The 49,817-nt window shown below is 64.6% G+C and carries 56 protein-coding genes, 2 tRNA genes and 1 pseudogene; 22 read left to right on the forward strand and 37 right to left on the reverse strand.

The genetic code is table 11. From position 1 onward, the window contains the following. Positions 1-495 (forward strand): LysR substrate-binding domain-containing protein (locus KHY18_RS15355; RefSeq protein ID WP_249729153.1); only part of this gene is annotated, 495 nt, incomplete at its 5' end. On the opposite strand, the gene KHY18_RS15360 is transcribed toward KHY18_RS15355, so the two are convergent. Further along, positions 448-726: a hypothetical protein gene (locus KHY18_RS15360; protein WP_213301562.1), complete on the reverse strand. Its 279-nt coding sequence runs from the start codon at positions 724-726 to the stop codon at positions 448-450. The two genes, KHY18_RS15355 and KHY18_RS15360, sit on opposite strands and share 48 nt — an antisense overlap. A 74-nt stretch (positions 727-800) precedes the next feature. Here KHY18_RS15360 and hemA point away from each other — a divergent pair, with 74 nt between their 5' ends. From hemA to paeA, 5 genes are all read left to right on the forward strand, one after another. Then, positions 801-2,102: a glutamyl-tRNA reductase gene (gene hemA, locus KHY18_RS15365; RefSeq protein WP_213301564.1), complete on the forward strand. Its 1,302-nt coding sequence runs from the start codon at positions 801-803 to the stop codon at positions 2,100-2,102. A 116-nt stretch (positions 2,103-2,218) separates the two neighbouring features. Continuing rightward, complete coding sequence (gene prfA, locus KHY18_RS15370; protein ID WP_213301566.1) at positions 2,219-3,301, forward strand: peptide chain release factor 1; 1,083 nt, start codon at positions 2,219-2,221, stop codon at positions 3,299-3,301. Between the two features lie 2 nt (positions 3,302-3,303). Continuing rightward, positions 3,304-4,143 carry a peptide chain release factor N(5)-glutamine methyltransferase gene (gene prmC, locus KHY18_RS15375; protein ID WP_213301568.1) on the forward strand — a complete coding sequence of 280 codons (840 nt, stop codon included), beginning with the start codon at positions 3,304-3,306 and terminating at the stop codon, positions 4,141-4,143. Between the two features lie 57 nt (positions 4,144-4,200). Continuing rightward, complete coding sequence (gene grxD / locus KHY18_RS15380) at positions 4,201-4,524, forward strand: Grx4 family monothiol glutaredoxin (protein ID WP_213301570.1); 324 nt, start codon at positions 4,201-4,203, stop codon at positions 4,522-4,524. A gap of 181 nt (positions 4,525-4,705) precedes the next feature. Next, a complete protein-coding gene (gene paeA, locus KHY18_RS15385; protein WP_213301572.1) occupies positions 4,706-6,028 on the forward strand; it encodes a polyamine export protein PaeA in 1,323 nt (440 codons plus the stop codon). Here the strand turns inward: paeA and KHY18_RS15390 are convergent, their stop codons facing one another. Together KHY18_RS15390 and KHY18_RS15395 are read right to left on the reverse strand one after the other, a co-directional pair. Further along, a complete protein-coding gene (locus KHY18_RS15390) occupies positions 6,029-6,700 on the reverse strand; it encodes a lytic transglycosylase domain-containing protein (protein WP_213301574.1) in 672 nt (223 codons plus the stop codon). It lies immediately after the preceding gene. After that, positions 6,700-8,445, reverse strand: a complete 1,746-nt coding sequence (locus KHY18_RS15395; protein ID WP_213301577.1) for a proline--tRNA ligase — start codon at positions 8,443-8,445, stop codon at positions 6,700-6,702. Before KHY18_RS15395 ends, KHY18_RS15390 begins: the two co-directional genes overlap by 1 nt. Positions 8,446-8,538: 93 nt before the next feature. Between KHY18_RS15395 and KHY18_RS15400 the strand changes: the two genes are divergently transcribed. After that, a complete protein-coding gene (locus KHY18_RS15400; protein WP_213301679.1) occupies positions 8,539-9,225 on the forward strand; it encodes an RNA pyrophosphohydrolase in 687 nt (228 codons plus the stop codon). A 32-nt stretch (positions 9,226-9,257) separates the two neighbouring features. Here KHY18_RS15400 and proB read toward each other — a convergent pair whose 3' ends face one another. From proB to rplU, 4 genes are all read right to left on the reverse strand, one after another. Further along, positions 9,258-10,400, reverse strand: a complete 1,143-nt coding sequence (gene proB, locus KHY18_RS15405) for a glutamate 5-kinase (RefSeq protein ID WP_213301580.1) — start codon at positions 10,398-10,400, stop codon at positions 9,258-9,260. 112 nt (positions 10,401-10,512) lie between these two features. Further along, positions 10,513-11,628, reverse strand: coding sequence for an Obg family GTPase CgtA (cgtA, locus tag KHY18_RS15410; protein WP_213301583.1), 1,116 nt, complete (start codon positions 11,626-11,628; stop codon positions 10,513-10,515). Positions 11,629-11,872: 244 nt separating this feature from the next. Continuing rightward, positions 11,873-12,130: a 50S ribosomal protein L27 gene (gene rpmA / locus KHY18_RS15415; RefSeq protein WP_159910762.1), complete on the reverse strand. Its 258-nt coding sequence runs from the start codon at positions 12,128-12,130 to the stop codon at positions 11,873-11,875. 13 nt (positions 12,131-12,143) lie between these two features. After that, complete coding sequence (gene rplU, locus KHY18_RS15420) at positions 12,144-12,455, reverse strand: 50S ribosomal protein L21 (protein WP_213301682.1); 312 nt, start codon at positions 12,453-12,455, stop codon at positions 12,144-12,146. Positions 12,456-12,687: 232 nt separating this feature from the next. Here rplU and KHY18_RS15425 point away from each other — a divergent pair, with 232 nt between their 5' ends. Both KHY18_RS15425 and KHY18_RS15430 read left to right on the forward strand, forming a co-directional pair. After that, complete coding sequence (locus KHY18_RS15425; RefSeq protein ID WP_213301686.1) at positions 12,688-13,617, forward strand: polyprenyl synthetase family protein; 930 nt, start codon at positions 12,688-12,690, stop codon at positions 13,615-13,617. Between the two features lie 36 nt (positions 13,618-13,653). Continuing rightward, a tRNA-Pro gene (locus tag KHY18_RS15430) sits at positions 13,654-13,730 on the forward strand. A gap of 65 nt (positions 13,731-13,795) precedes the next feature. On the opposite strand, the gene KHY18_RS15435 is transcribed toward KHY18_RS15430, so the two are convergent. Then, a complete protein-coding gene (locus tag KHY18_RS15435; protein ID WP_213301585.1) occupies positions 13,796-15,418 on the reverse strand; it encodes an aminotransferase class V-fold PLP-dependent enzyme in 1,623 nt (540 codons plus the stop codon). 102 nt (positions 15,419-15,520) lie between these two features. Here KHY18_RS15435 and KHY18_RS15440 point away from each other — a divergent pair, with 102 nt between their 5' ends. Together KHY18_RS15440 and KHY18_RS15445 are read left to right on the forward strand one after the other, a co-directional pair. Beyond that, entirely contained in the window at positions 15,521-15,982 is a 462-nt protein-coding gene (locus KHY18_RS15440; protein WP_349630303.1) for an Lrp/AsnC family transcriptional regulator, read from the forward strand. Positions 15,983-16,156: 174 nt separating this feature from the next. Beyond that, positions 16,157-16,636, forward strand: a complete 480-nt coding sequence (locus KHY18_RS15445) for a carboxymuconolactone decarboxylase family protein (protein ID WP_213301591.1) — start codon at positions 16,157-16,159, stop codon at positions 16,634-16,636. A gap of 3 nt (positions 16,637-16,639) precedes the next feature. On the opposite strand, the gene pdxR is transcribed toward KHY18_RS15445, so the two are convergent. Next, the gene (pdxR, locus tag KHY18_RS15450) at positions 16,640-18,079 is read right to left on the reverse strand and encodes a MocR-like pyridoxine biosynthesis transcription factor PdxR (RefSeq protein ID WP_213301594.1); all 1,440 of its coding nucleotides are present in this window, start codon (positions 18,077-18,079) and stop codon (positions 16,640-16,642) included. A 64-nt stretch (positions 18,080-18,143) separates the two neighbouring features. Here pdxR and KHY18_RS15455 point away from each other — a divergent pair, with 64 nt between their 5' ends. The 8 genes from KHY18_RS15455 to KHY18_RS15490 all read left to right on the forward strand — a co-directional run bounded on the left by KHY18_RS15455 (position 18,144) and on the right by KHY18_RS15490 (position 25,171). Continuing rightward, on the forward strand, positions 18,144-18,638 hold the full coding sequence (locus tag KHY18_RS15455; protein ID WP_213301597.1) for a GNAT family N-acetyltransferase: 495 nt from the start codon (positions 18,144-18,146) through the stop codon (positions 18,636-18,638). Between the two features lie 39 nt (positions 18,639-18,677). Continuing rightward, entirely contained in the window at positions 18,678-19,355 is a 678-nt protein-coding gene (locus KHY18_RS15460; RefSeq protein WP_249729155.1) for an FMN-dependent NADH-azoreductase, read from the forward strand. Between the two features lie 170 nt (positions 19,356-19,525). Continuing rightward, complete coding sequence (gene pilB, locus KHY18_RS15465) at positions 19,526-21,271, forward strand: type IV-A pilus assembly ATPase PilB (protein WP_213301600.1); 1,746 nt, start codon at positions 19,526-19,528, stop codon at positions 21,269-21,271. A 28-nt stretch (positions 21,272-21,299) separates the two neighbouring features. Beyond that, positions 21,300-22,508: a type II secretion system F family protein gene (locus KHY18_RS15470; RefSeq protein ID WP_213301603.1), complete on the forward strand. Its 1,209-nt coding sequence runs from the start codon at positions 21,300-21,302 to the stop codon at positions 22,506-22,508. A 5-nt stretch (positions 22,509-22,513) separates the two neighbouring features. Further along, entirely contained in the window at positions 22,514-23,389 is an 876-nt protein-coding gene (locus KHY18_RS15475) for a prepilin peptidase (RefSeq protein ID WP_502769002.1), read from the forward strand. Further along, positions 23,389-24,033: a dephospho-CoA kinase gene (gene coaE, locus KHY18_RS15480; RefSeq protein WP_213301610.1), complete on the forward strand. Its 645-nt coding sequence runs from the start codon at positions 23,389-23,391 to the stop codon at positions 24,031-24,033. Before KHY18_RS15475 ends, coaE begins: the two co-directional genes overlap by 1 nt. 132 nt (positions 24,034-24,165) lie before the next feature. Then, the gene (gene zapD, locus KHY18_RS15485; RefSeq protein ID WP_213301613.1) at positions 24,166-24,921 is read left to right on the forward strand and encodes a cell division protein ZapD; all 756 of its coding nucleotides are present in this window, start codon (positions 24,166-24,168) and stop codon (positions 24,919-24,921) included. Between the two features lie 7 nt (positions 24,922-24,928). After that, positions 24,929-25,171 carry a DNA gyrase inhibitor YacG gene (locus KHY18_RS15490; protein WP_213301614.1) on the forward strand — a complete coding sequence of 81 codons (243 nt, stop codon included), beginning with the start codon at positions 24,929-24,931 and terminating at the stop codon, positions 25,169-25,171. A gap of 12 nt (positions 25,172-25,183) precedes the next feature. On the opposite strand, the gene KHY18_RS15495 is transcribed toward KHY18_RS15490, so the two are convergent. From KHY18_RS15495 to secA, 4 genes are all read right to left on the reverse strand, one after another. Continuing rightward, a complete protein-coding gene (locus KHY18_RS15495; RefSeq protein WP_213301615.1) occupies positions 25,184-25,636 on the reverse strand; it encodes an NUDIX domain-containing protein in 453 nt (150 codons plus the stop codon). Beyond that, positions 25,633-26,580 carry an ATP-binding protein gene (locus KHY18_RS15500; protein WP_213301616.1) on the reverse strand — a complete coding sequence of 316 codons (948 nt, stop codon included), beginning with the start codon at positions 26,578-26,580 and terminating at the stop codon, positions 25,633-25,635. Before KHY18_RS15500 ends, KHY18_RS15495 begins: the two co-directional genes overlap by 4 nt. 170 nt (positions 26,581-26,750) lie before the next feature. After that, entirely contained in the window at positions 26,751-27,980 is a 1,230-nt protein-coding gene (gene argJ, locus KHY18_RS15505) for a bifunctional glutamate N-acetyltransferase/amino-acid acetyltransferase ArgJ (protein WP_213301617.1), read from the reverse strand. 104 nt (positions 27,981-28,084) lie between these two features. After that, positions 28,085-30,832 carry a preprotein translocase subunit SecA gene (gene secA / locus KHY18_RS15510; RefSeq protein ID WP_213301618.1) on the reverse strand — a complete coding sequence of 916 codons (2,748 nt, stop codon included), beginning with the start codon at positions 30,830-30,832 and terminating at the stop codon, positions 28,085-28,087. Between the two features lie 284 nt (positions 30,833-31,116). Between secA and KHY18_RS15515 the strand changes: the two genes are divergently transcribed. Continuing rightward, complete coding sequence (locus KHY18_RS15515; RefSeq protein ID WP_213301619.1) at positions 31,117-31,416, forward strand: hypothetical protein; 300 nt, start codon at positions 31,117-31,119, stop codon at positions 31,414-31,416. An 8-nt stretch (positions 31,417-31,424) separates the two neighbouring features. On the opposite strand, the gene KHY18_RS15520 is transcribed toward KHY18_RS15515, so the two are convergent. The 8 genes from KHY18_RS15520 to petA form a co-directional block, all read right to left on the reverse strand. Then, complete coding sequence (locus KHY18_RS15520) at positions 31,425-31,850, reverse strand: DoxX family protein (protein WP_213301621.1); 426 nt, start codon at positions 31,848-31,850, stop codon at positions 31,425-31,427. 41 nt (positions 31,851-31,891) lie between these two features. Beyond that, complete coding sequence (locus KHY18_RS15525; protein WP_213301623.1) at positions 31,892-32,533, reverse strand: peroxiredoxin; 642 nt, start codon at positions 32,531-32,533, stop codon at positions 31,892-31,894. Between the two features lie 308 nt (positions 32,534-32,841). Then, positions 32,842-32,917: transfer RNA gene (locus tag KHY18_RS15530), tRNA-Thr, on the reverse strand. 52 nt (positions 32,918-32,969) lie between these two features. Beyond that, entirely contained in the window at positions 32,970-33,464 is a 495-nt protein-coding gene (locus tag KHY18_RS15535; RefSeq protein ID WP_213301625.1) for a ClpXP protease specificity-enhancing factor, read from the reverse strand. Between the two features lie 27 nt (positions 33,465-33,491). Next, positions 33,492-34,103, reverse strand: a complete 612-nt coding sequence (locus KHY18_RS15540) for a glutathione S-transferase N-terminal domain-containing protein (protein ID WP_175505044.1) — start codon at positions 34,101-34,103, stop codon at positions 33,492-33,494. Between the two features lie 109 nt (positions 34,104-34,212). Continuing rightward, positions 34,213-34,968, reverse strand: a complete 756-nt coding sequence (locus tag KHY18_RS15545) for a cytochrome c1 (RefSeq protein WP_213301627.1) — start codon at positions 34,966-34,968, stop codon at positions 34,213-34,215. Positions 34,969-34,982: 14 nt separating this feature from the next. Continuing rightward, positions 34,983-36,398: a cytochrome b gene (locus KHY18_RS15550; protein WP_213301629.1), complete on the reverse strand. Its 1,416-nt coding sequence runs from the start codon at positions 36,396-36,398 to the stop codon at positions 34,983-34,985. Between the two features lie 11 nt (positions 36,399-36,409). Further along, complete coding sequence (gene petA / locus KHY18_RS15555; RefSeq protein ID WP_213301631.1) at positions 36,410-37,006, reverse strand: ubiquinol-cytochrome c reductase iron-sulfur subunit; 597 nt, start codon at positions 37,004-37,006, stop codon at positions 36,410-36,412. A 150-nt stretch (positions 37,007-37,156) separates the two neighbouring features. Between petA and mscL the strand changes: the two genes are divergently transcribed. After that, a complete protein-coding gene (gene mscL / locus KHY18_RS15560) occupies positions 37,157-37,594 on the forward strand; it encodes a large conductance mechanosensitive channel protein MscL (RefSeq protein WP_213301633.1) in 438 nt (145 codons plus the stop codon). 6 nt (positions 37,595-37,600) lie between these two features. Here mscL and pdxA read toward each other — a convergent pair whose 3' ends face one another. The 3 genes from pdxA to KHY18_RS15575 are packed head-to-tail and all read right to left on the reverse strand — an operon-like array spanning position 37,601 to position 40,835. After that, positions 37,601-38,659: a 4-hydroxythreonine-4-phosphate dehydrogenase PdxA gene (pdxA, locus tag KHY18_RS15565; RefSeq protein WP_249729156.1), complete on the reverse strand. Its 1,059-nt coding sequence runs from the start codon at positions 38,657-38,659 to the stop codon at positions 37,601-37,603. Between the two features lie 41 nt (positions 38,660-38,700). Continuing rightward, positions 38,701-39,456, reverse strand: coding sequence for a Nif3-like dinuclear metal center hexameric protein (locus KHY18_RS15570; protein WP_213301635.1), 756 nt, complete (start codon positions 39,454-39,456; stop codon positions 38,701-38,703). 44 nt (positions 39,457-39,500) lie between these two features. Beyond that, positions 39,501-40,835, reverse strand: coding sequence for an MFS transporter (locus tag KHY18_RS15575; RefSeq protein WP_213301638.1), 1,335 nt, complete (start codon positions 40,833-40,835; stop codon positions 39,501-39,503). A 288-nt stretch (positions 40,836-41,123) separates the two neighbouring features. Between KHY18_RS15575 and KHY18_RS15580 the strand changes: the two genes are divergently transcribed. Continuing rightward, positions 41,124-42,278: a Do family serine endopeptidase gene (locus KHY18_RS15580; RefSeq protein ID WP_213301641.1), complete on the forward strand. Its 1,155-nt coding sequence runs from the start codon at positions 41,124-41,126 to the stop codon at positions 42,276-42,278. 81 nt (positions 42,279-42,359) lie between these two features. On the opposite strand, the gene tatC is transcribed toward KHY18_RS15580, so the two are convergent. The 13 genes and pseudogenes from tatC to KHY18_RS15645 all read right to left on the reverse strand — a co-directional run. Then, positions 42,360-43,163, reverse strand: a complete 804-nt coding sequence (gene tatC, locus KHY18_RS15585) for a twin-arginine translocase subunit TatC (RefSeq protein ID WP_213301644.1) — start codon at positions 43,161-43,163, stop codon at positions 42,360-42,362. Positions 43,164-43,288: 125 nt separating this feature from the next. Continuing rightward, positions 43,289-43,774, reverse strand: a complete 486-nt coding sequence (tatB, locus tag KHY18_RS15590) for a Sec-independent protein translocase protein TatB (protein ID WP_213301647.1) — start codon at positions 43,772-43,774, stop codon at positions 43,289-43,291. A 20-nt stretch (positions 43,775-43,794) separates the two neighbouring features. After that, positions 43,795-44,043, reverse strand: coding sequence for a Sec-independent protein translocase subunit TatA (tatA, locus tag KHY18_RS15595; protein ID WP_213301649.1), 249 nt, complete (start codon positions 44,041-44,043; stop codon positions 43,795-43,797). A gap of 84 nt (positions 44,044-44,127) precedes the next feature. Then, positions 44,128-44,484, reverse strand: coding sequence for a histidine triad nucleotide-binding protein (locus tag KHY18_RS15600; RefSeq protein ID WP_213301652.1), 357 nt, complete (start codon positions 44,482-44,484; stop codon positions 44,128-44,130). A gap of 64 nt (positions 44,485-44,548) precedes the next feature. After that, positions 44,549-44,941 (reverse strand): DUF4870 family protein, encoded by a 393-nt coding sequence (locus tag KHY18_RS15605; protein ID WP_213301655.1) that lies wholly within the window; start codon positions 44,939-44,941, stop codon positions 44,549-44,551. Positions 44,942-44,969: 28 nt separating this feature from the next. Then, positions 44,970-45,338, reverse strand: coding sequence for a phosphoribosyl-ATP diphosphatase (locus KHY18_RS15610; RefSeq protein WP_213301658.1), 369 nt, complete (start codon positions 45,336-45,338; stop codon positions 44,970-44,972). A 6-nt stretch (positions 45,339-45,344) separates the two neighbouring features. Then, positions 45,345-45,752: a phosphoribosyl-AMP cyclohydrolase gene (gene hisI / locus KHY18_RS15615; protein WP_213301661.1), complete on the reverse strand. Its 408-nt coding sequence runs from the start codon at positions 45,750-45,752 to the stop codon at positions 45,345-45,347. Between the two features lie 7 nt (positions 45,753-45,759). After that, a complete protein-coding gene (gene hisF, locus KHY18_RS15620) occupies positions 45,760-46,560 on the reverse strand; it encodes an imidazole glycerol phosphate synthase subunit HisF (protein ID WP_213301664.1) in 801 nt (266 codons plus the stop codon). Positions 46,561-46,593: 33 nt separating this feature from the next. Beyond that, the gene (locus KHY18_RS15625; protein ID WP_213301667.1) at positions 46,594-47,484 is read right to left on the reverse strand and encodes a D-hexose-6-phosphate mutarotase; all 891 of its coding nucleotides are present in this window, start codon (positions 47,482-47,484) and stop codon (positions 46,594-46,596) included. Then, a complete protein-coding gene (gene hisA / locus KHY18_RS15630; protein WP_213301670.1) occupies positions 47,477-48,220 on the reverse strand; it encodes a 1-(5-phosphoribosyl)-5-[(5-phosphoribosylamino)methylideneamino]imidazole-4-carboxamide isomerase in 744 nt (247 codons plus the stop codon). The genes KHY18_RS15625 and hisA overlap by 8 nt, the downstream gene beginning before the upstream one ends. Positions 48,221-48,268: 48 nt before the next feature. Next, a complete protein-coding gene (hisH, locus tag KHY18_RS15635) occupies positions 48,269-48,925 on the reverse strand; it encodes an imidazole glycerol phosphate synthase subunit HisH (RefSeq protein ID WP_213301673.1) in 657 nt (218 codons plus the stop codon). A 51-nt stretch (positions 48,926-48,976) separates the two neighbouring features. Beyond that, positions 48,977-49,603, reverse strand: a complete 627-nt coding sequence (hisB, locus tag KHY18_RS15640) for an imidazoleglycerol-phosphate dehydratase HisB (protein ID WP_213301676.1) — start codon at positions 49,601-49,603, stop codon at positions 48,977-48,979. Next, positions 49,600-49,817: pseudogene (locus tag KHY18_RS15645) on the reverse strand (histidinol-phosphate aminotransferase); the annotation flags it as partial. The pseudogene KHY18_RS15645 and the gene hisB, both read right to left, overlap by 4 nt.

Genomic DNA, 49,817 nt, shown 5'->3' on the forward strand with positions numbered 1-49,817 from the left:
CCCTGGCCCGCGCATATCGCGGCCGACTACATCGTCGGGCGCGAACTCGTGCCCATCTGCCGCCCCCAGGACCTGCAGGGCCCGAACGCAATCCGCACGCCCGCCGACCTGCTGCGCCGTCCGCTGCTCGCGCACACCAACTACCAGCGCAACTGGGCCCAGTGGTGGGCGCATGTCGGCGGCAGCGGTGAAGTGCCCGCGCCGGCCGCCGATTTCGAGCTGGTGTCCATGCTGGTGCAGGCCGTGATTGCCGGCATGGGCGTGGCCGTGGTGCAGCGTTGCCTGATCGAGGACGACCTGGCCGCGGGCCGCATCGTGATCGCGATCGACCAGGCCGTGCAGATCGAGCGCGGCTACTTCCTGTGCCGGCCCGCGGGCCGCACGCCCACGCCGGCGCTGCTCGATTTCCGCGAATGGCTGCTCAAACAGGCCGCATCGGCGAGCGCCTCAGCGCCGCCAGGCGCCCGAGAGAACCCACTGGCAACAGGCACATGACAGCACCAGCGCGGCATAGGTCGCGAGCTTGCCATCGTGGCTGAACAACACCAGGCCGCCCAACAGCACGCCGCAACCTACAGCGAAATTGATAGCTACCTGCATCCACCAGCCAGTGGTTTGCGCTGCTTTGGGCACAATGAAACGCGCGGCCGTGGCCAGGCCCAGCGCAAGCGCCAGGGCCGGGGCGACAAAGTTCAGCAGATGCGCGAGCGCGGCGGGAAAACCCATGGCAGATGACCTAAATCAAGGCTTATGTAAGCAGAGGATGCCAAGTCGGCGCATAAATTTTATAATGAGCGTCTATGGCAGTCTGGGCTTTAGGCATCAACCACCACACGGCTCCGCTTGATTTGCGGGGTCGTTTTGCGTTTGCGCTCGACCAGATCGCACCGACGCTGCAAGGCCTGCGCCAGTCTCTGGCAAGCAGCGGCCGCCACGACGGCGTCGAAACCGCCATCCTGTCTACCTGCAACCGCACCGAAATCTACTGCGCGGCCAATACGCCGGCCATCGCCCACACGCTCGACTGGCTCGCGCGCAGCGGCGGCGTAAGCCCCGAAGTGCTGCGCTCGCACTCCTATCAGCTCGAAGAAGGCCTGGCCGCGCGCCACGCGTTCCGCGTCGCCAGCGGCCTCGACTCCATGGTGCTGGGCGAAGCCCAGATCCTGGGCCAGATGAAGAACGCCGTGCGCGCCGCCGAAACCGCGGGCGCGCTGGGCACCACGCTCAACCAGCTGTTCCAGCGCAGCTTTGCCGTCGCCAAGGAAGTGCGCAGCTCGACCGAAATCGGCGAGCACAGCATCAGCATGGCCGCCGCGGCCGTGCGCCTGGCCGGCCAGCTGTTCGAAGACCTGGGCAAGATCCGTATCCTGTTCGTCGGTGCGGGCGAGATGATAGAACTCGCGACCACGCACTTCGCGGCCAAGAATCCCCAGCACATCACGATCGCCAACCGCACCATGGAGCGCGGCGAAAAGCTGGCCGCGCGCTTCGGCGCCGACGTGATGCGCCTGTCCGAGCTGCCCGATCACCTGCACGAATACGATGCAGTGATCAGCTGCACGGCATCGAGCCTGCCCATCATCGGCCTGGGCGCGGTCGAGAGCGCGTTGAAAAAGCGCAAGCACCGCCCCATGTTCATGGTTGATCTGGCCGTGCCGCGCGACATAGAACCCGAAGTCAAGGCGCTGCGCGACGTCTATCTCTATACCGTCGACGATCTGGCCCATGTGGTGCAGACCGCTCAGGCGCATCGCCAGGCGGCCGTGGCCCAGGCCGAAGCCATCATCGACACCGGCGTGCAGAGCTTTCTGCACTGGATGGACCAGCGCAGCCCGCAAGGCGGCGTCGTGCCGCTGATCCAGCAACTGCACGAGCAGACCAATGTCTGGCGCGCCGCCGAAATCGCGCGCGCCAAGAAGCGCCTGGCCAAGGGCGACGACATGGACGCCGTGCTCGAAGCGCTGTCGCGCGGGCTCACGCAGAAGATGCTGCACGGCACCATGACCGAACTGCATTCGGGCGACGCGGAGCAGCGCGCCCAGACCGTTCAAGCCGTCTCGCGGCTGTTCCTGCGCTCGCAGGGCGACAAGAACGCGCTCTAGCGGCGACCCCTGGGACAAGCGCCTGCCCGGGCGCTGCGTCTCGCCGGCCGCGCGCCGGCATTGCTCCCCAGCCCTCTTTCCCGCTATGCCCGGCATAGCGCAAACCGCTCCCCGCCATGCAAAACTTTCTCCGCAGCCAGCTGCAACGATTCGCCCAGCGCCTAGAGGAACTCGACTTCCTGCTGTCGCGCGAAGACATCATGAGCGACATGGCCCAGTACCGGAAGATTTCGCGCGAACATGCCGAAGTCACGGCCGTCGCCGGCCGCTACGCGCGCTTCGTGCAGCGCGAAGCCGACCTGGCCGAGGCCCAGGAAATGCAGGCCGACCCCGAGATGGCCGACATGGCACAGGAAGAAATCGCCAGCGCCACGGCCGAACTGGCCCAGCTCGAAGACGAGTTGCAGCGCCTGCTGCTGCCCAAGGACCCCGACGACGCGCGCGACGCCTATCTCGAAATCCGCGCCGGCACGGGCGGTGACGAGTCGGCGCTGTTTGCCGCCGACCTGGCGCGCATGTACACGCGCTACTGCGACAGCGTGGGCTGGAAAGTCGAGATCATGAGCGCCAACGAGAACGAAGTCGGCGGCTACAAGGAAATCGTGCTGCATGTCTCGGGCGACCAGGTCTACGGCAAGCTGCGCTTCGAGTCGGGCGGCCACCGCGTGCAGCGCGTTCCCGCGACCGAAACCCAGGGCCGTATCCACACCAGCGCCTGCACCGTGGCCGTGATGCCCGAGCCCGATGAAGCCCAGGTGATCACGCTGAACCCGGCCGACCTGCGCATAGACACGTTCCGCGCCAGCGGCGCCGGCGGCCAGCACATCAACAAGACCGATTCCGCGGTGCGCGTGGTTCACTTGCCCACGGGCATCGTCGCCGAATGCCAGGACGGCCGCAGCCAGCACGCCAACAAGGCCAAGGCATTGCAGGTGCTGCAGGCGCGCATCCAGGAAAAGGAACGCAGCGAACGCGCGGCCAAGGAAGCCGCCCAGCGCAAGGGCCTGATAGGCAGCGGCGACCGCTCCGATCGCATCCGCACCTACAACTTCCCCCAGGGCCGTTTCACCGACCACCGCATCAACCTCACGCTCTACAAGCTGCTGTACATCATGGAAGGCGACATGACCGATGTGCTGCAGGCATTGCAGCACGCGCGCGAAGCCGAACAGCTCGCCGAACTCGAGGTCAACGGCTGACCATGACGCTGCAGCAAGCCCTCCACCAGGCCCAGCAGGCCGGCCTGTCGCGCATAGACGCGCAGCTGCTGCTGCTGCATGCCATCGGGCGCCCCGACGCGGGCCGCGCCTGGCTGCTGACGCACGACACCGACGCGCTCACACCCGAGCAGCAGCAGACGTTCGACGCGCTCGCCGCGCGCCGGCTCGCGGGCGAACCCGTGGCGTATCTCACGGGACGCAAGGAGTTCTACGGCCTGGCGCTGCAGATCGACGCGCGCGTTCTCGACCCGCGGCCCGACACCGAAACGCTGGTCGACTGGGCGCTCGAAGTGCTGGCCGACCGGACTGCGCCGCGCATCGTCGACCTGGGAACGGGCAGCGGCGCGATCGCGCTGGCGCTGCAGCGCCAGCGCCCCGACGCCAGCGTCTGGGCCGTGGATGCGAGCGCCGACGCACTGGCCGTGGCCGCGGGCAATGCGCAAAGCCTGGGCCTGGGCGTGCAGTTCGCCCAGGGCTCATGGCTGCAGGCGCTCGCGCCCGATCAGCGCTTCGACGCCATCGTCACCAACCCGCCCTACATCGCCGCCGATGACCCGCACCTCGCGGCGCTGACCCATGAGCCCCTGTCGGCGCTGGCCAGCGGCGCCGACGGCCTCGACGACATCCGTGCGATCATCGAACAATCGCCCGCCCACCTGGCGCCAGGCGGCTGGCTGTTGATCGAACACGGCTGGGACCAGGCGCCTGCGGTGCAGGATCTGCTGCGCGCCGCGGGCTTTTCCGCCGTGCAAAGCCGCAACGATCTGGCCGGCATTGCCCGTTGCACTGGCGGGTGCATGACGGATTTGAACAGACAGTGAAATAATCACGGGTGTAGCCATGCCGCATGCGCGGCCGCCCCCCTTTTGGAGTCAAACATGAGCACTACCCACCAACGCATCGACGACCTCGTCAAGAACAACGAAATCCTGCTGTTCATGAAGGGCAACGCCAGTTTCCCGCAGTGCGGCTTTTCCGGCCGCGCGCTGCAAATCCTCAAGGCCTGCGGTGTCGACACCAAGACCATCGCCACGGTGAACGTGCTCGAAGACCAGGAAATCCGCCAGAGCATCAAGGAATACAGCCAGTGGCCCACCATTCCCCAGCTGTACGTCAAGGGCGAGTTCATCGGCGGCTCGGACATCATGATGGAGATGTACGAATCCGGCGAACTCCAGCAGATTCTGGACAACAAGGCCTGAGCCTGCGCTGACACCTCATCAAGCCGCCTTCGGGCGGCTTTTTGCCGCCAGGTGCCTGGTGGCACCCGGCACTTTTTCTTGCGTGCGGCCGCCTCCTTCAAGGAGTTGGCATCTTTTATGATGCAATGGCTGCCATGGCCCTGCTGCGAGGTCTTTTTCGCGGCTTTTCGTTCTTTTGCCTATGAGTGTTTCCCAAAGTCTGTTCACCATTGCCGTGCTGATTGCCGTCAGTGCCTTCTTTTCGATGGCCGAAATCTCGCTGGCCGCCTCGCGGCGTCTGCGCTTGCGACAAATGGCCGATGAAGGCGATGCCCGCGCCGATCGCGTGATGCGCATGCAGGATCAGCCCGGCTACTATTTCACGGTGGTACAGATTGGGCAGAACGCGATCGCCATTCTTGGCGGTATCGTCGGCGAAGGTGCTTTCAGCCCTTACTTCACGCGCGTGTTCGAACTTTGGGTTTCAGCCACCACGGCCGCGACGCTGGGCTTTCTTTCGTCGTTCTTCATCATCACGTCCCTGTTCATCGTCTTCGCCGACCTGATCCCCAAGCGACTGAGCATGGCCGAATCGGAAGCCGTGGCGCTGCGCGTGGTCGGGCCCATGCAGACTTTCATGACGCTGTTCAAGCCCATCGTCTGGCTCTACAGCCGCACCACCGACGGCTTCTTCAAGGTGCTCGACCTGCCTACGCAGCGCGATGAGCGCATCACTTCCGACGACATCCTGGCGATGACCGAAGCCGGCGCGCGCACCGGCATGATGGGCCAGCGCGAGCAGCAGATGATCGCCAACGTGTTCGAGCTCGACTCGCGCACTGTCTCCTCGGCCATGACCCAGCGCGAGCGCATCGCCTATTTCCTGCGCGACGACTCCGAGGAAGTCGTGCGGCTGCGCATCGCCGCCGAGCCGTTCTCCACCTACCCGGTCTGCGAAGGCGACATCGACCATGTGATCGGCTATGTCGACGCCAAGGACCTGTTCCAGCGCGCGCTGACCAACCAGCCGATCTCGCTGCGCGACGACTCCCTGGTGCACAAGGCGCTGGTCGTTCCCGACCGGCTCACGCTGACCGAAGTGCTGGACCAGTTCCGCCAAGTGCATGAAGATTTCGCGATCATCCTCAACGAATACAGCCTGGTGGTGGGCGTGGTCACGCTCAACGACGTGATGAGCACGGTCATGGGCGACATGGTCGACATGGACGACGAAGAGCAGATCGTGCGCCGCGATGCCAACTCCTGGCTGATCGACGGCGTGACGCCGGTCGAAGACGTGCTGCGCGCGCTGTCGCTCGACTCGCTGCCGCACGACGAGGAATACGAAACCCTGGGCGGTTTCCTGATGGTCATGCTGCGCCGCGTGCCGCGCCGCACCGACAGCGTGAACTGGGGCGGCTTCAAGTTCGAAGTGCTGGACGTCGACAGCTACCGCATCGACCAGGTGATGGTCTCGCGCATCGATGCCGAGGCGCCCGCGCCCGCCGCCGCGGCCACGGTCTGATCAGGCCCGGCTCGCCGGATCGAACAGCCACTTGCGCTGCGCCGCGAACACCGCATTCGGATAGGGCGGCTTGCCGCGGCTGCCGTTGTAGCGGCCCAGCGCCATGAACATGTCGCCGCGTTCGCGGTCGAGGTAGTGGCGCAGGATCACGCAGCCAAAGCGCAGGTTGGTCTGCATGTGGAACAGCTTGCCCGCGTCGCCATCGCCGATCACGCGCATCCAGAACGGCATGATCTGCATGTAGCCGCGCGCGCCCACGCTGGAGATCGCGAACTTGCGAAACGCGCTTTCGACTTCGACCAGGCCCAGCACCAGACTCACGTCCAGGCCCGCGCGCCGCGACTCGTACCAGACGGTCTGCAGGAATTCACGCCGCACCTGGGCATCGGCCTTGCGCCGATAGAGCCGGTCGCTCATCGCGGCCAGCCAGCGCAGGTACGACAGCTTGGCCTCGGTGGAAGCAAATGCGAGCTCGGGCGGCTCGGAGCTGGCGACCGCCGCGCGCAGCGCGCTGCGCACCGAGTCGGCCAGAGGTTCTTCGAGCTGCCCGCCCGCATACACGGGCAGCGCCGACACCATCAAGGAGGCCGGTAGCGCGGCCAGCAGGCCACGCCGGCGCAGCCCCGCGGCCGCGGACCGCGGCAAGGGTGCTGCGGTGCGGCCTGCGGGCATCACAGGCCCAATCGCGCCTTGAGGTGGTCGAGGATGCCGTCCTGCGCGACCTTGCTGGCTTCGGTCTCGCGGCGGTGCTGGTACTCGACCGTGCCTTCTTTCAGGCCGCGGTCGGAAATCACCACGCGGTGCGGCACGCCGATCAGCTCCCAGTCGGCGAGCATCGCGCCCAGACGTTCGTCGCGGTCGTCGATGATCACGTCCACGCCGAGCTTCAGCAGCGCGTCATACAGCGCGCCGGCAGTCGCCTGCACGGCCTCGCTGCGCGCCATGCCGATGGGGCACAGCACCACGGTGAACGGCGCGATCGCGTCGGGCCAGATGATGCCGCGCTCGTCGTGGTTCTGCTCGATGGCCGCGGCCGGCAGGCGCGTCACGCCAATGCCGTAGCAACCCATCTCGAAGAACGCGGGCTTGCCGTTGTCGGCCAGGAACGTGGCGTTCATGGCCTTGGAGTACTTGTCGCCCAGGTAGAACACATGGCCGACTTCGATGCCGCGCTCGATGGCCAGAACGCCCTTGCCGTCCGGCGAAGCGTCCCCGGCCACGACGTTGCGCAGATCGGCAACGACGGTCGGCTCGGGCAGGTCACGGCCCCAGTTCACGCCGATCATGTGGAAGCCTTCGACGTTGGCGCCGCAGATCCAGTCGGCCATGAGCGCCACGTCGCGGTCGACGACCACATTCACGGGCTGCAACAGGTTCAGCGGGCCCAGGTAGCCGGGCTTGCAACCGAAGTGGGTCTCGATTTCGGCCTGGGTCGCGAAGCGGAAGCCGGCGTCGAGGCCGGGCACCTTGGCGACCTTGATCTCGTTCATGTCGTGGTCGCCGCGCAGCAGCAGCAGCCAGACCTGGCTCTTGACCAGGATGCCCTTGTCGTCGAGCACGTCGGTGGCCAGCACCAGCGACTTCACCGTGGTCGAGAGCGGCACGCCCAGCAGTTCGGCGACATCGGCGCAGGTGCTCTTGCCCGGCGTCGCGGTCTGGGTGAGGGCCAGCGTCGCAGCGCCGCGCTCACCCGTGGGCGCCAGCGCTTCGGCCTTCTCGAGGTTGGCGGCGTAATCGCTGTCGGGGCAATAGACGATCGCGTCTTCACCGGTCGCGGCAATGACCTGGAATTCTTCGCTCAGGTCGCCACCGATCGCACCGCTGTCGGCGCGCACGGCGCGGTAGCGCAGGCCGAAGCGATCGAAGATCTGCTGATAGGCCTGGCGCATGTTCTGGTAGCTCAGTTGGGCCGCGTCGCGGCTCTTGTCGAAGCTGTAGGCATCTTTCATGATGAACTCGCGACCCCGCATCAGGCCGAAGCGCGGGCGGCGCTCGTCGCGGAACTTGGTCTGAATCTGGTAGAGATTCTTGGGTAACTGCTTGTGGCTGCGAAGTTCCTGGCGCGCGATGTCTGTTACCACTTCCTCGCTGGTCGGCTGGATCACGAAGTCACGGCCGTGGCGGTCCTGGATGCGCAGCAGCTCGGGGCCCATCTTCTCGAAGCGGCCCGTTTCCTGCCACAGCTCGGCCGGCTGGACGACGGGCATGGAGATTTCGACCGCACCCGCGCGGTTCATCTCTTCGCGCACGATGGCTTCGACCTTGCGGATCACGCGCAGGCCCATGGGCATGTAGTTGTAGACACCCGCACCCAAGCGTTTGATCAGGCCCGCACGCATCATGAGCTTGTGGCTGACCACTTCGGCGTCGGCCGGAGCTTCTTTGAAGGTGGAGATGAAGAATTGAGAGGCTTTCATGGGGGCAGAGTACAGCGGAAATCAGGCGGGTGCGCTTGCCGGGGGCATGGCACCATGCATAATGGACGCAATTCAAAAAATTGGGGTTCGATTATGCTTGACCGGGACGGATTTCGCCCGAACGTCGGCATCATCCTGCTCAACCACAAGAACCAGGTGTTCTGGGGAAAACGCATCCGCACCCACAGCTGGCAGTTCCCGCAGGGCGGCATTGACCGGGGGGAATCTCCTGAGCAGGCGATGTTTCGAGAATTGCACGAAGAGGTGGGTCTGAAGCCCGACCACGTTCGCGTGGTCGCCCGAACCCGGGACTGGTTGCGCTACGAGGTGCCTGACCGGTATATCCGACGCGATGCGCGCGGGCATTACCGAGGCCAAAAGCAGATCTGGTATTTGCTGCAGTTGCTGGGCCACGATTGGGATCTGAACCTCAGGGCCACAGACCATCCCGAATTCGATGCCTGGCGCTGGAATGACTACTGGGTTCCGCTGGAAGTCGTGGTCGAGTTCAAACGTGGCGTCTATGAAATGGCGTTGACCGAACTCGCACGCTATCTGCCGCGCCAGGAACAGCGCAATCGCTACCTGCGCAGCGGCATGCGCAACCGCGAACAAGACGGCGGCGCAATGTCGATGGCCGCGCTGCCTTCACGCTCGACCCTGGGACTGCTGCATCCGGGGCTTGAACTGCCACCGGGCGCGAGCTTCGATCCCGATCCGCAGACCGATCTGACCGCCGCCAGCCAGCGCGCCGGCGCAGACAGCACCAAACACCCCTGAAACCGCTGCCAGGCCCCGCCTGGCGTTCGCTTTCAGTGGCCCGAGACAATCATATTGTCGCGGTGGATCATTTCCGATTCGGCGCTGTAGCCCAGCAGGCGTTCGAATTCGGCCGAGCTCTTGCGGCACAGCAGCCGTGCTTCGGCGCTCGCATAGTTGGCCAGCCCGCGCGCAATCTCCAGGCCTTGCGGGTTGCGCACGGCAATCACGTCGCCGCGCGAGAAATTGCCTTCCACGCCGGTCATACCGATAGGCAGCAGGCTCTTGCCTTCTTCCTGCAGCTTGTCGGCCGCGCCCTGGTCCACGCTGACCGCGCCCTTGAGCTGCAGATGGTCGGCTATCCATTGCTTGCGCGCCTGCTTTTTCGGCGTCTGCGCGAGCAGCAAGGTGCCGATGGCTTCGCCCGCGACCAGCCGGCCCAGCACATTCGGCTCGCGACCCCAGGCGATCACCGTGGAGGCACCCGAGCCCGCGGCGCGCTTGGCGGCCAGGATCTTGGTGATCATGCCGCCGCTGCCAATGTTCGAGCCCGCGCCGCCGGCCATGGCTTCGAGCGCCAGGTCGCCGGCCTGCGCTTCGTCGACGAAGCGGGCATCGGGGTTCTTGCGCGGATCGGCCGTGTACAGGCCTTTTTGATCGGTCAGTATGACCAGCGCGTCGGCATCGACCAGGTTCGCGACCAGCGCGCCCAATGTGTCGTTGTCGCCGAACTTGATTTCGTCGTTGACGACGGTGTCGTTTTCGTTGATGACCGGCACCACGCCCAGGCCCAGCAGCGTCAGCAGCGTGGTGCGGGCATTGAGGTAGCGTTCGCGGTCGGCCAGGTCGGCATGGGTCAGCAGCACCTGGGCACTGCCCACGCCCTGCTCGCGAAGCTTGGTTTCGTACATCTGCGCCAGGCCCATCTGGCCCACGGCCGCGGCCGCCTGCAGCTCGTGCACCTGCTTGGGACGCGTCTTCCAGCCCAGGCGTTTCATGCCTTCGGCGATGGCGCCGCTGGACACCATGACCACTTCGCGGCGCACGCCGTCGGCATCGCCGCGCACCAGGGCGGCGAGCTGCTGGCTCCACTGTGCGATCGCCTCTTCATCCAGACCCCGGCCTTCGTTGGTCACGAGGCTGGAGCCCACTTTCACGACGATACGACGTGCGTCACGCAAAACACTGGAAGCCATGGTTCAGTTTTTCTTGAGCGCCTGCCTCGCAGGCCACAGGCGCTGGTCAGTCAATGGCCCGAAGCTCGCTCAGGCCTCTCGCCCGGCAGGCCTTGCAGCCTGCCCGGCACTCTCACTGGGCGTCGTCGCCCGCGAAGCGCGGGTCGCGGGGATCGATTTCCGCCGGGGCATCGCCCACGAAGCGCAGATCGATTTCCTCTGGCGTGTTCTCGGCGCGCTGCTGGGCCTGCACATGCTGGAAGATGGTCTTGATCAGCGGCTCGCAGCCTTCGCGCGTCAGCGCCGAGATCTCGAACACCGGGCCCTTCCACTTGAAGCGCTTGACGAAGTCCTTGACGCGCGCCGCGCGTTCTTCGACCGGCACCATGTCGAGCTTGTTGAGCACCAGCCAGCGCGGCTTGTCGTACAGCGCGGCGTCGTACTTCTTGAGCTCGCCCACGATCGCCTTGGCCTGTGCCACGGGATCGACGGCATCGTCAAACGGTGCCATGTCGACCACATGCAGCAGCAAGCGCGTGCGTTGCAGATGGCGCAGGAACAGATGGCCCAGGCCCGCGCCTTCGGACGCGCCTTCGATCAGGCCGGGAATGTCGGCGATCACGAAGCTTTGCTCGGGACCGACGCGCACCACACCCAGGTTGGGGTGCAGCGTGGTGAATGGATAGTCGGCGATCTTGGGGCGCGCGTTGGACACGGCCGTGATCAGCGTCGACTTGCCGGCATTGGGCATGCCCAGCAGACCCACGTCGGCCAGCACCTTCAGCTCGAGCTTGAGGCTCTTGCGCTCGCCGGGCCAGCCAGGAGTCTTCTGGCGCGGAGCGCGGTTGATCGCGCTCTTGAAGCGCATGTTGCCGAAGCCGCCGTCACCGCCCTTGGCGATGGTCACGACTTCGCCCGGAGTCAGCAGCTCATAGAGCACTTCGCCGGTTTCCTGGTCGGAGAAGATCGTTCCCACGGGCACGCGCAAGGTGATGTCGTAGCCGGCGGCGCCGAACATGTCGGAACCCATGCCGTGCTCGCCACGCTTGGCTTCGTGCCGGCGCGCATAACGGAAATCGACCAGGGTGTTCAGGTTGGAATCCGCCACCGCGAAGACATGGCCGCCGCGGCCGCCGTCTCCCCCATTAGGGCCGCCGAATTCCTTGTACTTCTCGTGTCGAAACGAGACGCAGCCATTGCCGCCATCACCGGCAGCAATGTCAATATAAGCTTCATCGACGAACTTCATGAGGCATCCAGTTTACAAAACAGTGTGCTTTCGCTCAACGCAAAAGCATAAGGCCCCGTCGAACGGGGCAGGGCAAAAATACCCCTTAAAAACGGCTAACAAAACCAGGCAGTTGTAGCGAGGTGCGGCCGGCAAGGTGCGGCCGGCGAGGTGCCGAAGACCGTGCGACGACGATTTTGTTAGCCGCTCTAAACAGCAAAGCCCCGACAGGTCGGGGCTTCGCTGCGTGTCGAAGTGACAAACCTTATGCAGGCGTCACATTGACCATGTGCTTGGACAGTGCGCCCTTGGTGGAGAAGGACACGTGGCCCTCGACCAAGGCAAACAGCGTGTGGTCCTTGCCCACGCCGACGTTGTCGCCGGGGTGGAACTTGGTGCCGCGCTGGCGAACGATGATGGAACCAGCTGTGATCAACTCACCGCCGAAAGCCTTCACGCCGAGCATCTTGGGCTTGGAATCGCGCCCGTTTCGCGTAGAGCCGCCGCCTTTTTTCTGTGCCATGACTCAGCTCCTATTAAGCTACGATTGCCACGATCTGCAGTTCAGTGAACTGTTGACGGTGACCCTGACGCTTCTGATAGTGCTTACGACGGCGCATCTTGAAGATGTGCACTTTGTCGTGTTTACCGTGAGCAACAACAGTTGCCTTCACAGTTGCGCCGGACACCAGGGGTGCGCCGATCTTGATGTCTGTGCCGTTGCCGACTGCCAGAACCTGATCGATCACAATTTCCTGGCCTACGTCCGCAGCAATCTGTTCTACTTTGATTTTTTCGCCGGAAGCAACGCGATACTGCTTGCCGCCGGTTTTTATGACCGCGTACATGTATGACCTCTTTAATTGAGAGTTCTGCAGACGAATTTCCGCAGAGCCGGCGATTGTACCATGGCTGAATTTCTCGTGCATCAGGTTTGTCCGCACAGACCGTTTGCCGCAGCCAACGCCCACTGCCTTCATTTCGGGCCCACAGTTCCTATAATCCAAGGCTCACATGGCGGCCACCATTTTGACCACAGCTATCACCCCCACCAATCCCCTTTCCCTGATCGCCAACGACATGCGCGAGGTGGACAGCGTCATCGCCGACCGCCTGCACACCAGTGTTCCGCTGATCTCACAGATTTCCCAGTACATCATTGCCGCCGGCGGCAAGCGGCTGCGCCCGGCGCTGCTGCTGATGATCTGCAAGGCCCTGGGCTACGAGGAAAGCCAGCGCTTCAACCTCGCAGCCGTGGTCGAGCTGATCCACACCGCGACGCTGCTGCACGACGACGTGGTCGATGAATCGACCATGCGCCGCGGCCGCGCCACGGCCAATGAAGCGTTCGGCAACCCGGCCAGCGTGCTGGTCGGCGACTTCCTGCACACCCGCTCGTTCCAGATGATGGTCGCGGCGGGCAGCACGCGCGTGCTGCAGATCCTTTCGGATGCCACGAACATCATTGCCGAAGGCGAAGTCCAGCAGCTGATGAACATGCACGACGCCTCGCTCGACGAAGAAGGCTATCTGCAGGTGATCCGCTCCAAGACCGCGAAGCTGTTCGAAGCCAGCGCCCAGCTCGGCGCCGTGCTCGCGGGCAGCAGCCCGGCCGTCGAGGAGGCCTGCGCCACCTATGGCCAGGCGCTGGGCACGGCGTTCCAGATCATCGACGATGTGCTCGACTACACCGGCGACACCGCCGAAATGGGCAAGAACCTCGGAGACGATCTGCGCGAAGGCAAATGCACGCTGCCGCTGATCGCCGCGATGCAGCGCGCCACGCCAGAACAGGCGGCCATCGTGCGCGAAGCCATCGAACAGGGCTCGACCGAACAGCTCGCGACCGTGATCGCCATCGTGCAGGCCACGGGCGCGCTCGACGTGGCGCGCGCCGCCGCGCATGCCGAAGCACAGCGCGCAATCGACGCCCTGGCCCAACTTCCCGACAATTTGCACACGGCAAATTTGCTACAATTGGCCGCTCAACTCCTCGACAGACGCACTTGAAACCCTTGCGGATTTCGTGCCTGCGAAGGACGGTATCGGGGTGTAGCTTAGCCTGGTAGAGCGCTACGTTCGGGACGTAGAGGCCGGAGGTTCGAATCCTCTCACCCCGACCAGGAATGCATGCAAAAAGCCCAAGTGATTCAATCACTTGGGCTTTTTGCGTTGGGGCTGGAGAAAGTCAGCGCGCCGTGGCCAGGCCCTCGTCTGCACTTTCGAGCGACGGCTCGCTCCACATCGCCAGACCGCCCGCAAGACTCCAGGCCGACGCATGTCCGAGGCGGCGCAGCGCGCGCGCGGCCTGGGCGCTGCGGTTGCCGCTGCGGCAATAGAACACCACCGGCACCTGGGGCGCCAGCGCCAGCCATTGCGGCGCGGCCGAGAGCAAGGCCGACAGCGGCACGGCCTGCGCATTCGCGAGCAGCCCGCGCCGCACCTGGACCTCGCTCTCATAGGCTTCGCGCACATCGACCCACAGGCCGCCCGCCTGGGCCTGCAGCAGGGCCAGCGCGGCCGGCTGGTCGAGCACCACGTCCATGCTGCCCGCCAGGTCGTCGGCCGCAGCCAGGCTGGCAAGCGCCGCCGAAGCATCCAGCGGCGGCGCATAGGCCTGGGCCGGCGTCGCGCCACTGAGGCCGCGCGCGCGCAGCACCTCGCCGCAGCGCTGCAGGCGTGCACAGGCCGCGGCGATGAATTCCGGGCTGTCCAAAGCACCAAAAGACAGGCGCACCGCGGCCTGGGTCTGCCATTCGGGCAGGCCCATGGCCTGCAGCACATAGCTGGGCTCGGCCTTGGCGGCGCTGCAGGCCGAGCCGCCGCTGACGCGCAGGTCGGCGGCATCGAACAGGTCCAGCAGCAGGCGGGAGCTCACGCCACGCACGGCGAAATTCAAAGTGGTCGGCAGGCTCAGCGCGTCGGGCGCATTGAACTCCAGGCCCGCAAACGCCGCGCGCAAGGCCGCGACCAGCTGGGCACGGTGCGCGGCCAGCGCCGCCGGCGTCTGAAACACGTTGCCGGCTTCCATCGAGCGCAGGACCGCGCCCAGCGCGGCGATTCCCGCGATGTTCTCGGTGCCGCCGCGCAGCCCGCTCTCCTGGCCGCCGCCCGTCAGCAGCGGCGTGAAAGGCGCACCGTCACGCACATACAGCAGGCCTATGCCCTTGGGCGCATAGAACTTGTGGCCCGAGAACGGCGCGTAATCAATGCCGCGCTCGATCAGCTTCAACGGCAGCTTGCCCAGGGCCTGCACGCCGTCGACCAGCCACAGCGCCGGGCTTTCGCGCAGGATGTCGGCAATGGCATCGAGCTCGCTGATGACGCCGGTCTCGTTGTTCGCGGCCATGGTGCAGACCAGTCCCGCCGTGGGCGCGTGTTCTCGCAGCCAGGCCAGGTCATGGCGACCCATGGTGTCCACCGGAATCGGCAGCACAGGCAGGTTCAGCCCAAGCAGGCCATTCCAATGGTGCAGCGCCTGCGGCACCGCTTTGTGCTCGGTCGCGCCATAGAGCAGTGCCTGGGCCGCGGGCTCACCTGCGTCGCGGCGGCGGCGCAATTCGCACAGCGCCGACAGCACGCTGGTCTGTATGCCTTCAGTCGCGCCGCTGGTGAAGAACAACTGCCCGGTGGGCGCATCGAGCACCCGCCTCGCGCTGGCGCGCACGCCATCGACCACGGCGCGCGCCTTGAGGCCGCTGCCATGAATGCTGCTGGGATTGCCGAAGCTGTCGGCCATGACGGCCAACGCGGCCTGCCGGGCGGGGGGAAAGACGGCCGTGGTGGCGTTCGCGTCGAGATAGATTTCCATGGGGAAAATTTTCCACCAACGGCTCCGTATAGGACTTGCAAAATACCGCTTGATTTCAGATCATTGCGCGATGAAATTCCATATCCCAACAAAAAAGTGAAAATAGATTCCATCGACTGCAAGCTGCTGGAAAAACTCCAGCAGAACGCCGATACACCAGTGGCCGATCTGGCCGCCGAACTGGGCCTGTCGCAGACGTCGTGCTGGCGGCGCATACAGCGCCTCAAGGACGCCGGCGTGATCACGCGCAACGTGGCGCTGCTGGACCGCAATCACGCCAACGTCAGCGTCACGGTGTTCGTCGCCGTGCGCACCAGCACCCACAGCCAGGAATGGTTCGACCAGTTTCACGCCACGGTGCAGGCGATCACCGAAGTGGTGGAGCTGTACCGCATGAGCGGCGATGTCGACTACCTGCTGCGCGTCGTCGTGCCCGACATCGCGGCCTACGACAAGGTCTACAAGCGCCTGATCGCGGGCACCCAGCTGCTGGACGTGTCGTCGAGCTTTGCCATGGAGGAAATCAAGTTCACCACCGCCCTGCCGCTGACCTACGTTCGCTGAAGCTGCGCACCGCGATATGGCCCAGACCAAAACACCATTCATGGCCCTCACGGACCAGTCCATTGCAGCGCAACAATTGCTTTAACCGAGTCACCGGGACGGCGCCTGCAGGCGCTTTACCGGCCGATCCCGGCACCTGAAATCGGCAATTTTTCATTTTGACTGGAACGGACCATGAGCCAACGCCTCGACTACTACAAGTCTTCTCCCGATGCTGCCCAGAAGTACATGGAGTTCAACAACCTGCTGCACAAGAAGCCATTTCTCGCGCAGTACGGGCACCTGGTCACGCTGCGCGCTTCGCAGATCAACGGCTGTGCGTTCTGCGTCGACATGCATGTCAAGGAAGCGAAGATCCATGGCGAGCGCGAACTGCGCCTGCACCATGTGACCGTCTGGCGCGAGTCGACCTTGTTCAGCGCCAAGGAGCGCGCCATCCTCGAATGGACCGAGGCCCTGACCCAGCTGGGCGCGCATGGCGTCTCGGATGCGATTTTCGCCATCGTGCGCGCCGAGCTGTCCGACGAGGAGCTCGCCGACCTGTCCTTCCTAATCGTCGCCATCAACGGCTGGAACCGGCTCAGCGTCGCCTTCCGCGCCGTGCCGGGTTCGGCCGACAAGATCTACGGCCTCGACAAGGCCGGCCTGTCCTGAGCTCTAGAGCGACTGCCGTATCAGTGCCCCCAGGCGTTCGGCCTGGGCGGGCGTGGTGCAGTTGGTGAAGCTCAGCAAAATGGCCGAATCGCTGCGCTCCGACGCCCACCAGCGCGACATCGGCTGCACCGCCATGCCCTGGGCCAGCAGCTTCTCGGCCAGCGCCTGGTCGCTGCGCTCGCCGGGCAGGCGCAGCACCAGATGCATTCCGCCGGGCTGGGGCTCGGTGCGCAACCGGCCTTCGAGGCCGCGTTCCAGCGCAACGATGGTCGCCGCGCGTCGCTCGGCATAGAGCTTGCGCATGCGCTGGATGTGGCGCGAGAAATGCCCTTCGGCCATGAAGTCGGCAACGATGGCCTGGGTGATGGCCGGCGTCGCGGCGGCAAAGAAAATGCGCGCCACCCGCTCGAACGCCGCCACCTGCGCCTGCGGCACGACCAGATAGGCCAGCCGGATTCCCGGAAACAGCACCTTGCTGAACGTGCCCGCGTACAGCACGCGGCCATGCCGGTCCAGGCTGGCCAGCGCCGGCAGCGGCCGGCTCGCATACCGGTACTCTCCGTCGTAATCGTCCTCGACCACCCAGGCGCCTTGCGCCGCGGCCCATTCGAGCAGCGCATGGCGGCGCGGCAGCGAAAGCGACATCGACAAGGGGCTCTGGTGCGCGGGCGTGACGGTCACGACGCGCGCGTCGGGCGCGAGCGCAATGCCGCGCTCCACCACCAGACCTTGCGCATCGACCGGCACCGGTACCGGCAGCAGGCCCGACTCGCGCAGCAGCTGGCGCGTGGGCGGATAGCCGGGATCTTCGACCCAGGCGCGGTCGCCTGGCTGCATCACCGCCAGCGCGGCCAACTGCAGGCTCGCGCGGTAGCCGGTGGTGACAAACACTTGATGGGCGCCGCAGTCGATGCCGCGCGCCACCTGCAGATAGGAGGCAATGGCGCTGCGCAAGGCGGGCAGGCCGTGCGGCGGCGGATAGTCGAGGTCCGCGGCCTGCATGCCGCGCAGGTAGCGCGCGCCCAGCCGCGCCCATATCTTGCGCGGAAACGCATCCATTGCCGGCACGCCCATCTGGAACGGCAGCAACTGCGCGGGCCGCGAGATGGTGTCCTGGGACAGAAAAAGGGGTGCCTCGGCGGGCGCGGCCGGCTGCGGCCTGGGCGCTTCGGCCGGCGGCAGCGCCGGATGGATGACCGTGCCCGCCTGGCCGCGCGCGAGCAGATAGCCTTCGGACGTCAACAGCTCGTACGCCAGCTCGATGGTGCCGCGCGCCACGCCCAATTCCTTTGCCAGCGCACGTGCCGAGGGCACGCGGTCTCCGGGCGCGAGGTCGCCGGCGGCAATCGATGCGCGCACCCGGTCATATAGCTGGCGGTACAGCGGCGTGCTGCTTTCCCCGGCCAGCGGCGCAAAGGCATCCGAAGAAATCGCAGGCGTCATGGTCTAGTCCATAAGTACAGTCTTGGCTCAAGGCATTGTGGCATGCGACTTGTAGAGTCGACCCATGCACTCCTCTCGCGCCCACCACCCTCGCCCCCAGCCCAGCGTTCTGGACCTGGCGGACAGCGCGCTGCGTCCGCTCGATTCCGCGGGCGACCTGCGCCTGGCCGCGCCGCTGATGCAGCAGCTGCGCCCGCACCTGGAGGGCGAAGCCGACTTCGCCGCGCGCGTGCAGCGCCAGCGGCTCGAAGGCTATCAACTCATAGGCGCATTCGCAGCCGACGGCAGCCTCGCGGCGCTCGCGGGCTACCGCCTGCAGGAAAACCTCATCTACGGCCGCTTCCTCTACGTGGACGACCTGGTGACGGCCGCGTCCCTGCGCGGCGGTCAGTGGGGTGCACGGCTTCTTCGTGCGCTGGAACGCGTGGCGCGCGCCGAAGGCTGCGCACAGCTGGTGCTCGACACCGGCCTGGCCAATGCACGCGCCCAGCGCTTCTATTTCCGCGCCGGGCTCTATACCGGCGCGCTGCGCTTTCAAAAAATGCTGGACGGCCGCTGAGCCCGCCCCGCCGCTCTTTCACCCATCCCAAGGAAGTCAATGAACACCACCTCACCCGCCCAGCCCTTGCGTCTGTTGCGCGTCTGCGGCAGCCCGCGCGGCGCGAACTCCGAAAGCCGGCGCCTGTCGCAGGAGATCGTCGATGCATTGATGGCCGCTCACCTTGTGGAACTGACCGAAGTGGACGCCAGCGACCTGCCCTCGGTCGACAGCGGCTATGCGCTCGCATTGGCTTCGCGCGAGGACCCCGCCCATCCGCCCGCCGCCGGCAGCGCCTTGCACCGCTCCGACACCCTGATCGCCCAGCTCGCCGCGGCCGATGTGGTGGTGATCGCCACACCGATGCACAACTTCACACTGCCGTCATCGATCAAGGCATGGGTGGACCATATCGTGCGCATACGCGTCACGTTCAACGCCACGCCGCAGGGAAAGATCGGCAGCCTGCCCGACCGTCCGGTCTACGTGGCGATCTCCAGCGGCGGCTTGATCACGGGCGAATCCGCACGCCAACCCGACTTTCTGCGGCCCTATCTGCGCCATACGTTATCCACAATTGGCTTGCACAACTTGCATTTCGTCACTGTGGAGGGCACGGCCATGGGCGAGACCGCGCTGCTCGCGGGCCGGCAGGCGGGCACGGCGGCCGTGACAGCGCTGTTTGCCCAGGACGAAACGCGGCAAAGATCGCCAGCATCCATGGCCCATGCGAGATGATGCGACCGCGGCAGCGGCAAATGGGCCGCTGGCGCAAAGACCATTCAGGGTGAAGACCGGGTCTCGGCGCCTTGGTACAAGTCCTTGCAAAATTTCCCGCGCGGCTATGCAGCCTGCCGCGAATGAGGGATGATAGGGAGAATTAACTCTCGCCTCGAACCGCCTGCTTCATGCCTGCTGCTGACTCCGTCACTTCGTCCTCATCCAGCAAGGCGCTGCCCGGATTGGGTCGCGCGCTCATTTCCGCGGGCACCATCTCGGCCGAGATCGCCGAAGAGCTGCACAAGAAATCCCAGACTGCGCGCACCAGCTTCATTGCCGAACTCATAGGCTCAGGCACCGTAACCTCGTCGGCGCTGGCCCACACCCTGTCGACGGTCTTCGGTGCCCCACTGCTCGATCTCGACGCCGTCGACCCCGCCACGCTGCCCCAGGGCCTGCTGCCGGCCAAGCTGTGCCTGACCTACCGCGTGGTGGTGCTGAGCAAGCGCAACAACCGCCTGACAATCGCCGCGGCCGACCCCACGGACCAGGAAGCCGCCGAACGCATCAAGTTCACATCCCAAATGGGGATCGACTGGATCATTGCCGAGTACGACAAGCTGGTCCAGCTGTGCGAAGCGACGCACAAGACGGCGAACGAATCGCTGCAGACCTACACCGCCACCGGCGAGTTCAATTTCGACGACATCAAGGCGGAAGAGACCGAAGAGGCCAGCGAAGCCGCCAATGCCGCGGCCTCCGACGTCGAAGACGCGCCCATCGTCAAGTTCCTGCACAAGATGCTGCTCGACGCCTTTCACATGCGCGCGTCCGATCTGCACTTCGAGCCTTACGAGCACAACTACCGCGTGCGCTTTCGCATCGACGGCGAGCTGCGCGAGATCGCCTCGCCGCCCATCGCCATCAAGGACAAGCTCGCGTCGCGCATCAAGGTCATCTCCCGGCTCGACATCTCCGAGAAACGCGTGCCGCAAGACGGCCGCATGAAGCTCAAGGTCGGGCCCGGCCGGACCATCGACTTCCGCGTGAGCACCTTGCCCACGCTGTTCGGCGAGAAGATCGTGATCCGTATCCTGGACCCCGAAAGCGCCAAGATGGGCATCGATGCGCTCGGTTACGAGCCCGAGGAGCGCGAACGGCTGATGCATGCCATCGGCCGCCCCTACGGCATGATCCTGGTCACCGGCCCCACGGGTTCGGGCAAGACGGTGTCGCTCTATACCTGTCTGAACCTGCTGAACAAGCCCGGCGTCAACATCGCCACGGCCGAAGACCCGTCTGAAATCAACCTGCCGGGCGTCAACCAGGTCAACGTCAACGAAAGAGCCGGCCTGAGCTTCGCCACCGCGCTCAAGGCCTTTCTGCGCCAGGATCCCGACATCATCATGGTCGGTGAAATCCGTGACCTCGAGACCGCCGACATTTCGATCAAGGCGGCGCAGACAGGTCACCTGGTGCTGTCGACGCTGCACACCAACGACGCGCCGACCACGCTCACGCGCATGCGCAACATGGGCATCGCGCCGTTCAACATTGCGTCGAGCGTGATCCTGATCACCGCCCAGCGCCTGGCGCGGCGCCTGTGCCCGCTTTGCAAGCAGCCCGCCGACATTCCGCACGAAGCGCTGATCGATGCCGGCTATGACGCCGATGAGATCGACGGCAGCTGGGTCACCTACAAGGCCGTGGGTTGCAAGGCCTGCAACAACGGCTACAAAGGCCGGGTCGGCATCTACCAGGTGATGCCCATCACGGAAGAGATGCAGCGCATCATCCTGCGCGATGGCAGTGCCCTTGAAATCGCCGCCCAGTCCAAGCTCGAAGGCGTGCGCTCATTGCGCGCATCCGGCCTGCACAAGGCGCGCCAGGGGCTGACATCGCTTGAAGAAGTGCTCGCCGTGACCAACGAATAAAACAGCCCAGCACACGAGAGGGAACGGCATGGCGACTGCAGGCATTCAGGATTTTGTCTTCGAATGGGAAGGCAAGGACCGGCACGGAAAGATCGTGCGCGGCGAAACGCGCGCGGGCGGCGAAAACCAGGTCCAGGCGACGCTGCGCCGCCAGGGCATCTTCCCCACGAAGATCAAGAAGCGGCGCACGCGCTCGGGCAAGAAGATCAAGCCCAAGGACATCGCGCTGTTCACGCGCCAGCTGGCCACCATGATGAAGGCCGGCGTGCCGCTGCTGCAGTCGTTCGACATCGTCGGGCGCGGCAACACCAATACCAGCGTGACCCGGCTGCTCAACGACATCCGCACGGACGTCGAAATGGGCACCTCGCTGAACGCGGCATTTCGCAAGCATCCGCTGTACTTCAACAGCCTCTACTGCAACCTGGTGGAAGCCGGCGAATCGGCCGGTATTCTCGAAACCCTGCTCGACCGCCTCGCGGTCTACATGGAAAAGACCGAGGCCATCAAGAGCAAGATCAAGTCCGCGCTGATGTACCCGAGCGCCGTGATCATCGTGACTTTCGCCGTGATCGCGGTGATCATGATTTTCGTCGTGCCGGCCTTCAAGGACGTATTCAGCTCGTTTGGCGCCGACCTGCCCGCGCCCACGCTGCTGGTCATGGCGATCAGCGAAATCTTCGTGCAGTGGTGGTGGCTGATCTTCGGCCTGATCGGCGGCGGCGCCTACTTCTTCCTGCAGGCCTGGCGGCGCAGCCCGCGCATACAGATGGTGATGGACAGGCTCATGCTGCGCCTGCCGATCTTTGGCGTGCTGGTCGAAAAATCCTGCATCGCGCGCTGGACGCGCACGCTGTCGACGATGTTTGCCGCGGGCGTGCCGCTGGTCGAAGCCCTCGACTCCGTCGGCGGAGCCTCGGGCAATGCGGTCTATGCGCTGGCGACCGAAAAGATCCAGCAGGAAGTGTCCACCGGCACCAGCCTGACTTCGGCAATGACATCGACCAATGTCTTTCCCTCGATGGTGCTGCAGATGTGCGCGATCGGCGAAGAATCCGGCTCCATCGATCACATGCTGGGCAAGGCCGCCGACTTCTACGAAGAGGAAGTCGATGAAATGGTTGCGGGCCTGTCGAGCCTGATGGAGCCCATCATCATCGTGTTCCTGGGCGTCATCATCGGCGGCATCGTGGTCGCCATGTATCTGCCCATCTTCCAGCTGGGACAGGTGGTTTGATGTTCATGGGTTGGGAAGCCGCCGCGCTGGGCGGCGTGCTGGGCCTGCTCATAGGCAGCTTTCTGAATGTGGTGGTCCACCGCCTGCCCAAGATCATGGAGCAGCAATGGGCCGACGAATGCCGGCAGCATGCCGAGGAACAGGCGCTGGCCGCAGGCCTGGCGCCCGACCCGGTGCCGGCGGTCGCACGCATCAGCCTCAGCACGCCGCGCTCGCGCTGCCCGCATTGCGGCCATGCCATACGCTGGTATGAAAACGTTCCGGTATTGAGCTACCTCGCGCTGCGCGGCAAATGCGCGGGCTGCAAGGCCGGCATCAGCCCGCGCTATCCGCTGGTCGAGCTGAGCACGGCCGCGCTGTTCGCTTTCTGCCTGGGCCAATGGGGCCTCAGCCCGACCGGCCTGGCCTGGTGCGGCTTCAGCGCCGCGCTGCTGACGCTGGCGCTGATCGACTGGGACACCACCTTGCTGCCCGACGACATCACCCTGCCCCTGCTGTGGGCCGGGCTGATCGCCGCGGCGCTGCGCTGGACGGATGTGCCGCTGGCCGACGCCGTCTGGGGCGCGGCCGCGGGCTATCTGTCGCTGTGGCTGGTGTTCTGGGGCTTCAAGCTCGCGACCGGCAAGGACGGCATGGGCTATGGCGACTTCAAGCTGTTCGCCGCGCTCGGCGCCTGGTTTGGCTGGCAGGCGCTGGTGCCCATCATTCTTGCGGCGTCGGTCATAGGCGCCATCATCGGCCTGGTCATGAAGTTTCGCAGCCAGCTGCGCGAAGGCGGCTATATCCCGTTCGGCCCGTTCCTCGCGGGTGCGGGCTTCGCGGCGCTGCTGTTCGGCCCGCAGCGCATGCTCGAGCGCTTTCTGGGGCTGCTGGGTCTGTGATGAACCGCGTTAACGCACCCGTCCTGCCGATCAGCCGCTGGCGCACGCCGCGCCTGGGCGTGACGGGCGGCATAGGCAGCGGCAAGAGCACTTTTGCGGCCATGCTTGCCGCACGCGGCGCGGTCCATATCGATGCCGATCAGATCGCGCGCGGCGTCACGGCCGCGGGCGGTTTGGCGATGGCGCCGATTGCCGCGGCCTTCGGCCAGGAATTGATCGCCGACGACGGCGGCCTGCAGCGCGAACGCATGCGCGCGCTGGCCTTTGCCGACGCGTCGGCGCGCCAGCGCCTCGAAGCCATCGTCCACCCGCTCGTGGGCCAGGCGACGGCCGAGCGCATCGCCCAGGCCGAGCAAACGGGTGCCGCGCTGATCGTGCTCGACATACCGCTGCTTGTGGAATCGGGCCGCTGGAGCCGCCAGCTCGACCGGGTGCTGGTGGTCGACTGCAGCGAGGCCACGCAGATCCGGCGCGTGGTCGAACGCAGCCAGCTGGCGCCCGAAGCCATCGAACGCATACTCGCGACGCAGGCCACGCGCCAGGCGCGCAGAGCCGTTGCCGATATGATTATTTACAATGACACGCAGGATCTGGAGCGTTTGCGCGCGCATGCGGTTCGGATCGCTGCGATGTTCGGGCTATGATGGGACATGGCTTGGCTGAAGCCGCAGGGCCCGGGCGGGCGGCCTGGGCGTCTTTACGCGCTCGGTTGGCGCGGTTTTGTCCTGTTTACGCCGATAAAAACAAGGTGAACAGGCACTAGGAGCCCTGCAAGCGTGATCCTCTACGAATACCCTTTTAATGAACGCCTGAGAACTTATCTCCGGCTCGAATCTCTGTTTCGCCGTCTTGGCGAACTGATCGCACGCCCCTATCCGACCGACCACCATTTCGCGTTGGTCACGATCTTCGAGATCATGGACGTCGCGGCCCGCGTCGACCTCAAGGCCGATGTGCTCAAGGACCTCGACAAGCAGAAAGCCCTGCTCGACAGCTATCGCGGCAACCCGTCGATCGCCACCGAACTGCTGGACCAGATCATCGGCCGCATGGACGAATGCTTTGCCGCGCTCAACGCGCAAAATGGCAAGACCGGCCAGATCCTGACCGAAAACGACTGGCTGATGGCGATTCGCAGCCGCATCAGCATTCCCGGCGGCACCTGCGGTTTCGACCTGCCCGCCTATCACGCGTGGCAACACCAGGACAGCAGCGTGCGCCAGCGCGCGCTCGAAGGCTGGACCGCGGCGCTGACGCCGCTGGCCGATGCGTTGTTCGTGCTGATGCAGATGCTGCGCGACACCGGCGTGCCCCAGCGCGTGGCCGCCGAGAACGGCCAGTTCCAGCAGAACCTGCCCACGGGACGCACGTTCCAGCTATTGCGCCTGCGCATAGATCCCGCGCTCGACCTGGTGCCCGAAATCAGCGGCAACCGCCTGCTGGTGTCGGTGCGGCTGATGCGCGCCGATGCCAACGGCAAGCTGCAGCCCTGCCCCGAAGACGCGAATTTCGAAATTACCCTGTGTGCCTGAAACGCCCATGACGAACCCTTCCCAGCCGGCCGCACCTAAGCCGGCCGCACCTAAGCCGGCCGCACCCATTGTGCGCTGCCCCACTTGCGGCGGCCCCAGCGTGTTTGCGCAGGAAAACCGCTGGCGGCCGTTCTGCAGCGAACGCTGCCGCCAGATCGACCTGGGCGCCTGGGCCAATGAAGAGTTTCGCGTGCCTTCGCCCATTCCGCCCGAAGGCGCGCCGCACGGCGACCCACGCGAGCAAGATTAACGGCCTGCAGGCTCAGGCCGTCGCCGGCAGGTCGCGGGTGTAGTACTCGGCGTCGAACTCCAGGCCGCGCTCCTGGGCCAGCCATTCGAGCACCGGCAGCGCGCCGGGCAGCACGGGCTTCACTTCGAGCGGCAATTGCTGCCAGGCCATCTCCTGGCCTTCGCGCATTTCAAAGTTGCCCTGCCATTCACGCACCTTGCACCAGTGAAGGCGCACCAGCGCATGCGGGTAGTCGTGCTCCGTGACTTTCCAGACTTCGGCCGCACCGATGGTGATGCCCAGTTCCTCGATCAGCTCGCGGCGCAGCGCCTGCTCCACCGTCTCGCCGGTCTCGAGCTTGCCGCCCGGAAACTCCCAGAAGCCCGCGCAGGGCTTGCCTTCGGGGCGCGAGGTCAGCAGCAGCGCATCGTCGGCGCGTATCAACACGCCCACGGCGACTTCGGTGTGCTTGCGGGCTTCGTTCACAGCTCGGATTCCTCGGACAGGCCGTTGACATCGGCGATGCCTTTGGGTGCGGCGGCATGCAGCTCGCGGCCCGCATAGTCGCGTGCGAACTGATGCGCCACGCGGCCGCTGCGCGAACCGCGCTCCAGCGCCCAGACCAGGGCTTCGGCGCGCGCCGCGGCGATGGCCGCTGCGTCGACGCCCAGCGCCGACAGCCACTGGCCGACCACGCGCAGATACTCGTCCTGGCTGAACGGATAGAAGCTGACCCACAGGCCGAAGCGCTCCGACAGCGAGATCTTCTCTTCGATCACTTCGCCGGGATGGATTTCGCCGTCGTCGCCGCGCTGCACCGACAGGTTGTCGGTCATGTATTCAGGCAGCAGATGGCGGCGGTTGCTGGTCGCGTAGACCAGCACGTTGGGGCTGGCGGCCGACACCGAGCCGTCGAGAATCGACTTGAGCGCCTTGTAGCCGGGCTCGCCTTCCTCGAAGCTCAGGTCATCGCAATAGATGATGAACTTCTCGGGCCGGCCGGCGACCACGTCGACGATGTCGGGCAGGTCGGTGAGGTCCTGCTTGTCGACTTCGATCAGGCGCAGGCCCTGGGCCGCATAGGCGTGCAGACAGGCGCGGATCAGCGAGGACTTGCCCGTGCCGCGCGCGCCCGTGAGCAGCACGTTGTTGGCCGTGCGGCCCTGCACGAACTGCTCGGTGTTGCGCGCGATCTTTTCCTTTTGTCCGTCGATGTTCTGCAGATCGGACAGCTCCATCGCACCGATATGCCGCACCGGCTCGAGCAGCCCGCAGCCATTGGCGCGCTTGCGGTAGCGCCAGGCGATGGCCTCGCTCCAGTCCTGGGGCGACTGCAGCGGCTGGGGCAGCACGGCTTCGATGCGCTGCATCAGCTGCTCGGCACGCGCCACCAGGCGCTCAAGGGGGTTGGAATCGGTGGGCAGGGTCATGAAATTGTCTCGATCGTTATGGCGCATCCATGGCGCAGCTTCCGGCACAAGCATGTCACAGCCCAGGGGCAGCGAGCAAGGGCCGCCCCGCAGCGATGCTGCCGTCCCCCCCACCGAAGGATGAGGGGGGAAGACGGGGCGCGCCTAGCGCGAAGCGGCTCAGGGGGTCTTTAGGATCTGTAGTCAGCGTTGATGGTCACGTACTCGTGGCTGAAGTCGCAGGTCCAGACCGTATCGACGGCATCGCCGCGGCCCAGCAGCACGCGCACGGTGATTTCCTGCTGCTTCATCACGCGCTGGCCGTCTTCCTCGCGGTAGTCGGGGTTGCGGCCACCCTTGACAGCCACATGCACCTCGTCGAGGTACAGGTCGATGCCGGTCTGGTCGAGATCGGCAATGCCCGCATAGCCCACGGCCGCGAGAATGCGGCCCAGGTTGGGGTCGCTGGCGAAGAACGCGGTCTTGACCAGCGGCGAATGCGCGATCGCATAGGCCACCTGGCGGCATTCGGCGCCGGTCTTGCCGCCTTCGACGCGCACGGTGATGAACTTGGTCGCGCCTTCGCCGTCGCGCACGATGGCCTGGGCCAGCTTTTGCGAAACTTCGAGCAGCGCGGCCTGCAAGGCCTGGCCTTCGGCGCTGGTCAGCGAAGTGATCTGCGCGTGCTTGGCACGGTTGGTGGCAATCAGCACGAACGAGTCGTTGGTCGAGGTGTCGCCGTCGATGGTCACGCGGTTGAACGAGGCTTCAGCCAGTTCGGTCACCAGCGGCTGCAGCAGCTCGGGCGCGATGTTCGCATCGGTGGCGAGAAAGCCCAACATGGTCGCCATGTTCGGGCGGATCATGCCCGCGCCCTTGCTGATGCCGGTGATGGACACCGTCGCATCACCGATCTGCACCTGGCGGCTGAACGCCTTGGGCAGGGTGTCGGTGGTCATGATGCCTTCGGCGGCACGCGCCCAATGCGCGGGCTGGGCGTCGGCCAGCGCGGCGGGCATGCCGGCGACGATGCGGTCGACGGGCAGCGGCTCCATGATCACGCCTGTGGAGAACGGCAGCACCTGGTGTGCGGCCACGCCCAGCAACTCGGCCAGCGCGGCGCTGGTGGCGCGCGCGGCGGCCAGGCCCTGGGCGCCCGTGCCGGCGTTGGCATTGCCGGTGTTGATCACCATGGCGCGCACCGCGCCGCCCTGGGCCAGGTGTTCACGGCTGACCTGCACCGGTGCGGCGCAGAAGCGGTTCTGCGTGAACACGCCGGCCACGGCCGCGCCTTCATCGAGCAGGAACACCGTCAGGTCCTTGCGGTTGGCCTTGCGCACGCCGGCTTCGGCGACGCCAATACGGACACCGTCGATCGCAAGCAGCTCGGCGGCAACAGGGGCGGAGAGATTCACAGGCATGCGAATGTCTTTCGTAAAAAGAGTTCGGAGGATTATCCAGCCCGGCGCCAATGCAAACACGGGCCGTAGCCCGTGCATGCCATTTCAGCGCCGGTTGCGCAGACTCAAGCCAGCTTGCCGTGGCATTGCTTGAACTTCAGGCCACTGCCGCAAGGGCAGGGATCGTTGCGGCCCACGCGCACCATCGGCGCGCCGGCTTCGGCCTCGTCGGCACGCACCGTGGTCTGGCTGCCGTCTTCGGTCGGCGAAGTGTAGGTCACGTTGGCGATGTGCTCGGCGCGCTGGCCCAGCACTTCGGTCGCCTGGTCCAGCTGTTCGTTGGACTGCACCTGCACGGTCATCAGCACGCGCGTGACTTCGCTCTTGACCTGGTCGATCAGCTGGCGGAACAGCTCGAAGGCTTCGCGCTTGTATTCCTGCTTGGGCTGCTTTTGCGCGTAGCCGCGCAAATGGATGCCCTGGCGCAGGTAGTCGAGCGCGGCCAGGTGGTCACGCCAATTGGAGTCGAAGCTCTGCAGCAGCACGGCGCGCTGGAACTGGGTGAAGTTCTCGTGGCCGATCAGCGCCAGCTTGGCGTCGAACGCCGCCTGGGCGGCCTGCAACACCTTTTCGAGAATTTCCTCGTCGGTGACGGACTCGGCCGTGCCGGCTTCCTGCACCAGCGGCAGCTCCAGACGCCATTCGTCGTTGAGGTGCTTCTCGAGCGCGGGCAGATCCCATTGCTCTTCCATCGAGTCGGCAGGCACATGCTGGCGCACGATGTCGGTCACGGTCTCTTCGCGCATCACGCCGATCAGTTCGTTCAGATCGATCGCGTCGAGGATCTCGTTGCGCTGCTGGTAGATCACCTTGCGCTGGTCGTTGGCGACGTCATCGTATTCAAGCAACTGCTTGCGCACGTCGAAGTTGCGCGCTTCGACCTTGCGCTGCGCGGATTCGATGGAGCGCGTGACGATACCGGCTTCGATGGCTTCGCCATCGGGCATCTTCAGGCGTTCCATGATGGCCTTGACGCGGTCGCCGGCAAAAATGCGCAGCAGCGTGTCGTCCAGGCTCAGGTAGAAGCGCGAGGAACCGGGGTCACCCTGGCGGCCCGAGCGGCCGCGCAGCTGGTTGTCGATGCGGCGCGACTCGTGGCGTTCGGTGGCGATGATGCGCAGGCCACCCAGGGCCGCGACCTTCTCGTGCTCGATCTGCCACTGGGCACGCACTTCTTCGAGGCGGCGCGCACGCGTTGCTTCGTCCAGCGAGGTATCGGCTTCGACCACGCTCAACAGCTTTTCCAGATTGCCGCCCAGCACGATGTCGGTGCCGCGGCCGGCCATGTTGGTGGCGATGGTGATCATGCCGGTACGGCCGGCCTGGGCGACGATGTCGGCCTCACGCGCATGCTGCTTGGCGTTGAGCACCTGGTGCGGCAGCTTGGCTTCGTTGAGCAGCTCGTCGATGATTTCCGAGTTCTCGATCGAGGTCGTGCCGACCAGCACCGGCTGGCCGCGCTCGTAGCATTCGCGGATGTCCTTGATCGCGGCTTCGTACTTCTCGGCCGTGGTCTTGTAGACGCGGTCGAGCTGATCTTCGCGGCGGCTCTGGCGATTCGGCGGGATGACCACGGTTTCAAGACCGTAGATTTCCTGGAATTCGTAGGCTTCGGTATCGGCCGTGCCGGTCATGCCGCCGAGCTTGCCGTAGAGGCGGAAGTAGTTCTGGAAGGTGATCGAGGCCAGGGTCTGGTTCTCGGCCTGGATGGTCACGCCTTCCTTGGCTTCGACGGCCTGGTGCAGGCCATCGCTCCAGCGGCGGCCGGACATCAGGCGACCGGTGAATTCATCGACGATCACGATCTCACCGTTCTGCACCACATAGTGCTGGTCGCGGTGGTACAGGTGATTGGCACGCAGCGAAGCGTACAGGTGGTGCATCAGCGTGATGTTGGCCGGATCGTAGAGCGAGGCGCCCTCGGCGATCAGGTTGGCATTGAACAGCACGCGCTCGGCGGTTTCATGGCCTTGCTCGGTCAGGAACACCTGCTGGGTCTTTTCGTCCAGCGTGAAGTCGCCGGGCGTGGTGACGCCCTCGCCAGTGCGCGGATCGGCTTCGCCGACCTGGCGCGTGAGCATCGGCACGATGGCGTTCATCGCCAGGTACATGGCGGTGTTGTCGTCGGCCTGGCCGCTGATGATCAGCGGGGTGCGCGCTTCGTCGATCAGGATCGAGTCCACCTCATCGACGATGGCGAAGTTGAGCTGCCGCTGCACGCGGTCGCCCGACTCGTAGACCATGTTATCGCGCAGGTAGTCGAAGCCGTATTCGTTGTTCGTGCCGTAGGTTATGTCGGACTGGTAGGCCGCCTGTTTTTCCTCACGCGGCATGTTGGGCAGGTTGATACCCACCGACAGGCCGAGGAAGTTGTACAGGCGGGCCATCCACTGCGCATCGCGATTGGCGAGGTAGTCATTGACCGTGACGACATGCACGCCGACGCCGGCCAGTGCATTCAGGTAGACCGGCAGCGTGGCGGTGAGGGTCTTGCCTTCACCGGTGCGCATTTCAGCGACCTTGCCGTAGTGCAAGGCCATGCCGCCGAGCAGCTGCACGTCGAAGTGACGCATCTTCATGATGCGCTTGGAGCCTTCACGCACGACCGCGAAGGCTTCAGGCAGCAGATCGTCCAGGCTTTGGCCTTGACTCACCCGCTCCTTGAATTCCTGCGTCTTGGCACGCAACGCTTCGTCGCTGAGCTTTTCAAGTTCGGGCTCCATCGCATTGATGCGAGCCACCGTCTTGCGGTATTGCTTGAGAAGCCGGTCATTGCGGCTGCCGAATAATTTGGTGAGGAAGTTGGTGGCCATGCAAACAGATTCACCTTGTCTGCACCAGGGCATTCAAGGAAACCAGAGTCCCTAAGAAGAATGTATTTCAGATGGGGCCGCGCCATGGAATTTCTACAGCAAGAACCCATAATGCGGAGACTGATCCAATGATTCTAACTGCCTGATCTCGTACAGGGCATGCCTGCAGCCCACATCCCTGCGCAAAGCGCAGTCGCAAACGTTCCAGAGTCAAAGGGCTTTTGCCACCCACTCCTCTTGCAACCGGCGCCCAGGCGCGCAGCGGCACCCATTTTTTCCAGGCCATGACCCGACGCACTTACCCCATTTCCCTGCAGCAGGCCGCCCAGTCATCGCCCACCTTGGCCAAGCTGGTGGCGATGACGCAGGATTCCTCGGCACGCCTGCAGGCGATTCAGCCGTTGATGCCCATCACCTTGCGCAAGGTGGTTCAGGCCGGCCCCATCGAAGGCAGCTGCTGGTGCCTGCTGGTCAAGAGCAATGCGGCCGCGGCCAAGCTGCGCCAGCTGCTGCCCGCGTTTGCGGCGCATCTGCGCGTCAAGGGCTGGGATGTGACGGAAATCCGCCTCAGGGTCCAGACCTGAAGCAGCTTTCAAGCGAGTTGCGTGCCGAGCAAGGGCTTGGACCGGCGCGCATCCACGCTCCAGGGCCCCGCGCCCGCGGCAGCGATGTAGAGGAACACAAACGCGAACAGCACGGCCGCCTCGCCCTGGTTCAGCGAAGGCGCGAGCACAAAGCCCTTGGTGGCATGGCCGATGAAATAGGCAAACGCCGCCAGACCCGACAGCACGAACGCCGTGGGCCGCGTGAACCAGCCAATCAGCAGCAGCGCGCCGCCCACCAGCTCCAGAATGCCGGCCAGACCGAGCAGGGAGACGAGTTGCAGGTTGTCGAAGTACGCGACATGGGGAAAGCCGAACAGCTTGGCCGTGCCATGCTGGATCAGCAGGAACGCGGACACGATGCGCAGCACCGACAACGCGCGCGGCGCGAACACCTCAGGATTGCGAAGAGACATGATGGGCCTATCGATCGATGGGTTGAAAGAAGTCGCAGCGCTTACTTGTTGGGTTGCGGCGTGATGCGCAGGTAGGGGCGCACGGCCTTGAAGCCCTTGGGAAAGCGCTGGGCGATTTCCGCCGCGTCCTGCAGCGACGGCAGGATCACGACATCGTCACCGTCCTTCCAGTTCGCGGGCGTCGCCACCTTGTGGCTGTCGGTGAGCTGCAGCGAATCGATCACGCGCAGGATTTCATCGAAATTGCGCCCGGTGCTGGCCGGATAGGTCAGCGTGGTGCGGATCACATGCCTGGGGTCGATGATGAAGACACTGCGCACCGTGGCGGTGGTCGAGGCGTTGGGGTGTATCAGGTCATACAGCTCGGACACCTTGCGGTCGGCATCGGCCAGGATGGGAAAGTCGACCTTGGTGTTCTGTGTCTCGTTGATGTCCTTGATCCATTCGCGGTGCTTGTCGACCGGGTCGACACTCACCGCGATCGCCTTCACTCCCCGCTTGGCGAATTCAGAGGACAACGCCGCCGTCCTGCCAAGCTCCGTGGTGCACACCGGCGTGAAGTCGGCCGGGTGGGAAAACAGCACGACCCACTTGTCGCCCGCCCATTGATGGAAAGAAATCGGGCCTTCGCTGGAGTCTTGCGTGAAGTCCGGAGCGCTGTCTCCAAGTCGCAGTGTGGGCATGGCATTTCCTGAAGGTTGAAAACTCCCATTGTGGAAAGTGCCGACCCGCACACCAACGAATGCCTTGTACTTTCAATATGACATTTCCGTGCCTGGCCCGGTGAGGCGCCCCACGCGAGCGCCCCGGACAAACTGCAGCACGGCCTGCTCCATCGTGCAGGCCTGGAAGCCCAAACGCAAGCGGCCACGGCAGCCGTCGCTGCAATGGCGAAAATTGTCTGGGAAAATGCGTGCGAAGCGAGTAACTGTCGCACACTGCTTTTGTCTCGTATTCAACCAAATGAACAGAACAAAACGCAGCAAAAAGATGGTGCCGGTTGTCGGAATCGAACTGACGACCTACCGCTTACAAGGCGGGTGCTCTACCAACTGAGCTAAACCGGCGAAGCCCAAATTCTAGCCGATAGAAAATGGGCAAAAAACCAAAAACGCGTATTTATTTGACGCGCTTGAGCGCAGGGCGCGGACCCGAAGGCGGCGTGCGCGGTGGCACGGGCGCGTCGTCGTCGTCCTGCACGAGCTGCATGATGGGCGCGTCGGCACTGTGCTCGGTGGGAACGGAGCTCAAAGCTGGCGGCGTGCTGCCCTGCTCCTTGCGATCCGAGGCTTCCGGCGACAGCGGAAAGGCCATGCCTTCGCCGGTTTCACGCGCGTAGATCGCGATCACCCGCCCCACGGGCACCGAGATATCGCGCGGCTGGCCGCCGAAGCGGGCCTTGAACGCGATGAAGTCGTTACCCAGCTGCAGCCCGCCGGTGGCGTCGTAGCTGGTGTTGAGCACGATTTCCCCGTCCTTGACGAACTCCTGGGGCACCTGGACCGTGTGGTCCACGCGCACCGCGAGATAAGGCGTCAGGCCATTGTCCGTACACCACTCATGCAGTGCGCGGATCATGTAAGGCCGGGTAGAACTGGATTCCAATGCATTCATGGCTGGTCTCTGGCGGCAGGCAGGCGCTTACTTGCGCATCACCTTTTCGGAAGGTGTGAGCGCTTCGATGTAGGCGGGACGCGAGAAGATGCGCTCGGCGTACTTGAGCAAAGGCGCAGCGTTCTTGCTGAGTTCGATGCCGTAGTAGTCAAGGCGCCACAGCAGCGGAGCGATGGCCACGTCGAGCATCGAGAAGTTCTCGCCCAGCATGTACTTGTTCTTGAGGAACACCGGAGCCAGCTGCGTCAGGCGATCGCGAATGTGCGCGCGCGCCTTTTCGATGGCCTTTTCGTTGCCCTTGACGTTGCGGGCTTCGAGGATGTTCACGTGAACGAACAGTTCCTTCTCGAAGTTCAGCAGGAACAGGCGCACGCGCGCGCGGTCCACCGGGTCGCCGGGCATCAGTTGGGGATGCGGGAAGCGCTCGTCAATGTACTCATTGATGATGTTCGATTCGTACAGAATCAGGTCGCGCTCGACCAGGATAGGCACCTGGCCGTAGGGATTCATCACATTGATGTCTTCGGGCTTGCTGTACAGGTCCACATCACGGATCTCGAAGTCCATGCCCTTTTCAAACAGCACAAAGCGGCAACGGTGAGAGAAGGGGCAGGTTGTTCCCGAGTAAAGCACCATCATGGTGAAGGCTCCTAAAAATCAAAAAGAGTGGGACGCATGAAGCGCCCACTCTGTACCGATCCGTCTGAGGGCACGCGGCAAGCGTGCCCGCAGGCGTGTGGATCGTCCGTTACTTGACGTCTTTCCAGAATGCAGCGTTCAAGCGCCAGGCAATCAGGATGAAAATTCCAAGGAAGATAAGCACGCCCACGCCAATGCGTACACGGCTGTTTTGTGCAGGCTCACCCATCCATTGGAGGTAATTCACCAAGTCGCCAACGGCCCGATCGTACTGCACAGGCGTCATTGACCCTGGAGTGAGCTGTTCCCAGCCTTTGAAAACCTGGGTTTTCTGGCCGTGGACATCATGCTCCTCGAACACCGCACGGCGCTCGCCCTGCAGCTGCCACAGCGCGTGCGGCATGCCGATGCTGGGGAAAGCCAGGTTGTTCCAGCCCGTGGGCTTGGTTTCGTCCTTGTAGAACGTGCGCAGGAAAGTGTAGAGGTAATCCGCACCCGAGCCGCCGGCGCCGGCGCGCGAGCGCGCGATCACCGTCAGGTCGGGAGGATTGCCGCCAAACCAGTCCTTGGCCTGCTTGGGATCTATCGTCGCCTTCATGGTTTCGCCGACCTTGTCGGTCGTGAACAGCAGGTTGTCCTTGATTTCCTGCTCGGTCAGACCGATGTCCTGCAGGCGGTTGTAGCGCATGAACGCCGCGGAGTGGCAGCTCAGGCAGTAGTTGACGAACAGCTTGGCGCCGTTTTGCAGCGAGGCCTGGTTGGTCGTATCCACCGGCGCCTTGTCCCAGGCGATGCCGCCTTCGGCAGCCTGGGCGCCCGCGACAAACCCGAAGGCAGCGATCAGCGTGAGGATCAGTTTCTTCATTATTTTTCTCCGGCTCAGTGCTGCTTGAACGTCACGCGGTCAGGCACGGGCTTCGGGCTCCCCAGACGACTCCACCAGGGCATCAGCAGGAAGAAGCCGAAATAGAACAGCGTGCCGACCTGGGAGATGCGCTCGAACACCGGCGACGGCGGCTTCACGCCCAGGTAGCCCAGCACCACGAAGTTGACGACGAACACAGCGTAGACATACTTGTGCCAGTCGGGACGGTAGCGAATCGACTTGACCGGGCTGTGGTCCAGCCAGGGCAGCGCGAACAGGATGATCACGGCACCGCCCATCACGACCACGCCCCAGAACTTGGCATCGATCGACAGCATCAGCGCGATGGCCACGAGCGCCACGATGGCCACGCCGCCCTTGACCACCGACGGCAGGCGCGACTTGAACACGCCGAAGCCCGCACCCAGCGCCACGCAGGCGATCAGCACGTACATCATCTCCGTGGTGATCGCACGCAGCATCGAATAGAACGGCGTGAAGTACCAGACAGGAGCAATGTGCGACGGCGTCTTCAGCGGATCGGCCGGGATGAAGTTGTTGTATTCGAGGAAGTAGCCGCCGAACTCGGGCGCGAAGAACACCACGGCCGAGAACAGGAACAGGAACACGCAGACGCCCAGGATGTCGTGCACCGTGTAGTAGGGATGGAACGGCACGCCGTCGAGCGGACGGCCCTTTTCATCCTTGGGAGCGTTAGGCCCCTTGATTTCGACGCCATCGGGGTTGTTCGAACCGACATCGTGCAGCGCCAGCAAGTGGGCCACGACCAGGCCCAGCAGCACCAGCGGCACGGCGATCACGTGGAAGGCGAAGAAGCGGTTGAGCGTCGCATCACCGACCACATAGTCGCCGCGGATCAGCAGCGCCAGATCGGGGCCGATGAACGGGATCGCGGCGAACAGGTTGACGATCACCTGCGCGCCCCAGTACGACATCTGGCCCCAGGGCAGCAGATAGCCCATGAAGGCTTCGGCCATCAGCGCCAGGAAGATGGCGCAGCCGAAGATCCAGACCAGCTCGCGCGGCTTGCGGTACGAACCGTAGAGCAGGCCGCGGAACATGTGCAGATAGACCACGACGAAGAACGCCGAGGCGCCGGTCGAGTGGATGTAGCGTATCAACCAGCCCCAGGGGACGTCGCGCATGATGTACTCGACCGACTCGAACGCCTTGGCGGCGTCGGGCTTGTAGTGCATCACCAGGAAGATCCCGGTCACGATCTGGATCACCAGCACCAGCAGCGCCAGCGAGCCGAAGATGTACCAGAAGTTGAAGTTCTTCGGAGCGTAGTACTCCGACATGTGAACGCGGTAGGCGTCGAAAGCCGTGGGAAACCGGTTCTCAAACCAGTTCGTGACTTTCGCGCCCGCAGTGGCGTTCGGAGAGATGTCCTTGAATTCGTGAGCCATGTCGTTTTCCCTCAGGCCTTGTCTTCACCGATCAGGAGCTTGGTCTCCGACAGGTACTTGTGGGGCGGCACTTCCAGATTGTCCGGCGCGGGCTTGTTCTTGAAAACGCGGCCGGCCAGGTCGAAGGTCGAACCATGGCAGGGGCACAGAAAGCCGCCTTTCCAATCGTCGGGGAGCGAGGGTTGCGGACCCGCCTGCAGCTTGTCGACCGGCGAGCAGCCCAGGTGGGTGCAGATGCCGACGGCGACCATGATTTCGGGCTTGATGGAGCGGTGCTCGTTGCGCGCGTACTCAGGCGTCAATTCCGAAGGTTTGCGCTCCGATTTGGGATCGGCGAGCTGGGCATCCAGCGCGGGCAGGCCGGCCAGTTGCTCCGGCGAGCGCTTGATGATCCAGACCGGCTTGCCACGCCATTCCACCGTGACCTTCTCGCCGGGCTTGAGAGCGGAAATATCCACCTCAACTGCCGCGCCTGCCGCCTTGGCCTTTTCGGAAGGCTGGAAGGTGCTCACAAAGGGTACGGCAGTTGCCACGCCGCCCACCGCACCAGCACAGGCCGACGTGATGATCCACGTGCGCTTGCTGGAGTCGATTGGAGTATCACTCATGGGGATCCTCGATGTAGATCGCTATTATTTGGGGGTCAGCTACAAATTGTAGCGGAGTGAGTGGGGTTATTCCATGCGCTGTTTGCCCGTTGACACTGACGCAAGTCAAGCAATACTCAGATCTTTATTTATTCAAAAGGAGCTGAGCGTATGGGCATGATGCAAGAATTCCGCGAATTCGCGGTCAAGGGAAACGTGATTGACTTGGCGGTCGGTGTGATCATTGGCGGCGCCTTCGGCAAGATCGTCGACTCGGTCGTTTCCGATCTCATCATGCCGGTCGTCGGCCTGGTGTTCGGCAAGCTCGACTTCTCCAACCTGTTCCTGGTGCTGGGCACGGTGCCCGAAGGAACGGTGCGCACGCTCGACGCCTTGCGCAAGGCGGGCGTGCCGGTGCTGGCCTACGGCAACTTCATCACCGTGGCCGTCAATTTCGCCATTCTGGCGTTCATCATTTTCCTGATGATCAAGCAGATCAACCGCCTCAAGCGCAGCGCCCCGCCCGCTCCCGTCGCGGCGCCCGCCACTCCAGAAGACATCGTTTTGCTGCGTGAAATCCGCGACAGCCTGAACCGCCAGACGCCCTGAGCGCTTTCAGCCTGCGAGCTGTCGTGCCATACGCACGGCCTCGATCAGGCTGGACGCATCGGCAATCCCCTGGCCGGCGATATCGAACGCCGTGCCATGGTCGGGACTGGTGCGCACCAGCGGCAGGCCCAGCGTCACGTTGACGCCCTTCTCCACCCCCAGGTACTTGACCGGAATCAGGCCCTGGTCGTGGTACATCGCGAGCACCACATCGAACTCGCGGGGGTGACCCGGTGCATTGCGCGCGCGCATGAACACCGTGTCGGGCGCGAACGGGCCGTGCACGTCCATGCCCAGCGCGCGCGCGGCCTCGATCGCGGGCACGATGGTGTCGATTTCCTCGCGGCCGAAACGCCCGCCCTCGCCCGCATGCGGGTTGAGCCCGGCGACCGCGATGCGCGGCGCGCGGCCCAGCGTGCGCGCAAGCGCCGAATGGGTGATGCGCAGCGTCTCCAGGATTTGCGGCTGGGTCACGGCGTCCAGCGCCTCGCGCAGCGCGACATGGATGCTCACCAGCACCGTGCGCAGTTCATCATTGGCCAGCATCATGCGCACCGGCATGTCGGTCAGCGCGACGCCCGCATGCGCCGCGGCCGCGGCCTGCAGCAGCTCTGTATGACCGGGAAAATCCACGCCCGCAAGCGCCAGCGCTTCCTTGTGCAAAGGTGCGGTCACCAGCGCCGCGATCCTGCCCTCGAGCGCCGCCTGCGCCGCCCATTCGACGCAGCGCGCTGCCGCCTCGCCGGCTTCACGCGAAATCTGCCCCCAGGGCGCGGGCCCGGGCAGGCCGGCCAGAGGCAATACGGGCAGGCAGCGCGGCGGCACGGACCAGGCTTCGTCCGGGTTTCCGATAAGTGCCACGGGCAGCGAAGTGTCGCCCCCCTGCAACACAACCGCGGCCGCGCGCCGCAATGTCTCGATTTCACCCACGATGAAGCAGCCGCGCAGGGCGTCGGGGGCGTCGCGAAACGCCTTGGCAATGGTTTCCGGGCCTATGCCCGCGCAGTCGCCCTGGGTGATGGCGATGCTGCGACCGGTCGGTGCGGCCGCAATGTGATCAGGCAAGGAAAGCACGAACGACTCCAAAAATACCGGCCTGGCAAAACTCAGGCGGGGTTGTCGATTTCCACGAATACATGGTCCAGCCCGTGCCCGGCCGCAATGTGCGCGGCGACCGCGGGTGCGCCATAGCGCTCGGTCGCATGGTGGCCGGCGGCGATGAAAGCCACGCCGGTTTCACGCGACAGATGGGCCTGGGGCTCGGAGATTTCGCCGGTGAGAAACAGGTCTGCGCCCGCGGCAATCGCGGACTCGAAGAAGCCCTGGGCGCCGCCCGTGCACCAGGCGAGCTGGCGAATGGGCCGGCCATCGCCGGGCAGGCAGGTGGCGGTGCGACCCAGCACGTTCTCCACATGGGCCGCGAGATCTTCGGCGCTGGCCTCGCCCATGGACGAGGAGCCTAGCCAGCCGAGTTCCTGCTCGCCGAAGCGCCCCTGCCCTTCCCAGCCCAGGCGCAGGCCCAGCTGGGCGTTGTTGCCCAGTTCGGGGTGAGCGTCCAGCGGCAAGTGGTAGGCGAACAGATTGATATCGTGCGCCAGCAGCAGGCGCAAACGCTCCTTCATCCAGCCCGTGACGCGGCCGTCATAGCCGCGCCAGAACAGCCCGTGGTGGACAAAAATGGCATCGGCACGCAGGTCGATGGCGGCCTCGATCAGCGCGCGGCTGGCAGTGACGCCACTGACCAGCCGGGAGATGCGGGGCTTGCCTTCAACCTGCAGACCGTTGGGCCCGTAGTCCTTGAAGCGTTGGGGCTGCAGCAGGTCGTCGAGACTGCCCAGCAGGTCTTGTCGCGAGAGGGTCATGGCGCGATTGTCGCATTCACGCCCTCAGGCCCGCATGACAGATCTCAGGATTTCGCGCCGTCGCGCACTTGCCAGCCCTTGTACGACAGCGGCCAGAACGCCAGCGCCACGCCCAACAGACCCATCGCGCCCACGTAATGGGCCGGGAACAGGTGGTCGTACTGCTGGCCGACGCTGATCAGCACCGGCGTGAGTCCGCCGAACACGGCATAGGCCATGTTGTACGAGAACGACAGACCCGAGAAGCGCACGGCAGGCGGGAAAGCCCGCACACCGACGATGGGCAGCAGCGAGATCGAGCCGACGAAGAAACCGACCAGCGCATACATCGCGATCAGCGACGTGGGCGTGCCCGGCAGGCCCAGATAGAACAGGTAGGCGGTCACGGTCATGCCGCCCCAGCCGAAGATCATCACTGTCTTGGTGCCGAAGCGGTCGGTGGCCCAGCCCGTCAACAGGCAGCCAATGGTCAGCATCAGCGTCGCAGCGACGTTGGCCTGCAGCGACAGCGCGGCGGGAATCTGAAACACCTTCTGCAGGTATGCAGGCGTGAACAGAATCACGACCACGATGGCCGTCGACAGCACCCAGGTCATCAAAGCCACCAGCACGATGGCCGGACGGTGTTCGCGCAGGATGGTCTTGAGCGGCAGCTCGCGGCCGATCTTCTTGCGTTCGGCGAGTTCCTTGAAGATCGGGGTTTCCTCGAGGAAGCGGCGCAGATAGACCGACACCATGCCGAACACGCCGCCCAGGATGAACGGAATGCGCCAGGCGTAGGCATTGATTTCGCTGGTGCTGTACCAGCTGTTGATGCCCACGGCGATCAGCGAGCCCAGCAGAATGCCGCCGGTGATGCCGGCCGTGAGCGTGCCCACGGCCAGGCCGTAATGCTTTTGCGGCACATGCTCGGCAACGAACACCCAGGCGCCCGGCATTTCACCGCCGATGGCAGCTCCCTGCAGCACGCGCATCGCGAGCAGCAGCAGCGGCGCGGCAATGCCTATGGCCTCATAAGTAGGCAGCAGACCGATGACCAGCGTCGGCAGCGACATCAGGAAAATCGACAGCGTGAACATCTTCTTGCGGCCGAGGATGTCGCCGTAGTGGGCAATGATGATGCCGCCCAGGGGACGCGCGAGGTAGCCCGCGGCAAAGATGCCCAGCGTCTGCAGCTGGCGCAGCCATTCGGGCATCTGTTCGGGAAAGAACAGGCGCCCCAGCACGTTGGCGAAAAAGATGTAGACGACGAAGTCGTAGAACTCAAGCGTGCCGCCGAGGGCGGACAGCCCCAGGGTCTTGTAGTCTTTCTTGGTCAGCGGTCGGGCCGGCGCACCGTCGGGCAAAGCCTTGCCGGTGGAGTAATCAATCGTAGTCATGGCATTCGCAGCAAAAGGGTCAACAACGAGACAGCGCAGCTGCCGCAACCCCCGATAGGGGAGCGGCAACCGGTTCTTCCAATGCCTGGGTGAGGAAAGAATGTCTAGCGGCCCGTACAGATGGAACGGGTCGTAGTGAACGCAGCTTGGCGCAGTCAATGGCAGATTCTAGGGTTTCCACTTAACCTGCATGGGCAACCCCACTACTCGCCGATCCGCAGTCGGCACTTGCAAGCCTCAGGCCTTGCAGCACAATGGCAACTTGTTTGACCCTTGTTGATGGATTTCATGAAGCGCTCTTGGCTTTTGTTTTCCCAAGCCGTGACCATATTGGTCGCCGCCTACTTCGTCGTCGCCACCCTGCAGCCCGACTGGCTGCGCGGCGGAATGACCCGTTCCAGCGCCGGCATAGCCTTGCTTGAGGCTCCCGCGACGCCGGCCGGAACGCCCGCGCCCGGCAGCTTCAGCGGCGCGGCGCGCAAGGCCGCGCCCGCGGTCGTGAGCATCAACACCAGCAAGGCCGTGCGCCACCCGCGCAGCAACGACCCCTGGTTCCAGTTCTTCTTCGGCGACCAGGGCACGCAGGAACAGACCGGCCTGGGCAGCGGCGTGATCATCAGCCCCGACGGCTACATCCTCACCAACAACCATGTGGTCGAAGGCGCGGACGACATCGAAGTCACGCTGACCGACAGCCGCCAGGCCAAGGCCAGCGTGATCGGCACCGACCCCGAGACCGACCTGGCCATCCTGAAGATCGCGCTCGACAAGCTGCCGGTCATCGTGCTGGGCGACTCCGACCAGCTTGACGTCGGCGACCAGGTGCTGGCCATCGGCAACCCGTTCGGCGTGGGCCAGACCGTGACCAGCGGCATCGTCAGCGCGCTGGGCCGCAGCCAGCTGGGCATCAACACCTTCGAGAACTTCATCCAGACCGATGCCGCGATCAACCCCGGCAACTCGGGCGGCGCGCTGGTCGATGTCTACGGCAACCTGCTGGGCATCAACACCGCCATCTACTCGCGTTCGGGCGGCAGCATGGGCATAGGCTTTGCGATTCCCGTCTCCACGGCCAAGATGGTGCTCGACAGCATCGTCAAGGACGGCCATGTCACGCGCGGCTGGATAGGCGTGGAGCCGAACGAGCTGTCGCCTGAATTGGCCGAAACCTTCGGCGTCAAGGCCGGCGCGGGCGTGATCGTCACCGGCGTGCTGCAGGCCGGCCCCGCGGCCCAGGCCGGCATGCGTCCCGGCGATGTCATCCTCCAGGTCCAGGACAAGCCCGTGCGCACCGTGTCCGAACTGCTGACCACGGTCGCCAGCCTCACCCCGGGCACCGCCGCTGACTTCCAGCTGCGGCGCGGCGATGGCGAAGTCACGATCAAGGTCATACCGACGGCGCGCCCCAACCAGGCACAGCGCGGCAACCAGCAACGCCGATAGTTTGTGCAGCCGTTCGTTGTGACGGCACCAAAGAAAAAAGCGGCCACCGGCCGCTTTTTTCATGTCTGCGAACTGCGCAGGTTATTTTTCCGTGGAAGCCGCCGGCTCGTCTTCTTCGCTGTCAGGCGAGCGCGACACGCGGCTGAACCAGCCCGCGCCCAGGATGCCGACTTCGTACAGGATGCACATGGGAATCGCCAGCGCGAGCTGCGAGATCACATCGGGCGGCGTGACCACGGCCGCGATGACGAACGACACCACCACGAAGTAGCCGCGGAAGGCCTTGAGCTTGGCGATGTCGACGAGCTTGAAGCGCACCAGCAGCATCACCACGATGGGCACCTGGAAGGCCAGGCCGAAGGCCAGATAGAGCGACAAAATGGCTTCGACGTAGGACGCGATATCCGGGGTGGCCGCAACGCTGTCGGGCGTGAAGCCCTGGATGAAGGCGAACATCTTGTCGAGCACGAAGAACTGCACGAACGCAATGCCGACATAGGCCAGCAGGCTGCCGAACAGGATCAGCGGCAGCGCAAAGCGCTTTTCATGGCTGTACAGGCCCGGCGAGACGAAGGCCCACATCTGGTACATGATCCACGGCAGCACGGCGAGCACGCCCACCATGCCCAGCACCTTGATAGGCACGAAGAACGGCGTGAACACGCCGACCGCGATCAGCTTCGCATCCGGCGGCATGTGCGCCTTGATCGGCTGGGCGATGAAATCGATCAGCCCGTTGGGGCCTGGCCAGAGCGCCAGAATTGCCACCGCCAAGGCAATCCCGTAGATGCAATAAAGCAGGCGATTGCGCAGCTCCAGCAGATGCTGCACAAATGGCTGCTCGGTGCCGGCCAGCTCGTCGTCTTTGGATGGAATGTCTGACATGGTGGGAATTGCAGGCCCTCAGGCCCTGACACTTTTCGGAAAGACCAGTAAAAAAGCACGCACACAGCGCGGTGCCTGCGCTGCGCCATCGCTCCAGACCTGCCGCCCTGCAACGGGCTCGGCGGCTAGCGGAACTTCTGCGGACGAAAGCGCGCCACGCGGGCAGCGCCTGATTGTGCCTTGCTGCGCACACCTGCGCGCGCCTTGTACCACTGGGGCACGGCAGCGCGCTTGATGCGCCAATTCTTGCGCGGCTTGGTGTAGGCCGGTACCACGCCACGCCCTGCGTCATAGGAAGACGAGTAGTCGTGCGACGCGTTATCGAGCCCGTCGCCGGTGCTGGCGTTCCAGTCCTTCTCGAAGTCGCTGGCACTGGTGTGAATGGTCTGCTCGACATCGCGCGCAGCCCCTTCCACCGATTCCTTCATCTTCTTGAGCTCGTCGAGCTCCATCGAGCGGTTGACTTCGGCTTTTACATCGGCGACATAGCGCTGGGCCTTGCCCAGCAAGGTCCCCACGGTACGCGCCACGCGCGGCAGCTTTTCCGGCCCGATGACAATCAATGCCACCGCGCCGATCAGCGCCATCTTGGACAGGCCAATATCAATCATGAAAGCAGCGCCTGGGCGCTTCAGCTCTTGTGCTTGGCTTCGACGTCGATCGTGGTCTTGTCAGCCGCGGTCTGGTTGACGACCTGACCGGGAGCGGGCGTAGCGCCAGGCGCTGCGGCTGCATCCGTGCCGCCGTCCTTGACGCCGTCCTTGAAACCCTTGACCGCGCCGCCGAGATCGGAGCCGAGGTTCTTGAGCTTCTTGGTGCCGAACACCATGACGACGATGAGCAGCACGATCAGCCAGTGCCAGATGGAAAAGGAACCCATGAGTATCTCCTAACGAATTCAGAACATTTTAGACGGGCGCGCGTGAAGCGTTGATGAATCGCCCTTTTTGTCACACAGCCGGCATCAACCCTTCAACCAGGGGCGGGGTCCGCCCATGACGTGCATATGAAGGTGGTGTATTTCCTGGCCGCCTTCGGTGCCGGTGTTGACCACCACGCGAAAGCCGCCTTCGGGATACGGATTGCAGCCCTGCTCCTGCGCCAGGCGCGGCGCGAGCGTGAGCATGTGGCCCAGCAGGCCTGCGTCCTCGGGTTGCACCTGGGCCATGGACGCGATGTGCTTTTTGGGCAGCATCAGGAAGTGGATAGGGGCACCCGGATGGATGTCATGAAAGGCAAAGACCTGATCGTCCTCGTACACCTTGCGCGAGGGAATCTGGCCGGCAATGATTTTGCAGAAAAGGCAGTCTGGGTCGTGCATGTCAGTGGGAACACAGGTGAATGGAACGCGGCGGGCGGGCAGCCGCGTACGGAAATCAGGTGGATCAGGCTTGGATGCCCTGGTTCCTGTTCATCGCCACCATGCCGCGCACGATGCGATACAGGAACCAGATGGAGATGATCGCCCAGGCAATCCAGCCGGGAAAGAAAAGCAGCAACCACAGCGGCGCAGTGACGAGGTACAGCACCCCGGCCCAGATCACGCTGCGTATGCGCCAGGAGAAATGGCTGGCCTGCCACGTGCCCACGGCATCGCCGCGCTTGACCAGGTCGATGATCAGGGCGATCACCAGCAACGCGATGCTGGGCTGGGCGGCGGGCACGACCGCGGCCACGGCGACGATCAGGTGCAGCACATAGCTGACCCAGCCCCAGGCCTTGAGGCCTTCGAAGCGCTCGGGATCCACGACTTGGACGTCGACGATGTCATCACGCATGCATATCTCCTTCTTGCGGGGTGGACTGCTAGGCCTTGCGCGCGGCCTTCTCGGCCAGACCGCTGGTGCCTTCGCGGCGCTCGAGCTCGGCGACCACCTGGGCGGGCGTCAAGCCATAGTGTGACAGCGCAATCATCGTATGAAACCAGAGATCGGCAACCTCGTACAGCAGCTTGGCTTTATCGCCACCATGGTCCGCATCCTTGGCGGCCAGCACCACTTCGGTGGCTTCCTCGCCGATCTTCTTCAGAAAAGCGTCGGGACCCTTGTGCAAGAGCCGTGCCACGTAGCTTTTTTCGGGGTCGCCGCCATTGGCAGCCTTGCGGCTTTCAATCACCGCAGCCAGCCGCTCCAGCGCGCCTTCGCTCGAAGCCGAAAAATTGTCAGAAGCAGTCATAAACATTCACCGATAAATGGATTCAGGGTCCTTGAGCACCGGATCCACGGGGGTCCAGACGCCGTCCTTGAGCACGCTGTAGAAACAGCTGTGGCGGCCCGTATGACAGGCGATGCCGGGCTCGTGGCCCTGCTGGGTCACCTTGAGCAGCACCACGTCGTTGTCACAGTCGAGGCGCATTTCATGCACCAGTTGCACATGACCCGATTCCTCGCCCTTGAACCAGAGGCGGTTGCGCGAGCGGCTGAAATACACCGCGCGGCCCAGTTCCGCCGTCTTCGCCAGCGCCTCGCTGTTCATCCAGGCAAACATCAGCACATCGCCCGTGGCGTGCTCCTGCGCAATGACGGGCACCAGGCCCTGCGCATCCCATTTCACTTGATCTAGCCAGTTCATGCTTTGATTGTCTGTCATTTGCGGCTTAAAGCCTTACTGGAATGCCACGCTCGGCCATGCGTTCTTTCGCCTGGCCCACCGTGTATTCGCCATAGTGGAAGATGCTGGCCGCGAGCACGGCGTCGGCGCCGCCCTGCTGCACGCCATCGGCGAGGTGGTCGAGATTGCCCACGCCGCCCGAAGCGATCACGGGCACGCTGACCGCATCGCTCACGGCGCGCGTGAGCGCCAGGTCAAAGCCCGACTTGGTGCCGTCGCGGTCCATGCTGGTCAGCAGGATTTCGCCCGCGCCGCGGCGTGCCATTTCGCTGGCCCACTGCACGGCATCGAGGCCGGTGTTCTTGCGTCCGCCGTGGCTGTAGACGTCCCAGCCCGGCCCCACGGGCAGGCCGTTGGCGCCCACGCGCTGCGCGTCTTCGGGCGTGCGGCGCTTGGCGTCGATCGCGACCACGATGCACTGGGCGCCGTATTTCTGCGACGCCGCATTGATGACATCGGGATTGGCCAGCGCGGCCGAGTTGAAGCTGGTCTTGTCGGCGCCCGCGTTGAGCAGCCGGCGCACGTCTTCGACGGTGCGCACGCCGCCACCCACCGTCAGCGGAATGAACACCTGGCTGGCGACGGCTTCGATGATGGGCAGGATCAGGTCGCGGCCGTCGCTGGTCGCGGTGATGTCGAGAAAAGTCAGTTCGTCCGCGCCCTGGCCGTTGTAGCGCGCGGCGATTTCCACCGGATCGCCGGCATCGCGCAGTTCGACGAAATTGACACCCTTGACGACACGGCCTCCGGTCACGTCAAGGCAGGGAATGATGCGTTTGGCAAGCATGGCGCTGGGTATCTCAGAAAGGTAAAAGGAATGCTACGCGCCGGACTGCGCAGCGGTAGAAGCGGCCAGGTGCTCGAAGCGCTGCGCCGCCTGCCAGCGGCCCTGGGGCGCAAGCACCACGGGCGTGTCGATGGCCGCGGCTTCGACGCACAGCATATGCCGATAGCCGTCGGCCGGCATATCGGCCAGGCGCGCGCACAGCTCAGGCCCCGGGTTCCAGACCACGGTCTCGGCCCAGGGCGCGTCCTGCGCGATGCGCAGCCGCGGCTGGCCCGCGGCATCGAGCTGCATGGCCTGCGCGGGCCGTGGATAGACACGGTCCAGCTCGGCGCCAAAGCCCAGCGCGCCCTGCTGCTGCGGATGGGTATCTTCGACCGCATCCCAGTAACGCAGCCCTTCGAGGCCCGACAGCGTGGTCGCGGTCACGTCATCGACGCGCAGATAGGTATGCAGCGCGGCCGTGAAGGAAAGCGCAGCGTCGCCCGTATTGGTCACAGCCAGGTTCACGGTCAACGCCGTGGGCTGCAGCCAGACGCTGAGCTCGGCGGCGAACGCATGCGGCCAGACCGCGCGCGTCGCCGCATTGTCTTGCAGGCGCAGCGTGAGCCGCAGGCCGTCGCCGTCGACGCGGGCGCCGTCGGCCTGGGCCTGCCAGGCGAGCGTGCGCGCAAAGCCATGCTTGACCAGCGGGCCGCGCTGATTGAATTGGGGAAAGCAGACGGGAATGCCGCCACGGATGGGCGTGCTGCCGTCGTGGGCCGCGTGCGGGCTCAGGAACAGCTGCTCCTGCCCGCCCCGGATCCAGGACAGCACTTGCGCGCCCTGGAGCGCGACCAGCGCGCTGTCACCGCCGGGCAGCGTCAGGCAAATGGCCGGCAGGCCCTGCCACTCGGCTGCCGCAGCAGTGAACTGCGCTTCAGCCATTTGCGAGTTCGTCGGCGCGCGCCTGCGCGGCCGCGAAGTCGAGGTTGCCCGAGTAGATGGCGCGGCCGCAGATCACGCCTTGCACGCCTTCTTTTTCGACGGCGCACAGCTGCTCGATATCGCTCATGCCGGCCAGGCCGCCCGAAGCGATCACGGGAATCGTCAGCGATTGCGCGAGCTTGACCGTGGCGTCGATGTTGATGCCCGACAGCATGCCGTCGCGGCCGATGTCGGTATAGATGATGGACTCGACGCCCCAGTCTTCGAAGCGCTTGCCGACGCTCATCACGTCCTGGCCCGTGAGCTTGCTCCAGCCGTCGATGGCGACCTTGCCGTCCTTGGCGTCCAGGCCCACGATGATGTGGCCCGCGAACGCCGTGCAGGCGTCCTGCAGGAAACCGGGGTTCTTCACCGCGGCCGTGCCGATGATCACATAGCGCATGCCGGCGTCGATGTAGCGCTCGATGGTGTCGAGGTCGCGAATGCCACCGCCCAGCTGCACCGGAATTTCGCCGCCGACTTCGGCAAGAATCGACTTGATCGCCGCATTGTTCTTGGGCGCACCCGCGAACGCACCATTGAGGTCGACCAGATGCAGGCGACGCGCGCCCGCGTCGACCCACTTGCGGGCCATGGCCCCGGGGTCTTCACCGAAAGTGGTGGATTGGTCCATGTCGCCCTGCTTGAGGCGAACGCAGTGGCCGTCCTTGAGGTCAATGGCGGGAATGAGCAGCATGATGATTGGAGAGGAAAGATTGCCGGCAGGGCCGGCGGGGAACAGGAATCAGGGTTTCCAGTGCAGGAAATTGCGAAACAGGGCCAGGCCCTGGTCGGCGCTTTTCTCGGGATGGAACTGCGTGGCGAAGATATTGTCGCGGGCGATGGCGGCCGCAAAGCGCCCGCCGTAGTCGGCCTCGCCCGCGCAATGCGCGGCCGCAAGCGGCTGCGCATAGAAGCTGTGGACGAAATAGAAGAAGCTGTCGTCGGGCACGCCTTGCCAGATGGGATGCGGCTGGCTCTGGTGCACGCGATTCCAGCCCATCTGCGGCACCTTGAAGCGGCTGCCATCGGGCTGGGTCCGGCCTTCGAGCTGGAATTTGCGCACTTCGCCGGGAATCAGGCCCAGCCCGGGCGTGTCGCCCTCTTCGCTGTGATCCAGCAGCATCTGCATGCCGACGCAGACGCCGAACAGCGGCTTGCTGCGCGCGGCTTCGAGCACGGGCTCGCGCAGGCCGGAACTCGCGAGTTCGCGCATGCAGTCGGGAATCGCGCCCTGGCCGGGCAGCACCACGCGGTCCGCGCAGCGCACCACATCGGGGTCGGCGGTCACCACGACCTGCCAGCCCGTTCCCTTGGCGGCTTCCTTGACGGCCTGCGAGACCGAACGCAGATTGCCCATGCCATAGTCAACCACGGCGACGGTATTTGCTTGCATATTCATAGCTGTCGGAACGGAATTCGAGCGCGCATCAGCGCGCCGTCGTCCCCATTGTCACAGAGAGCCCTTGGTCGAGGGAATGGTAGTGGATGCACGCGGGTCAATCTCGAGCGCGGCACGCAGCGCGCGCGCGAACGCCTTGAACACCGACTCGCACTGGTGGTGGGCGTTGAAGCCCTTGAGGTTGTCGATGTGCACGGTGACGCCGGCGTGGTTCACGAAGCCCTGGAAGAACTCGTAGACCAGCTGGGTGTCGAGCTGGCCTATGCGGCCGGCCGTGAACTTCACGTCCATGTGCAGGCCGGGACGACCGGAGAAGTCGATGACCACGCGCGACAGCGCTTCGTCGAGCGGCACATAGGCGTGGCCGTAGCGGCGCAGGCCCTTCTTGTCGCCGACCGCGCGCGCAAAGGCCTGGCCCAGCGTGATGCCGATGTCTTCGACCGTGTGGTGGCCGTCGATGTGCAGGTCGCCTTCGCACTGCACGTCCATGTCGATCAGGCCGTGGCGCGCGATCTGCTCGAGCATGTGATCGAGAAAACCGATGCCGCTGCTGAGCTGGTTCTGGCCCGTGCCATCGAGGTTGATGCGCACGGTGATGCGGGTCTCGGCCGTGTTGCGGCTGACTTCCGCGGTGCGCGGCGCGCCGGCGGTGGAGGGAATGAGAGCGGAGGAGGTCATATCGAAGCTTCCAGTGCGGCAAGCATAAGGGCATTGTCGGCCGTGCTGCCCACGGTCAGACGCAAACATTGATCGAGCAAGGGGTGCATGGCCGAAACATTCTTCACCAGCACGCCGCGCGCCTTCATGCGCGCATGGATTCCCGGGGCGTCGGTCACGCGGATCAGCACCATGTTGGCTTCGCTGTCCCAGACCTTGTGCACGCCGGGCATGG

The sequence above is a fragment of the Acidovorax sp. CCYZU-2555 genome, from assembly GCF_018413525.1.
In the GTDB taxonomy this organism is placed as follows: Bacteria; Pseudomonadota; Gammaproteobacteria; order Burkholderiales; family Burkholderiaceae_C; genus Comamonas.

Coding starts and splice junctions, on each gene's coding strand:
- KHY18_RS15360 (WP_213301562.1), bottom strand. CDS start 726: ATGGGTTTTCCCGCCGCGCTCGCGCATCTGCTGAACTTTGTCGCCCCG.
- hemA (WP_213301564.1), top strand. CDS start 801: ATGGCAGTCTGGGCTTTAGGCATCAACCACCACACGGCTCCGCTTGAT.
- prfA (WP_213301566.1), top strand. CDS start 2,219: ATGCAAAACTTTCTCCGCAGCCAGCTGCAACGATTCGCCCAGCGCCTA.
- prmC (WP_213301568.1), top strand. CDS start 3,304: ATGACGCTGCAGCAAGCCCTCCACCAGGCCCAGCAGGCCGGCCTGTCG.
- grxD (WP_213301570.1), top strand. CDS start 4,201: ATGAGCACTACCCACCAACGCATCGACGACCTCGTCAAGAACAACGAA.
- paeA (WP_213301572.1), top strand. CDS start 4,706: ATGAGTGTTTCCCAAAGTCTGTTCACCATTGCCGTGCTGATTGCCGTC.
- KHY18_RS15390 (WP_213301574.1), bottom strand. CDS start 6,700: ATGCCCGCAGGCCGCACCGCAGCACCCTTGCCGCGGTCCGCGGCCGCG.
- KHY18_RS15395 (WP_213301577.1), bottom strand. CDS start 8,445: ATGAAAGCCTCTCAATTCTTCATCTCCACCTTCAAAGAAGCTCCGGCC.
- KHY18_RS15400 (WP_213301679.1), top strand. CDS start 8,539: ATGCTTGACCGGGACGGATTTCGCCCGAACGTCGGCATCATCCTGCTC.
- proB (WP_213301580.1), bottom strand. CDS start 10,400: ATGGCTTCCAGTGTTTTGCGTGACGCACGTCGTATCGTCGTGAAAGTG.
- cgtA (WP_213301583.1), bottom strand. CDS start 11,628: ATGAAGTTCGTCGATGAAGCTTATATTGACATTGCTGCCGGTGATGGC.
- rpmA (WP_159910762.1), bottom strand. CDS start 12,130: ATGGCACAGAAAAAAGGCGGCGGCTCTACGCGAAACGGGCGCGATTCC.
- rplU (WP_213301682.1), bottom strand. CDS start 12,455: ATGTACGCGGTCATAAAAACCGGCGGCAAGCAGTATCGCGTTGCTTCC.
- KHY18_RS15425 (WP_213301686.1), top strand. CDS start 12,688: ATGCGCGAGGTGGACAGCGTCATCGCCGACCGCCTGCACACCAGTGTT.
- KHY18_RS15435 (WP_213301585.1), bottom strand. CDS start 15,418: ATGGAAATCTATCTCGACGCGAACGCCACCACGGCCGTCTTTCCCCCC.
- KHY18_RS15445 (WP_213301591.1), top strand. CDS start 16,157: ATGAGCCAACGCCTCGACTACTACAAGTCTTCTCCCGATGCTGCCCAG.
- pdxR (WP_213301594.1), bottom strand. CDS start 18,079: ATGACGCCTGCGATTTCTTCGGATGCCTTTGCGCCGCTGGCCGGGGAA.
- KHY18_RS15455 (WP_213301597.1), top strand. CDS start 18,144: ATGCACTCCTCTCGCGCCCACCACCCTCGCCCCCAGCCCAGCGTTCTG.
- KHY18_RS15460 (WP_249729155.1), top strand. CDS start 18,678: ATGAACACCACCTCACCCGCCCAGCCCTTGCGTCTGTTGCGCGTCTGC.
- pilB (WP_213301600.1), top strand. CDS start 19,526: ATGCCTGCTGCTGACTCCGTCACTTCGTCCTCATCCAGCAAGGCGCTG.
- KHY18_RS15470 (WP_213301603.1), top strand. CDS start 21,300: ATGGCGACTGCAGGCATTCAGGATTTTGTCTTCGAATGGGAAGGCAAG.
- KHY18_RS15475 (WP_502769002.1), top strand. CDS start 22,514: ATGGGTTGGGAAGCCGCCGCGCTGGGCGGCGTGCTGGGCCTGCTCATA.
- coaE (WP_213301610.1), top strand. CDS start 23,389: ATGAACCGCGTTAACGCACCCGTCCTGCCGATCAGCCGCTGGCGCACG.
- KHY18_RS15490 (WP_213301614.1), top strand. CDS start 24,929: ATGACGAACCCTTCCCAGCCGGCCGCACCTAAGCCGGCCGCACCTAAG.
- KHY18_RS15500 (WP_213301616.1), bottom strand. CDS start 26,580: ATGACCCTGCCCACCGATTCCAACCCCCTTGAGCGCCTGGTGGCGCGT.
- argJ (WP_213301617.1), bottom strand. CDS start 27,980: ATGCCTGTGAATCTCTCCGCCCCTGTTGCCGCCGAGCTGCTTGCGATC.
- secA (WP_213301618.1), bottom strand. CDS start 30,832: ATGGCCACCAACTTCCTCACCAAATTATTCGGCAGCCGCAATGACCGG.
- KHY18_RS15515 (WP_213301619.1), top strand. CDS start 31,117: ATGACCCGACGCACTTACCCCATTTCCCTGCAGCAGGCCGCCCAGTCA.
- KHY18_RS15520 (WP_213301621.1), bottom strand. CDS start 31,850: ATGTCTCTTCGCAATCCTGAGGTGTTCGCGCCGCGCGCGTTGTCGGTG.
- KHY18_RS15525 (WP_213301623.1), bottom strand. CDS start 32,533: ATGCCCACACTGCGACTTGGAGACAGCGCTCCGGACTTCACGCAAGAC.
- KHY18_RS15535 (WP_213301625.1), bottom strand. CDS start 33,464: ATGAATGCATTGGAATCCAGTTCTACCCGGCCTTACATGATCCGCGCA.
- KHY18_RS15540 (WP_175505044.1), bottom strand. CDS start 34,103: ATGATGGTGCTTTACTCGGGAACAACCTGCCCCTTCTCTCACCGTTGC.
- KHY18_RS15545 (WP_213301627.1), bottom strand. CDS start 34,968: ATGAAGAAACTGATCCTCACGCTGATCGCTGCCTTCGGGTTTGTCGCG.
- KHY18_RS15550 (WP_213301629.1), bottom strand. CDS start 36,398: ATGGCTCACGAATTCAAGGACATCTCTCCGAACGCCACTGCGGGCGCG.
- petA (WP_213301631.1), bottom strand. CDS start 37,006: ATGAGTGATACTCCAATCGACTCCAGCAAGCGCACGTGGATCATCACG.
- mscL (WP_213301633.1), top strand. CDS start 37,157: ATGGGCATGATGCAAGAATTCCGCGAATTCGCGGTCAAGGGAAACGTG.
- KHY18_RS15570 (WP_213301635.1), bottom strand. CDS start 39,456: ATGACCCTCTCGCGACAAGACCTGCTGGGCAGTCTCGACGACCTGCTG.
- KHY18_RS15575 (WP_213301638.1), bottom strand. CDS start 40,835: ATGACTACGATTGATTACTCCACCGGCAAGGCTTTGCCCGACGGTGCG.
- KHY18_RS15580 (WP_213301641.1), top strand. CDS start 41,124: ATGAAGCGCTCTTGGCTTTTGTTTTCCCAAGCCGTGACCATATTGGTC.
- tatC (WP_213301644.1), bottom strand. CDS start 43,163: ATGTCAGACATTCCATCCAAAGACGACGAGCTGGCCGGCACCGAGCAG.
- tatB (WP_213301647.1), bottom strand. CDS start 43,774: ATGATTGATATTGGCCTGTCCAAGATGGCGCTGATCGGCGCGGTGGCA.
- tatA (WP_213301649.1), bottom strand. CDS start 44,043: ATGGGTTCCTTTTCCATCTGGCACTGGCTGATCGTGCTGCTCATCGTC.
- KHY18_RS15600 (WP_213301652.1), bottom strand. CDS start 44,484: ATGCACGACCCAGACTGCCTTTTCTGCAAAATCATTGCCGGCCAGATT.
- KHY18_RS15605 (WP_213301655.1), bottom strand. CDS start 44,941: ATGCGTGATGACATCGTCGACGTCCAAGTCGTGGATCCCGAGCGCTTC.
- KHY18_RS15610 (WP_213301658.1), bottom strand. CDS start 45,338: ATGACTGCTTCTGACAATTTTTCGGCTTCGAGCGAAGGCGCGCTGGAG.
- hisI (WP_213301661.1), bottom strand. CDS start 45,752: ATGACAGACAATCAAAGCATGAACTGGCTAGATCAAGTGAAATGGGAT.
- hisF (WP_213301664.1), bottom strand. CDS start 46,560: ATGCTTGCCAAACGCATCATTCCCTGCCTTGACGTGACCGGAGGCCGT.
- KHY18_RS15625 (WP_213301667.1), bottom strand. CDS start 47,484: ATGGCTGAAGCGCAGTTCACTGCTGCGGCAGCCGAGTGGCAGGGCCTG.
- hisA (WP_213301670.1), bottom strand. CDS start 48,220: ATGCTGCTCATTCCCGCCATTGACCTCAAGGACGGCCACTGCGTTCGC.
- hisH (WP_213301673.1), bottom strand. CDS start 48,925: ATGAATATGCAAGCAAATACCGTCGCCGTGGTTGACTATGGCATGGGC.
- hisB (WP_213301676.1), bottom strand. CDS start 49,603: ATGACCTCCTCCGCTCTCATTCCCTCCACCGCCGGCGCGCCGCGCACC.